Consider the following 56,276-nt stretch of genomic DNA (forward strand, 5'->3'; position numbering starts at 1 on the left):
CGAAGGCTCGGAGCCGGTCCCTCACCTCGGTGACGTCGGTGAGGTCGTTGGGCGAGAGGGCCTTGCGCTGGACGGCAGAGAAGTAGATCTCGACTTGGTTGAGCCAGGAGGCGTGCACGCGAGTGTGGACCATGACCGTGTTCGGGAACGCCGCGGTGAGCCGGTCGGCCGCCTTCTGACCGCGATGGGAGGGGCCGTTGTCGACGATCCAGAACACGCGCTTGGCGCTCGCGTAGGGTTCCTGGCTCATGACCTGGGTAGCCAGGTTCATGAACGGGACGATGCCGGCGGGCATGGCGGGCGAACCGATCGGCCGAAGTGGCTCACTGGTACCCCGCAGTCTGCCCCGCCCGTCACCGCCCCAGCCCCCGCAATGACCGGTGCAAGAGGCCACTTGGACAGGGAAAACGCAACTTCGACATGGCCCGCAGAGGCAGCTACCTTTACCTGGTCTTCGGCGATCGCCCACGGTCGCACAGGAGTTCCTTCAGTCTGAGCCACCCGCGACGGGATGAGTCGGTCACGCCCCACGAACCCTCGCCCCCATGCGTAAGCCACCGAACCGGGTCCGTGCCAGGCAGCCCCAACCAGGGAGAGACGCATGCCCCATCTTGCTCTGTACACATTCGGCGTCCTGAAGTCACCTCTCGCCGATCCCGCACCTCTCACGCGCGAGTTCTACAACATTGGTGAGGCCGTCTACCGGAAGATCAGTCAGCACCCCGGGTACCTCGCGCGTGCTGAAGTGGCAGACGGTGACCGGGGCATGCTCTTCGGGGCGGACTGGGGTGCATGGGGAGAGTTCGCCGTACCGACCTGGTACGGCAAGGGCCATACGGTGGATACCACCGCTCTGGCCGCGACACTCTCACTCTGGACCGACCTGCGCCCCGCCTTCGATGCCGTCTACACCGGTCTGCACCGTGAGGCGCTGAACAGGCGTTACGACTGGTTCGAGAGGACAGGGCACCCGAATTACGTGTGCTGGTGGGTCTCCGACGGCGTGATACCCACCTGGCGGGACGGGGTTTCCAGGCTGGAACACCTCCACGACCACGGCTCCGCGCCGCACGCCTTCACCTTCCACCACTCATTCGCCCCGGACGGAACTCCGACCAGGATCAAAGGCATAGGGCCGAAGAGCGACCAGGTTCGCTGACAAGGAAGCCTGAACGACCGGGTTCGCTGTCAAACGCACGCACCGTTCAAGCAGGCTCGATCGGGCTTGAGCGGTAGCCCGGGACACCGGTACTGCCGCTCGCCCTCGCTGCTAATTAAGAGCTGCGATCAGGATCGCTACAGTACGGGCGTGCAGGCGGGCCCCCGGTCGGGCTGTGAACTCCGCGTCCAGCCAGGAAGGCCGGATGTGACCCTAGCCAACCTGCCCCTCACGGGGCTCCGGAGGACTCCGTCGGCCGGCCTTCCTGGCACCCGTAATGTGGGATATGCGGCAGGTTCCTCCGGGGGGCAGGGAAGGGCCGTCGAGCGGTGGTCCCGTGGATCCGCGCTGTCGAGCAAGAGCTCAAGCGGGCGGCGTGACCGAAGACCACACGCCGAACCACTGCTCGGCGCCGTACGCCTCGAATCGCTCCAGCTCGGTGAACCCGAGCTTCGCCGCGAGGCGCATCGAGCGGGCGTTGGCGGTCTGGGTGTAGAGCACCACCGGCTCACCGGGAAGCGCGCCGGCGAACCAGTCGAGTGCCGCTGCGCACGCCTCGGTGGCGTACCCGCGTCCCCACGCCTCCGGCAGGAACAGGTAGCCGAGCTCGGTCTCCCCGGCCTCCAGGCGGTTACCTGGACGCTCGGGATCTTGCGGGTCGAGCTGGATTGTGCCGATCGTCGCTCCGTCGAGCTCGACCACGAAGAAGCCAGGGCGCCGCCCGGGTACCTCGGGCACCGTGCGTTCGAGCTCGGCACGCGGTCGAGGGCCACCGAGGTAAGTGCCCACCTCCGGCGAGGCGTTCAGCTCGATGACCGCCACGCGGTCCCGGGCCTCGGACTCGCGGAGTACCAGCCGCTCCGTCTTGATCGGGGCAGGTGGCCAGGCGAGGGCTCTGTGGTCGGCTCTGTGGTCGGTCATGCCAGCCAACCTAACCAGCAGGCTCAGAAGCGATCAATACTCGCCGACCGATCAACCCACCGGCCCGCGGCCTCACCCTCACCAACAGAGCCGGGCCCGACAAGCCAAGCTCCCTCCTCACCGATTGGTGTCCACTCCTTGCCCCACCCTGCGCTCACGCGCTCAATCTCGGGGGCGAACCTTCACGACAGCCAGGCCCTGATCCCTCTCGTGCAAGGGATACCGCCGATCCGAACGGGCCCCGGCGGTAAGCCGGGGCCCCTCCTGTGGGACCGCTCGGGCGGTCCCCGCGTGGGATATCAACTGGTCACGGCATCAGCGCACACGCCGTGCGTCGAACTGGCCCACCCAGTACTTCGTACGGTCGAGATAGACCGTCTCCGCCTCGGTCCCGGTCTTCCCGTACGCGCCGGAGAAGGTCTGGTAGCCGAAACCGGCGGGCGGGTTGGCGGCGGCGGGCTCGATCGAACTGCCCTCGTGCCACTCGTTGAAGGAGGTGACGGAGACCCAGGTGGGCGATCCGCCGATGGCCGGGTCGAGCGCGTTGTTCCACTCCTTGTCGTAGGTGGCGCCGTTGTCCCGGCCGAGTGTGGGTGTGGTGTTGCCCGGTACCGCGCGGTCGTCGATATAGCCGGGTGCCACCGAGGGCGCCCAGATCAGACCGTTGGCCTTGGCGTAGTCGCCGGCCTGCTTCCAGCCGGGGGCGGTGGCGCCCGCGATGCCGTCGTAGGTGTAGAGCCCCGAGAAGTGCGCGATCTTGGAGGTGTCGGTGGTCTGAGCCAGGACAGTGTTGTTCTGGGTGACCTGGTCGAGGGCGGCCCAGTCCGTGATCCTCAGGCTCTCGAAGATGTAGAAGGCGGGGCGGTTGTTGTGTTCGGCGTCGCGGTAGTAGGCGGGATGGCTGCCGTAGGTGGAGTTGAGGTACTGGATGTCGGAGACGACGGAGGCCGCGGTGCGCCCCGCGTACGGCTCGATGTGCCAGGCCACCTTGACGCCCTGCTGCTGGGCGGCGTCCAGCACGCCCTTGGCGAGGGTGTCCTCGTAACCGCCCCTCCCCCACCAGCTGTAGACGATGACACCAGCGCCCGACTGCTTGACCCACCGCATGTGCTGGTCGACGGCTCCGGCGAAGTCACCGGAGTCGTAGGCCCCCAGCTTCGGGTAGAGGTCGGCGCCGATGTCCTGCGGCGGGGTGCGGCCGCCCTGCTGCCAGTGGCGGTAGCTGCCGTTCTTCACCGGGCTGCCGTACCACGGGTAGTAGAAGAGATGCACATTGGACGACAGGGCGGCGGTCACCGCCTGCTTCTCCAGGGTGAAGGTGTCGATGTCGAAGAGGGAGCCGGCCCCGCCGGAGAAGGTGAGGAAGACCGGTCCGGTCGGGGTGCCGGTCAGCGCGGTGGAGACGGTCCGGAAGTTCTCCCAGCCGCCGGTGTTCGGTACGGCCAGTGAGCCGAGCACCGGTCCGGTGGCTGATCCGGAGCGTACCTGGACGGTGCCGCCCGAACCGCCCGAGGAGACCTTCGCGGTGAACGTCTTGGTCCCGGTGAGCGAGGCCTGTGAGTAGCCGGCCCAGTCGCCGTTCTCGATATAGCCGAGGGTCCTGCCGCCGCTGGCGGAGACATGGTCGGCGGGCTGCACCCCGGAGGACGAGGTGTACGACTCGCCCTCGAAGGTCGACGGTGTCGTGCCGGTGCCGCCGAGTTCCTTGATCCGGATGTTGCGGAAGGACACGTCGTCGCCGGTGCCGTGGTTCTGGATGCCGATGTAGCCCTCTGCCAGGGACCGGGCGGGGTCGGTGTTGGTGAAGTCATTGATCTTCACACCGTTGAGGAAGACCTGGAGCCGCTCCCCCTCCACCCGGATCTCGTATCCGTTCCACTCCCCCGGCGAGTTGAGCGCGGCGTCCCGGGCGGCGATGTCGGCAGACTTGAAGCCGTAGACCGCACCCGTGGTTCTGTCGGCGGCGTCGGTGGCGTCGATCTGGATCTCGTACCCTTGGTTCACCGCCGAGTTGGGGTCGTCGGAGGCGGGGAAGCCCACGAAGACACCGGAGTTGTCGTCTCCCTGCATCTTCCAGTCGAGCTTGAGGGAGTACCCGTTGTACTCCTTCGCGCGGTACCAGAAGAGCCCCATGCCGCCCTGCGAGGAGAGGGTGGCGTCGGTGTCGGTGAAACTGCCTGGGCCGGCCTGCGACCAGCCGGTCGTCGAGCCGTTGTAGAGCGGGGTGTAGCCGCTCTCCGCCCGGCAGTCGGCCTTGGCGAAGCCCGCCGCGTACCGGATTCCGCCGAGGAGCAGGGAGCGGAAGGCGGGGTCGGCGTACGACTCGGTGGTGTGGCCGAGACCGGTGTAGAACGACCGGCCGCTGCCCTGGGCGTGGCACCAGGTGATGGGGTGGTCGCCGCTCATCTCCCCGCCGCTGTAGCTGCTTTCGTCGAGACTCTGCAGCACGCGCACGTTGGCCCGCGGATTGGTCCGGTAGTTGTACCACTCGTCGGTCCTGGACCAGGTCTGGCCGAGGTGGGCCGTGGCCGCGTGGGCCCGGTCCTCGGTCTTCAGCGTGGCCGGCTGGATCGCCGGGTGGCTCTTGAACCAGGCGCCGACGAGTTGCTCGTACTGCGGCCAGTTGTACTCGGTGTCGGCCGCCGCGTGGATGCCGAAGTAGCCGCCGCCTCCGTCGACATACGCTTGGAGGGCGGACTGCTGGGCGGCGTTGAGTACGTCGCCGGTGGTGGAGAGGAACACCACCGCCTTGAAGCCGGCCAGATTGGCCGGGGTGAAGGCGGCGCCGTCCTCGGTGGCCGTGACGGTGAAGTTGTTGGCCGCGCCGATATCGCGGATGGCCTGGGTACCGGCCGGAATGGAGTCGTGGCGGAAGCCCGCCGTCTTGGAGAAGACGAGCACCTTGTAGGCGGGGTCGGCGGCCTGTGCGTTGACGGCCGGTGTCAGGAACGCCCCGATGAGGGCGAGGGCGGCCACGAGGGCCGAGGCCAGAGCCGATGGTATTCGGCGTCGGCCGGCGGACGGTCGGTGTGGGGTCTGATGTAACATCACGGTCCCTTTCCCGCCCTTCACTTGGTGAGGGTGAGGGTGTCGATGTCGAACAGGGAGCCCGCGCCGCCGGTGAAGGAGAGGAACAGCGCTCCGGAGGCGGCGGTGCCGGTCAGGGCGGTGGAGACGGTGGTGAAGGTCTCCCAGCCGCCGGTGGGCTGGACGGCGACGGAGCCGAGCAGGGCGCCGGTCGCCGATCCTGATCGGATCTGGATGGTGCCTCCCGCGCCGCCCGAGGAGACCTTCGCGCTGAAGGTCTTGATCCCGGCCGTGGGAACGGACGCGTACCCCGCCCAGTCACCGTTCTCGATGAAGCCGAGCGTCTTGCCGCCGCCGGCCGGGGCGTGGTCGGCGATCTGGACGCCCTGGGACGAGGTGTACGACTCCCCCTCCACCGTCTGGCCGGTGGCACCGCTGCCGGTGGTGAAGGTGAAGGCGTCCACGTCGAAGAGGTTGCCCTGTCCCGTGGGGCCCTTGAAGACGAGGAACAACTCCGTTGTCCCGGCGGGCGCGTTTGCCAGGTTGGCGGAGACGTCGGTGAAGGTCTCCCAGCCGCCGGTCACCGGTACGGTCATGGTGCCGAGCAGGGTGCCGGTGGCCGATCCGGTGCGTACCTCGATCGTGCCGCCGACGCCGCCGGAGGCAACCCGGGCCGTGATCTTGTTCGTGTTGCCCACCGCGTAGGGCTTGAAGGAGATCCAGTCGCCGTTGTCGGTGAAGCCGACCGTGTTGCCGCCCTCGGCGGGGCCGTGAGCGGCCACCTGGATGCCGGACTGGGCCGAGAAGTGTTCGGCCTGCCGGTGGCGGGGCTGGAGGACACGGACGCTGTGCGTGGTCAGTCCGGCGCCGTCGGTGTACTCGGCGTCGAAGACACCGTAGAGGTTGGCGGCGCTGTCGTGCTCACCGTCGGTCGGCACGGCGATCGTACCGGTGCAGCCGCTCTTCGAGGTGATCGCGTGACGGTGCTCGTCATGGCCCAGGAGATAGGTGACCTTGACCTTGGCGCAGTCGATGGCCCCGTCCTCGGGGTCGCTGACGGTGACCGAGAAGGGCACGGTGTCGCCGAAGGAGAACAGCTCACCGTCCTTGGGGCCGGTGAGATTGACGGTCGGCGCCGTGTTGCCCGCCGTCACCACCAGGCTCGCTGTGCCGGTGAGCCCCTCCGGGTCCCTGACCGTCAGGGTCGGTCGGAAGGTCCCCGTGGTGGTGTAGGTGTGCGACGGGTTGGCCGCGGTGGACGTGGAGCCGTCGCCGAAGTCCCAGGAGTAGGTGAGGGCTTTGCCCTCGGGGTCGGAGCTGCCCGCCGAGGAGAACGCGACGGTGAGCGGGGTCGGCCCCGAGGTCTTGTCCGCCGCCGCGACGGCGACCGGATTGCGGTTGCTGCCGCCGACGTACTCGACGCGATAGAGGGCCTGGTTACTGGCACCGGTGCCGTAGTCGAGGACGTACAGCGCGCCGTCCGGGCCGAATGCCTGGTCCATGACCTGGGTGCCGGTCCAGGGGAAGGCATCGATGACGCCGGGGGTGCCGTCGGCCTTCACCTCGATGGCCTTGATCCACTTCCGGCCGTACTCACCGGCGAAGAAGCGGCCGTCGAGGGACTGCGGGAACTTCACATTCGAGTTCAGGTTCGCGTCGTAGCGGTAGACCGGTCCGCCCATGGGCGATTCCGAGCCGCCGCCGAACTCGGGCGGGGATCCGGCGTCGCCGCCGTACCTGATCCAGCTCGGCTTGGCCGGGGGCAGCGTGGCCTGACCGGTATTACGGAAGGAGTTGTTGGCCGGGCCGCCGGCGCAGTTGTACTTCGCCCCGGTGGGCCCGCTCGGGAAGGTGTACTCACCGTAGGTCTCGGTAGCGGTGTTCGTACCGGTGCAGTACGGCCAGCCGTAGTTGCCGGGTCCGGTGATGCGGTTGAACTCGACCTGGCCGGCGGGTCCGCGCCCGCCCCCGTCGGTGCCCCCGGCGTCGGGTCCGTAGTCACCGAGGTAGACGATGCCGGTGGCCTTGTCGACCGACATCCGGAAGGGGTTGCGGAAGCCCATCGCGTAGATCTCGGGGCGGGTCTGCGCCGTACCGGAGGCGAAGAGGTTACCGGCCGGGACGGTGTAGCCGCCGGCGGCCGTGGGCTTGATCCTGAGGACCTTGCCGCGCAGGTCGTTGGTGTTGCCGGAGGAGCGCTGGGCGTCGAACTGCGGGTTCCGGTCGGTCCGTTCGTCGATCGGCGAGTAGCCGCTCGACTCGAACGGGTTGGTGTCGTCACCGGTGGTCAGATAGAGGTTCCCGGCGGCGTCGAAGTCGATGTCCCCGCCGACATGGCAGCACTGACCTCGGTCGTTGGGCACTTCGAGGACGATCTTCTCGCTGGCCATGTCGAGGGTGCCATCGGTCTTCAGGGTGAACCGAGAGAGATTGAGATGACCCTTCCACGGCTCGAAGGAGGCGGCGGAGCCGGTGACCGGGGCGTCGCCTGCCGGGGTGTTCAGCTTCGGTGAGTAGTACAGGTAGAGATAGCGGTTGGAGGCGAAGCCGGGGTCTGCCGCTATGCCCTGGAGCCCTTCCTCGTCATGGGTGTAGACGTCGAGCTTCCCGGCCGTCTTGGTGTTGCCCGCAGCGTCCGTGAAACGGACCGTGCCGTCGCGGGCGGTATGTACGACCGCGCGGTCCGGCAGCACCGCGAGCGACATCGCCTCGCCTAACTCGGCTGGCCCGAGGGCCAGTTGTACTTGCTGGTAGTCGCCCGCCGGAATGGCCACGGGGGCGGCGGGCGCCATGGCGGCGGAATCGGGGACGGGGGCACCGGCCGCGGGGCCGGTGACGGCACCGCCCGCGACGATCAGCGAGAGAACGGAGAGCCATCTCGACCATGTCCGCCTCCGTTTCGGCGGCCCTGACAGTGCTGACGGTCCAGACATGGAGCTTCCTTCCTGACCTGGTGGGGGGCGTGAGTCAGGCATGCGGGCACGCGAAAGCACGCTGCCGTCTCACTGGTGGCGAAGCCTGCGTATTCGGGTGATGTCCCGTCACCCATGGCTTGCGGTGGCACCGTTTTGGCGGAGTGTTTCGATGAAGCATCAACGGATTGCGAAATCTCGCGAGAGTTTTGCATGCTGGCAACGGCGCCATAATTTGTCAAGGTCGTGTCAAAATCCCGGTCGCGCCCATCGGTGCGTGTTCGGACACCCCCCGGGCGCCCCCGTCGGCACGCGGCGCGAAGTGGCTGACCCACTCACCCTTTGGGAGGAAGCACCTGGTGTCCCCGCTCCCCCGGCGTCCGGCCTCCGGTGTGCCGGAGAACGTGCGGCACGCCGTCGAGACCCGTGCTACCCGCGGCGGGTTCCCCCGGCTACTGCAGGACCGTCCCCGAACCTGTCCATCTCCCGACAACACCGAGTACGGGAAGGTCAACCTGGGCTTCGCCTGGTCCCTGATGGATGACTTCGAGTGGGCCTACGGCTACGGGAAGCGGTTCGGTCTGGTCCACGTCGACTACGAGACGCAGGTCCGCACCGTCAAGGGCAGCGGTCACCGTTACGCCGACGCCATCCGCGCGGCGGCGACACGGAGCAGCAAGGCCGCCTGACCGGGACATCTCGCATGCCGGAGCCACCGCCCTGTCCGGAGAAGGGCGGTGGCTCCGACGTGTGGGCGGCGCCGCGTCTCAGGCCCGGTTGGGCACCGAGGGTTGCGTGCCGGACTGGGCCACGACCGAGGCGGCCACCTGGGAGGCGAAGCGCAGCATCGCCTCCGCCCGCTCCCTCGGCAGAGCCGAGGCACCGCCCGCGCGATGGGCTCCGCTGCCGACGAGCCAGCTCAGTACGCCGGCCATGAAGGCGTCGCCGGCGCCGATGGTGTTGACCACGTCGACCGGGACCGCCGGCACGGACACCGGTTCACCCGACCTGGTGTAGGCCGTGCTGCCGCGCGCGCCGCGGGTCAGCACCACGAGCCGGCCCTCCCCGGCCAGGGTCCGGCACGTCTCATCGGGATCGGTGTCCGGCCAGAGGTGGACCAGATCCTCGTCGCTCGCCTTGACGACGTGTGCCAAGGCGCACAGTTCCCGCAGCCGCTCGGCGCCGGCCTCGGGATCGAGCGTGCGGTCCTCGCGGACGTTGGGGTCCACGACGAGTACCGACTGCCCGGCGCCCGCTCGTGCGGTCGCCGCCACGGCCTCGGCGGCCGGTTCCACGACCGCGGCGAGACCGCCCACGTACACCGCGCCGAACCGGCCCACCTCCGAACTGCGGTCCTGAATCCGGAAGGTGGCCGTGTCCTGCAGATGGAAGTGATAACCCGTGCCCCCCGGGCCCGGGTCAGCGACCGCGAGCGCGGTGGGCAGCGGGGAGCGTGCACACAGGCCGAGTTCGGCGCCTGCCGAGACCAGCCTCTCCTCGATCGTACGGGCGAAACCGTCACCGCCGAGGGCCCCGGCGTACCAGCTGGGAGTGCCCAGTCCGGCCAGACCGGCCGCGACATTGGCCGGCGCGCCTCCTGGCTGGGCCAGGTGCGTGCGCGGGTCCTGTGCGGACGGCACCAGGTCGATGAGAGCCTCTCCCATCACCAGGACGGCGCCGGGGCCTCCTGTCACGGCTCGACCACGATCTTGCGCCCCTGGCCCGCCTTGAACTTCTGCAGCGCCTCGGGGTACTGCTCCAGTGACATCCGGTCGCTGATGAAGACCGAGGGGTCGAGCAGGCCGGTGGCGAAGAGCGCGGCGGCGCGTTCGTAGCTGTGCAGTACCGCCATGGAGCCGGTGATGGTGATCTCCTGGTTGTAGATCTTGTACGGCTCGATGACGGCGGTCGTCGCATAGTCGGCGACTCCGAACTGCAGGAACGTTCCGCCCTTGGCGACCCGGCCGAGACCGTCCTGGATTGCTCCCGCGTTGCCGGTGGCGTCGATGACGACGTCCCACCCCCGTTCGGTCTCCAGCTCGTCCGCCGAGGCGGCGGAGCGTGAACAACCCAGCTGCGCCGCGGTCTTGAGCCGCTCCGCGTTGATGTCGAGGACATCGACGCCGGCGGCGCCGGTGTGCTTGGCGAGTTCGAGCATCATCAGACCCATGGTGCCCGAGCCGTAGATCAGCACCTGGGCGCCGAGCGTGCTGCTGAGCACGTCGTAGCCGCGCACCGCGCAGGACAGCGGCTCGATCAGTGCCGCGTCCTTCACATCGATGTGCCCGGGGAGCTTGACGCAGTTCGCGACGGGTGCGACGGCGTACTCCGCGGCTCCGCCGGGCTTGCTGACGCCGATCGCATTCCAGCGCTCGCACAGGTTGCCACGGCCGATACGGCAGTAGTGACACTCGTGGCAGTACAGCGAGGGATCGACGGCGACCAGGTCGCCCAGGGCCAACTCGTTGACGTCGGTGCCCAGTCCCACGATCTCACCGGCGAACTCATGGCCGGGGATGATCGGCAGGGTCGGCGCGAACTCGCCCTGGAGGATGTGCAGATCGGTACCGCACAGCCCGCATGCCGCGACCCGGACGACGACGTCACGGGGGCCCGGGGTCGGATCGGGAACCGTCGTCACAGACACTTTGCCGACGGCCTCGACGATCGCTGCCCTCATTTCACAGCTCCAAGAGAAAGGCCCTGAACAAGCTTGTCCTGGGCGGCGAAGCCGGCGGCGAGCACCGGCAGGGACACGACGGCGGACGCCGCGCACAGCTGGGCGAGGAAGAGTCCCTGGCTGGTCACGAACCCGGTCAGGAAGACGGGCGCTGTCTGCGCCGTCACCCCGGTGAGCACGCGGGCGAAGAGCAGCTCGTTCCAGCTGAAGATGAAACAGATCAGTGCGGTGGCGGCGATGCCGGGGGCGGCGATCGGCGCGACAACCCTGGTGAGGATGGTCGGCAGCCTGGCGCCGTCGACCTGTGCCGCCTCGATGATCGAGACCGGCACATCGGCGAGGAAGGACTGCATCATCCAGACCGCGATCGGCAGATTCATCGAGGTGTAGAGGATGACGAGCAGCCAGACGTTGTCCAGCATGCCGATGTTCTTCGCGAATAGGTACACCGGCAGCAGTCCGGCGACGACCGGCAGCATTTTCGTGGAGAGGAAGAAGAACATCACGTCCGTCCACTTCTCCACTCGCTTGATGGACAGCGCGTACGCGGCCGGTAGCGCGAGCACCAGCACGAACAGCGTGGAGAACACGGAAGACGTGAGGGAGTTGATCAGCGGCGGCCAGGGGCTCGCGCCGCTTCCCGTGCCGAAGAACGCCCGGTAGCTGTCGAGCGTGAGCGGCGCAGTGAGCGACGGCGGATTGGTCGCCGCGTCGGGCTCCGAGTGGAAGGAGGTCAGCAGCATCCAGATCGCCGGGAGGCAGAAGACGATGCCGACGACCCAAGCCAGCAGGCCGAGCGAGGCTGAGCGGCGCCTGGCACGGCGCTCGACGGGAGCGGCATGCCGGGTCGCGGGAGCGGCCTTGGGGGCGTCGGTGGCGGTCGGAGTGCTCATGAGCGGCCTGCCTCCTCAGTGAAGAGGGACGAGACCACACGCAGGGCGAACGTCGCGATCACGATTGTGCCGATCACGACAACCACTCCGGCCGCGGACGCCAGTCCGTATTCATGAGCCTGGTAGAAGGTCTGATAGACGGTGTACGGGAGGTTGGCGGTGCCGAGGCCCCCCGCGGTGATGGTGAACACCGCGTCGAAGTTCTGCACGATGTAGATCGAGCCGAGCAGGATGCCCAGCTCCAGGTACCTGCGCAGATGCGGCAGGGTCAGGAAGGCGAACATCTGCCAGGCGTTGGCGCCGTCGAGACGGGCCGCCTCCATCATGTCCATGGGCCGGCTCTGCAGCCCGGCGAGCAGGATGAGCATCATGAAGGGCGTCCACTGCCAGACCAGCGCGGCCTCCACCGCGAGCAGCGGCATGTCGGAGATCCAGTCGGGCTGGGCCGGACTGCCGTCGCCGAACAGGCCGGTGACCCACGCCCACGCGCCGTTCAGCAGGCCGTACTCGGGGTTGTAGAGAACGTGCTTCCACAGCAGTGCCGCGGAGACGGGGACCAGCAGGAACGGCGTGATGAACAGGGTGCGTACGAAGCCGCGGCCCATGAACCTGCGGTCGAGCAGCAGGGCGAGGAGCAGCCCGAGCACGACGCTGACGATCACCACGCTCACCGTGAGCAGCACCGTGGTGAACACCGACTCGCGCAGGTCGGCGTCGCTGAACACGGAGCCGTAGTTGGACAGTCCGGAGAACGCCCGCTTGTCGGGAGCGAGCGAGTTCCAGTCGAAGAGCGAAATGAACAGCGTCGCCACGAAGGGAAGTTGGGTGACCGCGATCAGGAAGACCAGCGCAGGCAGGAGGGGGGCACGAGTGGCCCAGTTGCGTACCCTGCGGGAGGGCCCCCGGCCGGCGCGCCGCGTCGCTGTGGGGGGCGACGCGCCGGCCGGGGACACTGACGGGCTACTGAGAGAGGTACTCACTTCTGCTCCTTGCCGACCTTCTCGGCGAGCGCCTGCGAGGTCTTGAGGGCGTCGTCCACCGACTGCTTGCCCGCGATGGCCGAGCTGATCTCCTGCGAGACCTTGGTACCCAGGTCCGTGAACTCCGGGATGCCGACGAACTGGATGCCGATCGTCGGCCGCGGCTGGGTGCCCGGGTTACTCGGGTTCGCGCTGGAAATGGCCTTCTTGGTGACGTCGGCGAAGGCCGAGGCGTCCTTCAGGTAGTCCGCGTTCGTGTAGGTCGAGGCGCGCTTGCCGGCGGGCACGTTGGCCCAGCCGATCTTGCTGCCGACGAGGTTCTCGTACTTCTCACTGGACGCCCACGAGATGAACTTCCACGCGCTCTCGGTCTTGGCCGAGGCTTTCTGCATTCCCCATGCCCAGGTGTAGAGCCAGCCGGAACTGTCCGTCTTGTCGACGGGCGCAGGCACGTAGCCGATCTTGCCCTTGACCGGGGAGTTCGAGGCCTCCAGCGATCCGGCGCCGGAGGTCGCGTCGTACCACATGGCTGTCTTGGACTGCGTCATGCCGTTGAGGCACTCGGCAAAGCCGGACTGCGGGGCACCCGCCTCACCGTGCTCACGCACCAAGTCGACGTAGAACTGCGTGGCCTTCTTGAACTCGGGGGTCCCGAGCTTGGCATTCCAGTCCTTGTCGAACCAGGTACCGCCCATCGTGTTGACCACCGTGGTCAGCGGCGCGATGACCTCGCCCCAACCCGGGAGACCGCGCAGACAGATGCCCTTCATCCCGGGCTTGGCACCGTCCGCCTTGGCAGCGAGGTCGGCGACCTGGTCCCAGGTGGGCTTGGCGGGCATCGTGAGGTTCTTGTCCGCGAATACGTCCTTGCGGTACATCAGGAAGGACGACTCGCCGTAGAACGGTTCGGCGTAGAGCTTGCCGTCCTCCGCCGTGAGGGATTCCTGCAACGGCTTGAGGATGTCGCCCTGATTGAACGCCTTGTCCTTGGCGACGTAGTCGTCGAGGGGGTGCAGCCAGCCGTTCTTCGCGTAGAACGGCACTTCGTAGTTGCTGATGGTGGCGACGTCGTACTGGCCGGCCTGGTTGGAGAAGTCCTGGGTGATCTTGTCGCGGACGTCGTTCTCCGGCAGGACGGTGAAGTTCACCTTGATGCCGGTGTCCTTGGTGAAGTTTGCAGCCGTGAGCTTCTGCAGCTCGATCATCTGCGGGTTGTTCACCATGAGGACGTTGAGGGTGTCGCCACCTCCGCCGGAGGAGGAGGCGCCGCCCGCGCCGCTGCATCCCGCGAGCAGCGCCGTCAGGGCGACGCCCGCGCCCACACGCACGTACAGACCACGCCGTCGTAGCTGAAGAGGCATGAGTTTTCTCCTGATCATTTGTCGCGGAGGGGTTGAGAAAGACGTGCCGCTCCCGCCGCCCAGCCGTCCTGGGGAGATACGGAGAGCACACAAGGGGGTGGATCACATTCAGACGCGGATGACCTGCGGTCCGAGGAGTGAGTAACGCTGCGCTTCTGCCGAGGGCAGACCCGCGTCGGTGACGATGGTCTCGAAGTCGCCGACCTCGGCGAAGCGGCAGAAGCTCACCGCACCGAACTTGGTATGGATTCCGACGAAGACCCTGCGCCGCGCGCTGCGCATGGCTTGGGCCTTCACCTCGCTCACGGCCGGGTCCGGGGTGGTCAGGCCGTATTCACGGGAGATGCCGTTCGCTCCCACGTACGCGAGGTCGATGACGAACTCGGAGAGCATGCGGGTGGTCCAGTGGTCGACCGTCGCCATCGTGGATCCGCGCACCCGGCCGCCGAGCAGGAGTACCGCGATCTTCTCCGCGTCGGCGAGTGCGGTCGCCACGGTGAGGGACGCGGTGACCACGGTCAGGGCCCGGTCCAGGGGCAGCGCCTCAGCGATCAGCTGGGGGGTGAAGCCCTCGTCGACGAAAACGGTTTCCGCGTCGCCGAGGAGACCGGCGGCGGCTGCCGCGATCCGAGACTTCTGGGGTACGAGACGGGTCGTCCGGACCGCGAGTGTGCTCTCGAACCCCGCGCTCTCGACGGGGTAGGCGCCACCATGAGTGCGCCGCACCAGACCGTGCTCCTCCAAGGTGTGCAGGTCGCGCCGGACGGTCTCCTTGGCCACGCTGAGTTTCACGGCCAGCGCAGCGACTTCCACTGAGCCGTCACGGCGAGCGATCTGAAGGATTTCTCGTCGGCGTTCGTCTGTGTCCACGACACACTTCCCTGCTCCATGCGGATGAGCACCCGTTCGGGCTCATGCGTCGTTTGTACAAGCAAGAGACCCACTGCCACCAGGCTCTTCGCTACACCGACTGCGCCCGTTCATGCCCGTTCCGCCAAGACCATAGACGCTGCTCACGCGGGTGGATCGGGAGCCTGCGGATCAGATCGCTGCCCGTTTGGGGCCGTGAGAGCGCCCGAACGGAGCCCGAAGAGATGTACGCGGTCGAGCGAAACGGAGCGGGAAATCAGATCCGCCACCATCTCCGGAGAGGCCGTGAAGGAGGTCGCCCGCCCAACTTCGATGCCGAGGCATACAAGCAACGCAACACTGTCGAACGATGCATCAACCGTCTCAAGCAGTGGCGCGGCCTGGCCATGCGAACGGACGAGCTCGCCATCGCCTACCAGGCCGCACTCCACCTTGCCGCCATCCTTATCTGGATCCGCGCTGGCCTGCTCGGTCACCGATCAACCACCCAGCGCGCGTTCGGCGGCCAGGACCCCTTGCTGACGATGTGGTCGACGATCCTGAACGCTTCCTCAAGCGGCACGGTGTCCTCGTCCGGATACTCGTCATGCTGCCCGTCAGAGAGGACGAATCCCTCGCTGGACCCGTCGGCTCCCGGGTCCACGGCGTGCTCGCCGGGATCGCCCTCCCCTTCGAGCAACACCACCATCGCGCGCTCGGTATTGGTCACGAACGCCAACGACCGACCAGAAGAACTGGTCAGCCACGTTTCAAGCAGCCCGTCGGCGATCCTCGCTCGGAGAGTCTGCAGCACCATCTCGGACAACACGGGGACGGTGACGCCGCCATCGATCACCCAGGACTCGATCATGAGCACGACGATCTCACGGCCGGATCTGAGAGACAGGCTCTAGCTGTCCCGTAATCCCTGGCAGGCGCACGACGACAGGTACGGAACCTCGCAGCGTTGTCGGAACGCCCGCATACGCCCCGCACGAGGACACCCTCCGCCTGGCGATGCACCTCATCCGACGCCGCGCGCAGATCCATCAGGAATTATGGGACAGACAGCCGTTACGGTCGAGTCATGGCGCTACGCATGGAATGGTCGATTGAAGGCCCCTTCTCTGGGGCGGCAGGGCAGACCGTGAGCGACGTGCAAGAAGCTGTGTACTGGCTGGACACGTCAGTGATGCGGATCCAGGAGCGCGCGGACCTGCCCCCATTTGAGTCCGATCGGCTCGGCCAGTGCGCGCGGCTCCTGCGCGCCCGGATGCTCGACGAAGCAGACAGTGCGACGTCGCGCGGTAAGCAATGGTCGGCCACCATCGGCCCTCTCAGCATGACGCTCACCCCGACCGGCTGAAAGCCGCAGGCAGTGCGCCGAACCGGTGCGTCATCCAGCCGCCCGGATGCAAAAGGTTTCGCCCGGCACAAAGATCAAGGTTCGGTGGTGGCCCGGGTTCTCCTCCTAAGGGCTGTCCCGTAACTGTGGATCGCCATAGGCCCGGGCCCGTTCCTGCATGGCGTTACTAGGCCGCCGCGGGCGTTGTCAGTGGGCACGGGCACCCTGACGGCATGAGCATCTCTTCGTCTACTGCAGCCGATGCGTCCCACATCTCTCCTGTTTGGGTGGAGTCGATGGGCGGGCCTTTGATCGTCGTCCCCGTCTCCGCGTTGGCTGCATGGCGTGGGGGTACGGAGACCGGGTTCCTGGCGGGAGACGCCACCACTCCAGACGACTACGACCGGGCCTGCGCGGTGGATGATCTGGCCGGTGTGATCTCCGTCGGAGACAACGGTGCGCAGGCACTGGTGCTGGCGGACGAGCCCGCTACCAGCTGCTTTCTACACGAGCACCGAGCCTTCCTACGGTGGCTTGCCGCCGACTCCGAAGCCGAGCTGAAAGCTGCGGCCAGGGCTGTCCTCGCAGATGCGGCCACTCAGTGGGAGGAGTGCGGCACATGGGTGTCGGACGGTCCAGCCACGCTCATGGACTCTGCCGAAGCAGGCGCCGAGCTGGACATCGAGTATCCCGGCGGCGGAATGCCCGCCCAGGCATCAGTCCCGCTGCCCGCCGGCCGCTGGAAGGTCCGTGCCACCCACACCAAGGCGGACGAGGAGAACTGGGTTGGCCTGGTCCAGCTCCTGCCCATCAAATCTTGAACGGGCAGGAGCTTGTCAGCCCTCATATGCGACCGCTTGTCACCAACTCGGCGGCTACTTACGGACGAGGAGCTGGATCCCCGTTGACTCGTGCCCGCTCATGGTATTGACCGTGATGTGCCGGGAGCCGCGGGCTTCGAAATCAGAGAGCAGGGTGGGGAACCACGAGCGGGGGTGGTGGCGGAATACCGCGCCGTCGTCGGTTTCGAAAACGCCGTAGTTGTCGTAGTGGGTGGCACAGCGGTCGTAGCGAATGCGGTTGCGTTCGTCGTTCTGCAGCAAGAAGTCGCTGACGTACAGGGTTCCGCCGGGCTTGAGGACCCGATGAAGCTCAGTGATCAGTCGGTGCTGAGCTTCTTCGGTAGGGATGCAGGTCAGCACGGCGAAGAGCACGGCCATGTCGAAGGCTGCATCCGGGTACGGCGAGAGCGGTGGCTCGTCCAGGACGGTGAAGCGCATGGCGGGGTGGAGGAGACGCGCCCGTTCGATCATTCCTGGCGAAGTGTCCACGCCCGTGAGGTTGTCGAAGCCCTGATGTTCGAGATCTTGCAGGGTGCGGCCGTAGCCGCACCCGTAGTCGAGGATTGCCGCGTGCCTGTTGATTCCGCCTAGCCAAGGTAGGTGGAGCGGGTGTGTGAACGTCTTCGTGGCCGCGGCAGCGTCCCAGTAGGGAATCTGGCTGTCCAGGTCTGCCATGGCGGTTGCCTCCCTGGCGGCCCCGCCCAGGTCGCTCGTGACCATCGACGAGGCCGTCGCTCGAAGTGCTCAACGACCTGACAAGTTACGCCGTCCTAGCGGAGGTCAACAGATCCCGAACCACCCTCCTCGACTCGATCCGCCAGGCCCACCTCGCCCAGGTGACCGTCGCCCAGAACGAGGAGGTGCGATCACAGCCTGGGCCGCGATCATCGGTCCCGACTCTGGTCTGCGGCGTGTACGGCATGAACTTCGACCACACGCCCGAACTGGGCTGGACCTGCGGCTACCCCTTGGTCCTCGGCGTCACCGCCTGCCTCTTCATCCACCGGGGCTTCCGCCGCAACGGCTGGCTCTGACCGTCCAGCGGGTAGCGCGTCGGCGTGGGCATGTATCAACGACCCGCACGGAGTCGGCCGGTTGCCGTCAAGGTCGCGTCAGGGGCGGCCACAGGTGGTGAGCCCGGGGATAGCTTCGTCCTGCGCCCTGGATCGCCTCCCCGCGCCCGGGGACCATCTGTCGGCCACAGTCCTTCAAGGAGCACCCCATGTGCCTGTTCCAGTACGACGACGATCCCGAGCCCGAGGAACGGGACCCGGCCGGATCCCTGTATGTCCCGGTCCGGCCGGGAACATCTGCGATGGTGGCACGCCTCTTCCGCACCCCGCTCGGCGCCCGTACCGCTGTCGGGTTCACCACCCGGGGCCGGCTGACCGCCACGCTCGGAGCGGAGCAGCCTTGGATCCGGCTCTCCGAGTCGACCCTCCGCTCGCTGGCCGAGCCGCTGGGAGCACAGCTGCTGACCGTCGACCCGACACTTACCGCCCCTGCGGTCACCACACCCTCGACCGGCTCGCCGGTGTCCCGTACGGGACCGGCCACCCACGGAGCCGGGCTCGGGGCCCGGACCACCTGACCGTCTCGTATGCCGCGCGCGGTACCCGCCTCCGTGGCTCCGTTCCCCTGGCCGTGTCCCCGTCGAGAGTGCCGCCTGGTGCCCGTTTTCGCTCCAGATCCCCGTGCGGCGGCACGCACCGACCTGTGCGGGCGCGCGCCAGGGGATCACGACACAGACTCTGGCCCGCCCTTCTGGCGTCCGCGGCGCTCGCCGTCCCGGGCGCCGTCTGGGCGGTGGGCAGGGGAGGGGCGCATCTGGGGCTGCGGTCGCGCTGCTGAAGGGCGGCGAAGTCGGCGTGCGCCGTCTCGACGGCCTCCGGGTACGCCTGAGTACGCCTGGGCCTTCTCGTGCTCGGCCAGCGCTCGGTAGATGCTGGAGAGGCTGGGGCTCTGTCCGTTCCGGCGGCCGGTGGGGATGAGCAGGTCGGGCTGGATGCCCTCGACAGTCTCGCCGTTCGCGCAGCGCCGGAGCGCGGTGTGCAGCATGTCGTCGGTGATGACCGGGCGCCGGCCGCCGTAGCTGCCCTTGCGGGCCGCGGTGTCGAGTCCTTCGAGCGTGGCCTCGCGGATGTTCTCGCGCTCGGTTCGGCCATCGCCGCGAAGAACCCGAACAGCAGGCGTCCTGGGCCGCTGGGGTCGTACATCCCCGGGAGGGGTCCGCGGGTCGGCGTAGGTCGTGGTGCCGGCTCCGCCGTCCCAACCGAACTGGCCGATGGGCGCGTAGTCGCCTCGGTATGTGCGCACCGTCATCCCGAAGCCCCCGGCCGCCGACCCGCCCCTGACCGTGTTACAGATGGACGACGCTGCGCACCCATGCCTGAAGGGCGGCTGTCTGCTCGGGCGTGAGACGGTTGGTGGTCATCTGCTCAACGGCCGGCCGGGACAGGACCCGCTCGGTGCCGTGCATTCCGTGGTTGAGCAGCATCCGGAATTAGGCGTGATAGTCGTCGACGGTCGAGTCGAGTCCACCGCCGCTGGGCGGGATCGAAGATGCGCTCGCGCAGGAACGCCTCGAACGACTGGCCGGTGCCCCTGGCCACCACCCGCATCCGCAGCGAGAAAGGCATCCGCTGGGGCGGACGCCCCCTCGAAATCGCAGCCTGGACGACCGGCGAAACTATGCGGTCACAGCGCTAGCTGTCGTAGGGGACCCAGGCACGCTCGCCTGCGTCGTTCGTGCCGTACCAGTAGTGCGGCATTGCCTTGATGCCGGTGGTGCGGAACGGGCGGCCGTGGTCGTCGATGCGGATCGTGCCGGTGCGGCCCTGGGAGGACCAGTCGAGTTCGAGGTACCAGCGGGCGTCGTGGGTCTGTGTCGTCGCGTCGACCAGCAGCACCTCCGGGTCCTCGGCGGAGACGCGGTACGGGAAGTGCGCGGCCGGGATGGCGTGTTCGCTGTCGGCGCCGTCCTTCGGGCGGGTGATGGGGCGGTCGACGTCGAGGTTCACGGTGAAGCGGCGGGGCGTGAGGTCGCCCCCGCAGCCCTGGCCCATGGCGTACGCGCTCCCGGCGGCCGGGTTGCCGCGGCTGACGATGCGGACGTGGAGCGCCTCCAGGACCACGGCCGTGGACGACCGCCCCTGCACCGAGATCTGCACCCTCGTCTGCCGCCCGTGCACCGCGCCCTGCGTCGCCGCCCACGCCCCGGCATCCTGCTCCGCCGGCGGCGCAGGTACCTGTGCGGGCGGCTTGGCGATGACGTAGTCGTGGCCGCAGCCCTTGTCCCAGACCAGGGAGTCGGCGCTCCAGGCGAGGGGCAGGCCGGTGGTCTGATTCGCGGCCGCGGTGGGACCGCTGCCGGTGGCGGACGGGGCGGGGGCCTTGTGACGGCGGCCGGGCGACGCGGAGTTCCGGGAAGGGGAGGGGGATGCGGTGACCGACGCCGCCGAACGGTGGGGTGCGCCGGGGGCGGTCGTCCGCGAGCCCGCGGAGCGGGAGGCGTCCGCCTCGGAGGAGCGCTCGCCCGACAGGGCGGACGTGCTGCGCAAAGTGGCGACCAGCACGCAGGCGACGGCGGTGGACGCCAGGACCCGTCGGCGGCGATACCAGGGGCGGGAAGCGGGCGAGGCAGCGGGCTCGTCCGGGTCGGGGCCGTCCCCGGGCTGCTCCGCGGAGCTGCTCTCCTCGACGAGCGCCCCGTCCCCCCCGTCCGGTGCCGCCGCCTCCGCCGAACCGGCCGTACGCACCTCCTGCCGAGCCGCCATCGCCGACAGCCACAGACGGTGCAGCTCGAGCCGCTCCTGCGGTCCCGCCTCGCAGAAGGCCGCGAGCCGCTCCACGGGCGCGAAGTCCTGCGGCACCGCCTCGCCCGCGCAGTACCGGTGCAACGTGGAGGTGTTCATGTTGAGGCGGCGGGCCAGAGAGGCGTAGCTCCGGTCCGTGCGGTCCTTCAGCTGGCGCACCAGCGCCGCGAACTCCTCGACATCGTCGCGCATCGACACCGTTATCCCGTCGTCCGCCCGCCGATCCTGCATCCCAGGCACTCATATCCCTGCACGTCAGATGGGCCGGGATGGTTCCACCGTCACCAAAAGAGCGGTAGTCGTTGCGCCGGACTCCGGTGACCGCCGATGCTCTTGGTGTCGCACCGGCCAGGGCCGGACGGACCAACCGGCGTCGGGCGACGTCCGACACCCATGCACTGCACTCATGCACTCACCGCATTCACGGGGGGACACCCATGCCCAAGCGCACCCGAGCAGGCGCGCTCCTCGCAATCGCCGTCACGGGTCTGGCCGTGGCGCTCGCCGGCCTGGCCACGGCCGCTCCCAAGGCGCCCAGCTTCCTCGCGGCCGCGGACCTGCCGCCGCCCCGCACCTCGTCCTGAACGGCCGGCAAGGCCACCGTCGGCGTACCGGAGGAGACGGACTGGGACACCTGTCTGCGGACGCTGCCGGGCCACGAGTCCACCCGACACCGCGACTTCGGCACCGACCTCGACACGAACGCCCGCCGGATCACCGTGGTCCTGCGCGCCACCCGTTCGGCGAAGCAGCCGACCTCGTGGCTGAACAAGCACATCACGTCCTGCGCGGCCCGCATCGCCGCAGGACCCGGCCACCGAGGCCACCGGCAAAGCCTTCAAGAAGCTGACCACCAAGGCCGTGGAACGAACTCCACTGACGGCGCCGCGCAGCGCGCGCTCCCGCCACGGGGTAGGGACGCCGCCGGCACCGACGACCACAGCACAGCCCGACCACTCGATCACTCGAAATGGAGAACCGACATGAACAGCAAGACCCGCACCGCCCTCACCGCCGGCGTCCTTGCCGTCGCTCTCGGACTCGGCGCCACCATCCAGGCCTCCGCCGGGACTCCGCGCAGCGTCAGCGGCAAGCCGTCCGAGTCGGCACAGGCGTCCGTCCATGCCCCCGCAAAGGCGTCCACCGCCGCACCGCAGTCGGTCAGCGGCACGCCCGGCCAAGCGGTGACCCGGGTCGCCGACTTCTACGGCGCGTACATCGACGCGAAGGGCGACTACACGGACCCGGACGTCACGCTGGCCACGGCGCTCCGCAAGCACTACCTGACGCCCGACTTCGCCCAGCGGCTGGCGGCCTGGGAGAAGAAGAACGGGGCGGACGGCGTCCTGCACGCCCAAAACGTCCCGGCGCAATGGACGGTGACCGACAACGGCACCGTGGGACACGGCCATGAGGTCATCGTCACCCTGACCTTCGGCAGCGGGGAGACGACGCAGAAGACCAAGCTCTTCGTGCTGGTGGAGCGGTACAACCACATCGTCGACATCGACACCACGAGCGCCCGCTGACGGCTGACGGCTGACGGCTGACGGCTGACGGCTGAGCACGACTGCCAACGAGAAGGCCAAGGCGAAGACCGAGCAGACCGTCGGCAAGGTCAAGGAGACCACCAGCAAGGCCGTGGGCAACGAGCGGCTGACTGCGAAGGGCCGCGCCAAACAGGCTGAGGTCGACGCCCGCGAGCGAAGGAGAAGATCAAGGACGTCGGCCACGACATCGGCCATCGCTGACCCCAGCCCTCACAGATCCAAATGCGTGTGGGTCCTCCCCGCTAAGGGGCGGCCCCACACGCCGTCCGGCCGGCACACCCTCATTGGAGTGACCACGGTCCCCTGTGACGTCGCGTCACCCCTCTCGTGCGCTTGAGGTCGGCTTCAGTGGCCAGGCTGGCATTCCCACGGATCACGAATCGCGAAAGCGAACTGCCTGACCCACGGTTCGGACGTACGTTCCGCACGCGTGCTGTCGCGAACGGTCCCAGCCCTCCCTGAACCGCGGCCGCAGCAGGCCGTAACACTCCGCAGCTGGACCACGCTCATCAGCCCAGACCAGTCCGACGAGCTGGCCACCTCTCGCGCGGTGCCACAGCCCCTATGACGGGGGTCATGACTGCATGGTTATGACCAGGTGAAACACCTCGCGGGCGGCGTAGCGTTCCGAGGAAGCGGACGATTTCGCGTCGGGTCTTGCCCTGCTTGAGTCGGCCTTCGCACTACTCCTGGGTGCGTGCATCGCAGCGCAGGCGGGTCTGCACGATCCGGTGCAGGGCGGCATTTTCCTGCCGGTCACCGGCGCGGTTGAGGCGACGGTGGATGCCGGCTTCCTGAGGAAAGCGCGGCATCCGCCGTTCCGTCCAAGCACTCGAACGCGACATCCGGGCCTGGGTCGCAGACTGGAACGACCACCCACGCCCCTTGGACCTAGACCGCCGACGAGATCCTCGACAAGGTCGCCACCTGTTCAACGAATCTCCGACTCAGGTCACTAGGACGACCGGGTACAGTGCGCGCCGGCAGTCTGGTTACTCGAGGAGGGGAAGCGTGACCGACACCAGCGAAACCCGATCCGCGGACGATGCAGCTCAGGCGAATCAGCAGAGTCGACTGCGCCGCCTGATGCGCTACATCCCTTTGATCGCCCCCGTCCTGCTGTGGACCGTGCCCTGCTGGGTGCTGCTGCACGCCGGCCAGCACTGGCCGCTCCCCGTGGCGCTGGGCGGCACCGCCCTGTTCGTCCTCGGTCTGGTCGCTATGCCGCTCGCGATGGTGCGCGGCCACGGCCGGCGGCAGCAGGACTGGGCGGCGATCGTCGGAGACACCCTCCTTGGGGCCAGCTGGGTACTGTTCACCTGGTCCGTCCTGCTCGGCGTCCTGCTGCGCCTCGCCCTGACCGTGGCCGGCGTAGGCAACGGGCAGAACCGGGCCCGGATCGTCAGTTGGGTGGTCCTCGGCGTAGCCGCCGGGCTGCTCGCCTGGGGGTACGCCGAGGCCCGCCGGGTGCCGCGGGTGCGTCAGCTCGACGTACAAATCCCGCGGCTGGGAGCCGGATTGGACGGCACCCGCGTCGTCCTCATCACCGACACCCACTACGGCCCGCTCGACCGCGCCCGCTGGTCGGCGCGGGTCTGCGCGAAGGTCAACGCCCTGGAGGCCGACCTGGTCTGCCACACCGGCGACATCGCGGACGGCACGGCCCAACGCCGCCGCTCCCAGGCCGCTCCACTCGGCACCGTGCGAGCCACCCGGGCCCGGGTCTACGTCACCGGAAACCACGAGTACTACAGCGAGGCCCAGGGCTGGGTCGATCTCATGGACGAGCTGGGTTGGGAGCCGCTGCGCAACCGTCATCTGCTGCTCGAACGCGGCGGCGACACCCTTGTGGTCGCCGGCGTGGATGACGTCACCGCCGAGTCCTCCGGCCTGGCCGGCCACCGCGCCCACCTCGCCGGCGCCCTGAACGGCGCCGACCCCGACCTGCCCGTCCTGCTCTTGGCCCACCAGCCCAAGTTCGTCGACCGGGCCGCAGCGGGCGGCATCGACCTCCAACTCTCGGGCCACACCCACGGCGGCCAGATCTGGCCCTTCCACCACCTCGTCCGCATCGACCAGCCCGCCGTCGCCGGCCTCAGCCGCCACGGCACCCGCACCCTCCTCTACACCAGCCGCGGCACCGGTTTCTGGGGCCCGCCGTTCCGCGTCTTCGCCCCCAGCGAGATCACCCTGCTCGTACTCCGCTCCCCGCAGCGGCCTCCCACACAGCCCCTATGAGCGGGGTCCTGGCTGCAGCTGTCCGTGACCAGGTGGAAGATCTCCCTGGCCGCGTAGCGTCTGAGGCAGCGGACGATTTCGCGGGCTTCGTGAAGCCCGTGCATGACGACTAGTGGTACCTGGGCAGCCTGTCGGAACAGTAGCGGGGACCGGTTCCGAGGGAATGTGACCCTGCGCATCCAGTCGCCGCGCGGATGAGGTCGACGCCCATCGCGTACGCCTGGAGCGCGGTGACGTCCTCGTGGCGGCGGCCGACCCGGGCCGCGGCGAAGAGGAAGTCGAGTTGAAGTAGTCGAAACCGTGACCACGCCACGTCTGGAAGACCTCCCGGAGGTGGGCGGCCGCTCCCCGGTGGTTGATGTCGAGGGCGTACAGGTCCTGCTCCCAGATATGGCCGGTCCACAGGGGTTCGGTGCCGTCCGGGGTACGTACGAGCCAGTCGGGATGGTCGCGGAAGACGTCGGAGCGGGCGCCTACGAACATCGGGGCGATCCATACCCCGGCGCGCCGGTCCGAGGCGTGGATGCGATCGACAAGAGCGCTCAACGAGCTGAATCGGTCGGAGAGTTGCAGCCAGTCGCCGATCTCCTTCTGGAAGGCGTCGTCCACGGCGATCATGTCGACGGGCAGTTCGTGCCTGTCGATGGCCTCGATGTTCTCGTACATGTCGCGCTCGGTGAGCCGGGTGACGTACTGGTACCAGGGACACCAGCCGGTCGGATAACTCTCGCCGACCCGTACGCCCAGCTTCTCGGCGTACCGGTCGGCCCAGCGGGCGAGTGCCGAGTCCAGGCCGCCCGGGCCGTCATCGACGGTGTGCTCGACCGGGCCGTCGGAGGTCACGCGCACTCCCCCCGGCCTGCGCGACCGCCCGGACGGACTCCTCGTGTGCGCTGTCGACGGCACGCTGGTAGCGGTGCCGTGGTTCGAATCCCCGTGCCGCCACGCCCAGGAGGGGCCCAGTTCTTGTCCGGGGCCGTCGAGCCACGGGCTGGGTGCCGAAGACATGGGGGCGGCCCTCACGATCACGCCGACGGGCGTCAACGTGATCACGAAGGCCGCGCCGTTCACCGGGTGACCGGCTCAGGCGAGCCGAACCCGAGGGCCCATAAGAGCTGTCAGGGTGTCGGGTTGTCGATTTCGAAGCCGTCGAACGTGGCGTACTGTCCCGACAGCTTGCTCACCACGATCGTGTGAATGCCGGCCGGGAGCGGGGCGCCGGTGTAGATGGCCGCATCGGCGTGGCGGGTGCCGTCGGCAGGAACCGTGTCGACGACGGTGGGGGATGCGCCGTCGATGGACACACTGATCTTGCCCTGGTCGGTGTACTGCTCGCCAAAGACCTTGATGCCGGTGCCGATGAAGGTGAACGAAAGGCTGCTGCCGTCGCTCCCTGCGTAGTGGATGTCGCCGTTGTAGTCGCCGTAGCTTCGGCCGGCCGAATAATTCCAGCCGCTGTAGGTGATCGACGGGTCTGTGTCGTCGATCCGTGCCGCGGCCTGCGGTACTCCGATGTAGACCGTGACGCCTGCCGACCGCTTGGACGTGGCTCCGACCTTGTCGGACTGCGTGGCGGTCAGCGTGTGCTGGCCGGGTGAGGAGCTGGTGACCGTGCAGGCCCACGTGCCGCCGGTGCCGGTCACCGCGGTGCAGCCGGTGTGGTCCAGAATAACGCCGACGGTGACGGTGTCACCGGCCACTCCGGTTCCGCGCACCGTGTAGGTGTCCGCCAGGCCGGCCGCGCCGTTGACGGGAGCGGTGATCACCGGCTTGGGCACGTACGTGCCGACGGTGACGTCGGTGCCGTCCGCTCCGGGCGGCACCGTGGCGGTCAGGAACCCGGAGGAGAGCAGCCGCACGCTCGTCGCGCGCTGGCCACCGAAGTACACCGGGGTGCTGCGCGAGAAGCCGACGCCGGCGATGAGCACCTGGTCGGTCGTGGACCCGGCAGTGACGGGCGTGGGCGCGGAGATGTAGCTCGCCTGCGGCCGCAGGCTGCCGGCCAACGACTGGTACGCGCCGGTCAGTCCGGCGCCGGCGAGCATCGCGTCCGGGATGACGCCCGGGCCGGGCGACGCGGGGATCGTGGTGTTGTCGCTGATGTTCGAGTCGACCGGCTTGTTGCAGTCGTAGCTGCCGACCCGGTCGGAGAAGTAGTTGCCGGTGACCCAGAAGTGACCGGTGGACGAGCAGCCGCCCTGCCCGGCGACAGAGGTCAGCGGGTGGAACTCCGCGTTGCCGCTGAAGTCGATCCACTCAGAACCCGCGTCGTCGTAGTACGCGTTGTACGGGGCGCCGTCGTTGTACGTGACGTTGCCGGTGACGTGCAGGCCGTTCGCGAGGGTGGCCGCCGAGTCGATCGTGCCGTCGGCCTGGTAGACGTACTGCGCCTGGTGGCCCTCGATGTAGATCGCGCCGCCGTCGGCGAGCACCTTCAGGAAGTCGAAGATCAGGTTGTTGCTGATCGTGTTGTCGGCGTTGATGTTGGTCGAGTTCTGCGGGTGGTCGGCCTCGTCGACGTGGCCCTGGATGACGCCGGCGGTGATGCCGGTGTAGGGCAGGTCGTAGAGGTCGTTGTGCGTGATCGTGGTGTGCTGGCTGAACAGCAGCGTGATCCCGCAGGCCGAGGGGTAGTCGGTGCCGATCTGGTGGATCACGTTGTTCGCGACCGTGGTGTGGTCGAGGATCTCGTTCTGCCCGACCGGGTCCTTGGCGACGGCCTTCGGGTCAGGGGTGCAGCCGGCCTGGATCACCGATGCCGGCGTGGCCGTGGGGGTCGGGTCGTAGGTGCAGCCGAGGATCAGCGCGGTCGAAGCGATCTGGGTGAACTCGTTTCCTTCGATGACGTTCTGCGAGCCGCCGTACTTGAAGCTCAGGCCGGCGCCGCCGAGGTCGACGAACCGGTTGCCGCTGATCGTGACGTGGCTGGACGCGGTGAAGGAGACGTTGGCGGCGGGCTGGGTGAGCGCGCCCCACGGGCAGCTGCCGGCGGGCGTGGAGAAGCTGCACAGGCCCTGGTTGTTCGCGCCGGTCCTGCGCAGGTTGCTCTGGACGTCGGCGAACCCCACGGTGGAGGACGGGTCGTTCCAGGTGGCGTAGGAGAACTGCAGGCCCGCGAAGGTGATGTCGTGCAGCGGGGCGCGCAGGCTCCCGGCTCCTTGCAGCAGCGTCTCCAGCCGCGGCAGCTCGACGTCCAGGGCGGCGACGTGGACACCGCTCTTCGGTGCGTAGTAGATCCTGTTCGCAGCGCTGTCGAGGAACCACTGCCCGGTCTGGAGAAGGCCGCGGACGTTCTCGATCGTGGAGGGCATCCGCGAGGTGGACATCGACGGCAGGCCGCCGGAGCCCTGGGTGAACGGGGCACCGTCGGTGACGTTGGTCCAGCAGGGCTGATCCATCATCAGCTGGCTGCCGGACATGCTGGCGACCTGGCACTTCGAGTCGGTCTACGGGCCGCTGCCGCCGGGGTAGTCGAACTCGACCTGCGCCAGCTGCGCCGGCGTGAGCTGGGCGAACCAGGCCACGGCCGCGGCATCCTTCGACAGGTCGTACCCGGTGGCCGAGCCGACCCAGCCACCCGTGAAGTGCAGGGCAGCAGGCGTGGCCTGCGCGACGGACGCTTCCGTGCCGTCGACGTAGAGCTGCCGGCTGGCGCTGCCACGGGGCACGCTCGCCGACCACACGCCGGTGCTGCCTACCTGGGACCAGCCGGTAACCCGCGTGGCGCCGGAGATCACCGGGTGTGCGCCCGGCGCCGCGCGCCACACCACCGGGTGACCGGTGCTACCGGAGTCGGCGGCGCCGAACTCCAACGGTTTGCTCAAACGGTACGTGCCGTCGGTCAGTTCGACCGTGACGCCCGCGGGGTGACGGCCCCCCTCAACCTTCCGCACCGCAGCCTGCGCCGCTGACAGCGAGCACGGATTCCTCGACGTGCACGCCGCGCCATGGCCGTCAGGCGCCGCCCACAGCACCGCCTGCGTTGCCACCTGCGCGGGCGCCGCCGACCAGGCGGGTGCCGCGCCGGCGAAGCCGAACACAACTATGGAAACGAGAATCTTCCACGATGACGCCATCCACTTCATGATCGCTCCGGAACCGCTGGCCCGCGGGGATCCGCCCACAGGGAGACAAAGACGTCCGATCAATGCGGCCAAAGGTTGGCAGTCTGCTTGACGGCCGTCAAGAGGCTTTGCAAGAAAGCCAGCCCATCGGAGTGACGCGCCCATTGAGTCAGCCCCCGTTCCGCGCACAGTGATCCGACGTATACAGGGGGCGCGCATCCGTATGCGACGGCCGGAACCTGGCAGCCCTTCGACGGCCGGCTCCTGCCACCGGCCCGCCCGACGAGGCTGGTGTTTGCCCTTGACGCGTCCGCGCCGCGGGTCCAGACTCGCCTCCGGCGCGAGTGACAACGTTGTCGCGTGTGTTTTCTGACAGCCCCCCACCGAAGAGCCGTGCAGGGTGACAGGGAAGGTCTCACGTGTACCGACACCGAGCGAAACACCACGACAGAACCAGCAGCAGCCGCCGCTTCGGCCGTCCTGCCGTGGTCGCGGCGGCACTTGCCGCGGTCAGCGTGCTGGTCGTGCCCGCCGCGCTGGCGGCGGGGCCGGCCGGAGCGGCGGGGCGGGGTGGCGGGACCGCTCTCGTCGCGGACCCGACGGCCTACGTCAACACGTTCATCGGCACACAGAAGGGCGTCGACTGGGAGAACACTTTCCCCGGCGTCACCGCCCCCTTCGGGATGATGCAGTTCAGCCCGGACACTGCTACAGCGCCGACCGGCTACGGGTACACCGACACCACCATCAAGGGCTTCAGCCTCGACCACTTCTCCGGTGGCTGCTCGTCCTTCGGTGACATCCCGATCCTGCCGGTGACCGGCGAGGTCGGCGCCGACCCGGCCGGGCGCACCGAGCACTTCTCGCACGACGACGAGCAGGCGGCGCCCGGCTCGTACGACGTGCACCTCACCGACTCCGATGTGCAGGTGGACATCGGTGCGACGGCCAGGACCGGGATCGCGTCGTTCGGCTACCCGGCGGGCAGCCAGGCGCAGCTGCTGGTCAAGTCCGGTACGAGCCTGGGCGGTGACCTGGCCGCCAAGGTGAACGTGGTCAGCGACCACGAGATCTCCGGCACGACCACACCGCGCGGGCTGTGCGGCAACAGCAAGTACACGATGTACTTCGACATCACCTTCGACCGCCCGTTCACCGCCCACGGCACCTGGCAACGCGGCGGGGGCAGCGGCAGCGGTGCCACGGCCGTCACCGCGGGCTCGTCCACCGCGGCCGGCTCCGGGTCCGGCGCCTACCTCACCTTCGACACTTCCACCGACCGCAGTATCACCGCCAAGATCGGTATGTCGTACGTGAGTACGTCCGGTGCAGCGGCCAACGCCGCGTCTGAGATGCCCGGTTGGAGCGTCGGCCACGTCCAGGCGCAGACCAGGGACGACTGGCGGGACGCCTTGCGCAAGGTGTCGGTCGGCGGTGCTTCCGACGACGAACTGACGACCTTCTACTCCTCGTTGTACCGCTCGCTGCAGTCGCCGAGCGTCTTCAACGACGTGGACGGCCGCTACATCGGCTTCGACGACGCGATCCACCAAGTGCCGCGTGGGCACACCCAGTACGCGACCTTCTCCGACTGGGACATCTACCGATCGCTGGCGCCGCTGCAGACGATGCTCTACCCGGACAAGGCCGGCGACATGGCCAACTCCCTGCTGCGGGACGCCCAGCAGCAGGGCGGCTGGTGGCCCAAGTGGCCGTCACAGAACATGACGGGGAACGTCATGAACGGCGACAACGGCGTGCCGCTGTTCGCGCAGTACGTCGCCTTCGGCGCGACCGGCGTAGACATCAAGGACGCGCTGCCGATCATGAAGAAGGCCGCGACGCAGTCGCAGAAGGTCGGCTGGGGCTGGGTGGAGCGCCCCGGCGTCGAGGACTACGTACGGCTCGGCTACGCGCCCAACAACAGCACCTCGCAGGGTGACCACGGGCTGCAGGGCGCATCGGAGACCCTGGAGTGGGCCACCGACGACTTCACGATCTCGCAGCTCGCGGCCCGGATCGGCGACCACGCGACCGCGGCCGAGTACGCGGTGCGCGGCAACAACTGGCAGAACATCTTCGACCCGGCCACCAACTACTTGCGCCCGCGCGATGGCAACGGCGCCTTCCCCGCGGGTCCCGGCTTCCAGACCCCACCGGCCGGCGCGTTCGGCCAGGACGGCTACGACGAGGGCAACGCCGCCCAGTACAACTGGTCGGTCCAGCAGAACATCGCGGGCCTGGTCACCGCGATGGGCGGCAACGACGCGGTGATCCCGCGCCTGGACGACTACTTCAGCCAGCTCAACGCGGGCGGCAACGCGCCCTACGACTGGGCGGGCAACGAGATCGACACCACCACCCCGTGGATGTACGACTACGTCGGCCAGCCGTGGAAGACCCAGGAGGTGACCCGGCGGTTCGAGACGGAGCTGTTCACCACCGCGCCCGACGGACTGCCCGGCAACGACGACAACGGCGCCCTGTCGTCGGAGTACGTGTGGGCGGCGCTCGGCATGATGCCCGCCACCCCCGGCACCCCGACGCTGGTGCTCAACAGCCCGCTGGTCAAGCGGGCGGTGATCAGACTCGGCAACGGCCACCGGATCACCATCGACGCGCCGAAGGCCGCGGACGACGCGCCCTACGTCACCGGAATGCAGCTGGACGGACGGCACTTCGAGTCCACCGCGCTGCCTGCCTCCTTCGCCACCCAGGGCGGCTCCCTCGACGTCGACCTGTCCACCCGGCCCGACACCCACTGGGCCACCGGTGCCAAGGCGGCCCCGCCGTCGTACCGCACCGGCGAGGTGCCGGCGGTCGGCTATCTCACCCCGACCGGCAATCAGGTGATGCCCAGCGGTACGAGCCTGCCCGCGACGGTGGGCGTCTCCAACCTCGCCGGGCACGCCGGCTCGGTGCGCTGGACCGCCGCGTCGGACGTGCCTGGGGTCACCGTGGCCCCGTCATCCGGCACCCTCGACCTGCGGCACGCCGACCGCGCCACCGTGCCCGTCACCATCTCGGTCGCGGACGGCACCCCCTCCGGCTACCACCCGGTGAAGGTGGCCTTCCGTACGTCGGACGGCACCTCGCTGCCCGGCGGCGCCGCCGTGGTGACCGTACCGGCCGCGGACGGCAGCGCGACCGCCTGCGACACGCTCGGCGCGACCGACACCGAGTGCGGGCTGCGCTTCCGTGACAACGGGGACGGGCACACCACGCCGGTCACCGTCGGCGATCGCAGCGGTCGGTCCACGACGGACGGTTCGCCGTACGAGTACTTCGACATCGACAACACCATCGTCCCCGGCGGTGCCTACCATGCGACCGTCACCATCGACTATTACGACCACGGCACCGGCAGCTGGAGCCTGCAGTACGACTCCACCACCGGCGCCTACAAGCAGTCACCTTCGGTGGCCAAGACCGGCACCGATACCTGGAAGACGGCGACCTTCACCCTGGACGACGCGGCCTTCCACAACGGTGAGAACGCCGGCAGCGACTTCCGGGTCGCCAACAGCGGGGACACCGGCACCCTGGGCCGGGTCCAGGTGACCGTCAGCGGCGGCAACGTCCTGGCTCTGCACCTGTGCCCGGACGGCAGCTGACGGCAACTGATCGCAGGGCAGCGGTCACCACCGCAACCGACGGCCCCCTGGGCGCTGGACAGCACGACCGTCCGGCGCCCAGGGAGGCCTTCGTGCTGTCGCTGATCTCCCTCGGCCTGGGACTGGCGGCCCTGGGCATCAACGTGGCCGGCTGCGTCGAGGAAGGCGGCGATGGAAATGCCAACCGCATCATGGCGCTCGTGTACGCGATCATCAGCCCGCTGTCCAACGTCGCCGCGCCCCTTCGGCATCCAAGCCGTCCAAGACAAGTGCGACCCATGGGTGAAGGCGGTGCCGCCCGTCGCCGACCTCATCAGCTATCCCGTCGCTGCCGTCTTCAACCTCCTCGTCAGCCTGGAGGTCGGCAAGAAGTAGCAGGGAGTCGTTCTCTCCCGGCCCCGGCAGACCCTCCGGCCGGACGTCTCGGCATGGGGCTTGGCGGGCGTCGGAACGACCGCGACGGGGTGGGGCTCGACCCTCCGCCATCCGTTGGACCGGAACTTCGGTGGGCCGGTCTGCCGCGGCCTCGAGGTCGCAGTCGGTGCACCGGCCAGACGGGCAAGGACAGGTGCCGTGCTCAAGGCACAGGCCTTGGGCGGCACGCTCGGCACGCTCACGTGCGGCAATCTCGGCGCACAGCTCGCCGGCCGCGCCGGTCCGCCAGATCACGCCGCTCTCGCAGTCCTGGAGAACGCAGCCCCAGAGGGCAGGGCCACCCCGAGCGGCCACCGGCCCGGGTCGCGGACGCGCGGGGGATGATGGGGATGGAAAGACGGAAACAAGGTCTGGAGCTTCCATGGCAAGGCGGGTTCACCAATCCCGTGAGGACGCGGAGTTCGATTTCATCCTCAGGACGAGCAGAGTCCCGGTCCTCGCATACTTCACCGGGACATGGCCCAAGGCAATCGAGCCCTGCCGGGCGATGGACCTCGTCGTGGGTGGCATCGCCGACGAGTACGCGGGCCGCCTGACGGCCGTCCGCACCGACATTACGCGCTGTCCGGCCGCAACCGAGCGATACGGGATCACCGGAGCCCCGTCCTACGTCCTCCTGAAGGAGGGAGAGGCCGTGGCGCACGGCACGGGGCCCATGACCACCGCCGAGGTCCGGGAGTTCCTGGACGGCCACCTCTGAGACGGCAGGGGTCGCATCCACTCGGACGGGTCCTGGTCCGCCTTGGAGCGGTCGGCGTGGGCGGTGACGGCGCATCAAGGCGGTAGCGGAGGCGAACCGATCATCCATGCTGTGCAAGAAGGGCTGCCGGAGTGCGCGCACCCGATCGGTCAGGAGAGGCCACGCCTCACACAGCCGGTCCCGACAGACACACCGTTTTGGCGGCGGGGTGCTCCGCTGTCCTAGATGGTGTGTCCGGTGGGGCCAAGACCGTGGGGCCGCCGGTGGGGCATCGTCGCAGATCCCGCTCCGCCGGTCCGGGCGTAACGATGGCGTCCGAGAAGACGCGGCACCGGTGGTCAGTGAGGCAGCACGGTGTCCAGCCATTGCAGGACCTCGGGGGTCACCGGGTCGGTGATGTCGGCGAACTCGTCATGCTTCTTGAGGAACTTCGCGACGTAGGGGCAGACCGGCACGATGCGCTTCCCTGACGTGCGTACGTCGCTCAACGCCTGCTGTACGAGCATCGCGGCCAGGCCCTGTCCGGCGAAGGCGTCGTAGATTTTGGTGTGGTAGAAAACGCGCTGGTCGTCGCGGTCGAGATACGCGGTGTGGCCTGCGGTTTTGCCGTCGACCAGGATTTCGTAACGGTGCTTCGGGTCCACTCGCTGGACAGTCGGAGCGGCGGCGGGCTGGGTCATCGCATGCCTTTCAGTGACGCGTCGGGTTTTTGCGAGGTGCGATGGTGGCGTGGGGAAGGGCCGGAGCGGGAAGACGGTCGCCGTCGTAACCGTCGACCTTGCCGAAGCGGTCTGATGCGCTCTGCCACGCTTCCCTGGCTTCGACGATGTCTTCGTGGCTCCGACCGATGAAATTCCACCACATGACGATCTGTTCCTCGAACGGCGTCCCGCCGAGCAGGACTGCCCGCGCGACGGCATCCGTCTCGTTCACCAGCGTCAGTGTGTCGCTTCCCGTGCCGACGTATCCCAACTCCGCCGGGTGCAGGAGCGTTCCGGCGATACGGACCTCCCCGTGGTCGACGAGAAGGCCGTGCTCGAAGCCGGCGTCGATGGCGAGCGTGGTCGTCGAGTGCGGCTCAAGGATGAGTTCGGCACCGAGCAGGGGCGTGAACGTCCGCACCGGAGCAGTGTCACCTGCCAGCGCCCCGAGGAACACTCTGACTTCGGCTCCGTCCACCCGGACCGAGCTCGGGACGTAATGCTGGAAGTCACGGCCGGTGTGCCGGTGTTCTTCGGGAAGCGCCACCCACAACTGGACGCCGTGCAAGATCGTGGTGCGGTCGGTGGAAACTTCCGAGTGGCTGATGCCGTACCCACCCGTCATGAGGTTCAGCTCACCGGGCCGTACAAAGGCGTGGCTGCCCAGGCTGTCCCGGTGCTCGATCTCCCCGCTGAACAGCCAGCTCACCGTCTGCAGACCGGTGTGCGGATGGGGCGCGACGTCCATGCCGCCCGTGCCGGCAACGTCGTCGGGGCCGTAGTGGTCGATGAAACACCAGGCCCCGATCAGCGTCCGGGCCCGCTGCGGCAGCGTGCGCCGTACGGTCATCGACCTCGGACCGCCCAACGGGACGTCCCTCGCGGAGAGGACCTCGACCCGCGGCACATGCTCACCGTGCTCCGAGGCTCCGCAGCGGAGCTCGGCGGGTTCCCTCTCGACGTTACTCATCGCACGCCCCTCTCACCCAAGGATGATTTTATATTCAACAATTGTTTCCGATGATACGAGGATGCCCTGCCGTGCGCACGGCAGGGCCGGCGAGGGCCGGGAGCGGCCCGTGAGGAGTCCAGGTTGAGTGACACGGCAGCAGGCCCCGTGAGCAAGCGGGTCTTCATCGACAAGCAGAGCCCGAAGGCGTACCACGCGCTGACCGAGACAGCCGAAGCAGTCCGCGCGGTCGCCGCCGACGCGGGGCTGGACCGCACGCTCGTGGAACTGATCAACCTCCGCGTGTCACAGGTCAACGGCTGCGCGTACTGCCTCAACGTGCACACCCGGGCCGCCCTGCGTGCAGGCGAGACCACCCAGCGTCTGGGTGTACTGGCCGCCTGGCGCGACACCGAACTGTTCACGGCACGGGAGCGCGCGGCACTCGCCCTGGCGGAGGCGGCCACCGAACCCGCAAACGCCGCCGTCCAGGAGAGTGCCTACGACGAAGCCCGCCAGGCCCTCACCGACGACGAGATCTCCGCAGCGATCTGGGTGGCGATCACCATCAACGCGTTCAACCGCGTCTCCATCATGAGCAAGCATCCCGTGCGCCTGATCCCGCAGCAGTGATTCCGGCTTCACCCCCGCCGTGCGCCGAGACGCCGGTAGCCCACACGATGGGTTCAGGAAAAGTTAGTTGATTCTTAAACCATATCCATTTATGGTTCAACGATGTAGGGCGTGCTCCACCGACGCGGCGACGCCGGCGGCCAATGTCCGCCCACTGCCCATACGCACTTTTCAATGGAGAACAAAGACATGACCACAGCCGTCAAGCTTGCCGTCATCTACTACTCGTCCACCGGTTTCAGCGCCGAGATCGCCAAGGAGATCTCCCAGGCCGCGGAGAAGGCCGGGGCCGAGGTCCGTCTCCTGAAGGCCGCCGAACTCGCTCCCGAGGCCGCCATCAGCTCGAACGAGGCATGGGCCGCACACGCCGCCGCCAGCGCGGGCATCCCGGTTGCCACCCCCGCGGACGTCGAGTGGGCCGACGCCGTGATCTTCGGCTCCCCGACCCGCTTCGGCAACATCTCCTCGCAGCTCAAGCAGTTCATCGACACCCTCGGTGGCCTGTGGGCCCAGGGCAAGCTGGCCGACAAGGTCTACAGCGGCTTCGTCACCACCGCCACCGCCCACGGCGGCCAGGAGTCCACCCTGCTCGCGCTGTACAACTCGATCCACCACTTCGGTGGCCTCGTCGTCTCCCCCGGTTACACCGACCCGGTCAAGTTCGTCGACGGCAACCCCTACGGCACCTCGCACGTCGACGCCCAGGGCAACAACCCCATCGGCGACGAGACCCGCAACGCCGCCCGTCACCAGGCCGAGCGCGTGATCCAGGTCGCGGGCGCCCTCAAGGCCGGCTTCGCCGCCTGACCCGTCCCGGCCCGGTCCCGGCTCATCCGCGTCGCCACACCCCGGCCGGCAGTTCGTAGGACCGCACCCGGTCGGCATCGCCGTGGGTGATGGTGGTGATGAGCCTCACCGGTGTGTCGGGCGCAGTCGCGCCCGGCACACCGGCCCCACGACCTGCGCGCTGCTCTGGACGGAAGAGCCCGTACGTCTCCCCTGGCCCGGACCTGGGCACTCTTGTCGGCACGGAGGGCGGCAAGGCGCCCCCGGGCCAGGCGCCCGCGTCCACCGTCGTCATGCCAATTTCCGCGTCCCAGTGGCATGACCGGAACGTGGCACGGTGCTGCGGCCGGCGGAGACCCCGATGAGGTCCGTCTCCCTGCGTTGCCGAAGAGGTTCCGGTCCGCCCCGAGGGCGGGCCGGAACCTCTTCGGCTTCCGCAGCGCTGTAGAAATCAGTGGACGGCCGCAGGAGCTCCCGCGGCGTTCCACTCAGCGATCACAGGTCGTCCGTGTTCGTTGGAGAGCCGGCTGACCGTCCCCGTCGTGAGCTGGAACAGCCGCCCGTCCGCGGCGGGCAGCCCGAGGCGACGCGCCGTGAGCACCCGCAGGAAGTGGGCGTGGGCCACAAGCACCACGTCACCGCTGTCCAGGGCTGTCCCGATGCGGCTCAACACGCGGTCGGCCCGCTGTCCCACCTCGATCGGTGACTCGCCCGGATGACCGGCCGGACCGGGCGGCACTCCGTCGTTCCACAGGTACCAGTCGGGCCGAGTGCGATGTATCTCGAGGGTGGTCACACCTTCGTACGCACCGTAGTCCCACTCGTGCAGATCGGGCTCGCGTACGGCGTCGTACAGGCCCGCGAGTTCCGCTGTCCGTTCGGCACGGCCCAGTGGGCTGGTGAGCGCGAGGGCGAAGGTCCGCCCGGCAAGCAGCGGGGCGAGGGATTTGGCCTGCTCTTCGCCACGCTGGGTGAGGGGCAGGTCCGTCCAACTGGTGTGCCGGCCCGACAGGCTCCACTCGGTTTCGCCGTGGCGGACCAGCAGGAGGTCGCCCATGGCGGTTACTTCGCCGACTCGACGGCGTGGCCGCCGAACTGGTTGCGCAGCGCGGCGATCATCTTCATCTGCGGGGAGTCGTCCTGCCGCGAGGCGAAACGCGCGAAGAGCGACGCGGTGATCGCGGGCAGCGGCACCGCGTTGTCGATCGCCGCCTCCACCGTCCACCGGCCCTCACCCGAGTCGGCCGCGAAGCCGCGCAGCTTGTCGAGGTGCTCGTCGTCGTCCAGCGCGTTGACCGCCAGGTCGAGCAGCCAGGAGCGGATGACCGTGCCCTCCTGCCAGGAACGGAAGACCTCACGCACATCGGTGACGGAGTCGACCTTCTCCAGCAGCTCCCAGCCCTCGGCGTAGGCCTGCATCATGGCGTACTCGATGCCGTTGTGAACCATCTTGGAGAAGTGGCCGGCGCCGACCTTGCCCGCGTGGACGAAGCCTGCGTCGCCCTCGGGCTTGAGCGCGTCGAAGACGGGCTGGACCTTCGCTATGTGTTCGGCGTCGCCGCCCACCATCAGCGCGTAGCCGTTCTGGAGACCCCAGACACCACCCGAGACACCTGCGTCGACGAAGCCGATGCCCTTGGCCGCCAGCTCCTCGGCATGCTTCTCGTCGTCCGTCCAGCGGGAGTTGCCGCCGTCGACAACGGTGTCGCCGGCTTCCAGGAGGTCACCGAGCTCGTCGATGACGTGCTGGGTCGGGCCGCCCGCGGGCACCATCACCCACACCACACGCGGGGCTTCGACCTTCTCGACCAGTTCGGCCAGGCTGCTCACGTCGGTGAGGTCCGGATTGCGGTCGTAGCCGATGACGGTGTGGCCCGCGCGGCGAATCCGCTCGCGCATGTTGCCGCCCATCTTGCCGAGGCCGACGAGGCCCAATTGCATCGTTGTCATGCTGTTTCACTTCTTCCGGAAAGTGCGGTACGCGGCCACCAGGGCGGCGGTTGAGGGATCGAGTCCGGGAGCGTCCGCTCCGTCGGTGAGCGCCGGCTCCACGCGCTTGGCGAGGACCTTGCCGAGCTCGACGCCCCATTGGTCGAAGGAGTCGATGTTCCAGATGGCCCCCTGCACGAACACCTTGTGCTCGTACAGCGCGATCAGCTGGCCGAGGACCGAGGGGGTCAACTCGCCTGCCAGGATCGTCGTCGTGGGGTGGTTGCCGCGGAACGTGCGGTGCGGTACCTGCTCCTCGGGCACGCCCTCGGCGCGCACCTCGTCAATCGTCCTGCCGAAGGCGAGCGCCTGGCCCTGCGCGAACAGGTTGGCCATCAACAGGTCGTGCTGATCCTTGAGTTCGGGGCCCAGCTCGTCGACCGGGTTGACGAAACCGATCAGGTCGGCCGGGATGACCTTCGTGCCCTGGTGGAGCAACTGGTAGTACGCGTGCTGCCCGTTGGTGCCGGGCGTGCCCCAGACCACCGGACCGGTCTGCCACTCCACCGGATTGCCGTCCCGGTCCACCGACTTCCCGTTGGACTCCATGTCCAGCTGCTGCAAGTACGCAGTAAATTTGGACAGATAGTGCGAGTACGGCAGCACCGCGTGCGACTGGGCGCCGAGGAACGATCCGTACCAGACACCCAACAGCCCCAGCAGCAAAGGCGCGTTGACCGCCGCGGGCGCGGTGCGGAAGTGTTCGTCGACGAGGTGGAAGCCGTCGAGCATCTCGTGGAACCGGTCCGGGCCGATGGCGATCATCAGCGACAGACCGATAGCGGAGTCGTACGAGTAGCGACCGCCGACCCAGTCCCAGAACTCGAACATGTTGGCGGTGTCGATACCGAAGTCCGCGACCTTCTCGGCGTTCGTCGACAGCGCCACGAAGTGTTTCGCGACCGCCTTCTCACCGCCGTCGTCGAGCCCGGCAAGGAGCCAGGACCGCGCCGATGTGGCGTTGGTGATCGTCTCGATGGTCGTGAAGGTCTTGGACGCGACGATGAACAGCGTCTCCGCCGGGTCCAGGTCCCGTAGGGCCTCGTGCAGATCGGCGCCGTCCACGTTCGAGACGAACCGCACGGTCAACGAGCGGTCGGTGAAGGCCCGCAGTGCCTCGTACGCCATCGCGGGTCCGAGGTCCGACCCGCCGATACCGATGTTGACGACATTGCGGATCCGCTTTCCGGTATGCCCGGTCCACTCGCCCGAGCGGACGCGCTCGGAGAAGTCGGCCATTTTGTCGAGCACAGCGTGCACCGCCGGGACGACGTCCTCGCCATCGACCTCGACGACGGCGTCGCGCGGGGCGCGCAGCGCAGTGTGCAGGACGGCACGCTGCTCGGTGACGTTGATCTTTTCGCCGCGGAACATGGCGTCCCGCAGCCCGAACACGTCGGTCGCGGTGGCGAGTTCCTGGAGCAGCGCGAGGGTCTCGTTCGTGATCAGGTGTTTGGAGTAGTCGATGCGCAGGTCGCCGACGCTGACGGTGTAGCGCTCCGCGCGACCGGGGTCGGTGGCAAACAGGTCACGCAGCTGCAGGTGGCGCAGCTCCTCTGCGCGGTGGTCCTCAAGGGCCGTCCACTCCGGGCGGTGCGTGAGCTCGGGTGTGTCAGACATGACGGGGGTTCTCCTTGGCACCGTCCCCGCGCAGGGCGACGGCATACATCTCGTCCGCGTCGAGGCGGCGCAGCTCTTCGGCAATCAACTCGGAGGTGCTGCGCACCTTCAGGGCGAGGGTGCGCGAGGGCTGGCCCGGCAGGGAAAGCGTGGCCAGCGGGCCGTCGGGGCGGTCGATCACGATCTCGCCGCTCTCCGTTCCGAGCCGGACGGCCGTCACGACCGGCCCGGCGGTGACGACGCGCTCGACCGGGACCTCGAGCCGGGCCTCCAGCCAGCGGGCCAGCAGCTCGGCACTCGGGTTCTCGGACTCACTCTCCACAACGGCCGACACAACCTTCTTACGGGCCTGGTCCAGTGCCGCGGCCAGCATCGAGCGCCACGGCGTCAGCCGGGTCCACGCCAGGTCGGTGTCGCCGGGCGCGTACGAGGAGACGCGGGCCTCCAGGGCGACGAGCGGGGCCTCGACGGCGTACATGTCGGTGATCCGCCGCTGTGCCAGAGCGCCCAACGGATCCTTGGCCGGGACGTCGGGCGCGTCCACCGGCCACCAGACGACGACCGGCGCGTCCGGCAGCAGCAGCGGCAGGACCACCGAGTCGGCGTGGTCGGAGACTTCGCCGTAGGTGCGCAGGACGACCGTCTCGCCGGTGCCCGCGTCCGAGCCGACCCGCACCTCCGCGTCCAGGCGGGAGTTCGTGCGGTCGCGCGGGGTGCGTGCGACGCGCTTGATGACGACCAGGGTGCGCGAGGGATGCTCGCGCGACGCCTCCTCGGCCGCCTTGATCGAGTCGTACGCGTTTTCCTCGTCGGTCACGATGACCATCGTCAGGACCATGCCCATGGCGGGGCTACCGATGGCTCGGCGCCCCTGCACGAGCGCCCTGTTGATCTTGCTTGCCGTGGTGTCGGTCAGATCGATCTTCATGGCCTGCGCCAGCTCCGTCCGTCTCGTGCGAGCATCTCGTGGGCTTCTTCGGGACCCCAGCTGCCCGACGCGTACGGCGCGGGCTTGCCGTGCGCGTCCCAGTACCCCTCGATCGGGTCGAGAATCTTCCAGGACTCCTCCACCTCCTGGTGACGGGGAAAGAGGTTGGCGTCGCCCAGCAGAACGTCAAGGATGAGGCGTTCGTACGCCTCCGGGCTGGACTCGGTGAAGGAATCGCCGTACGCGAAGTCCATCGTGACGTCCCGAATCTCCATCGACGTACCCGGCACCTTCGATCCGAAGCGCACCGTCATGCCCTCGTCGGGCTGGACACGGATGACGATCGCGTTCGCACCGAGTTCCTCGGTGGCGTTCGAGTCGAAGGGCGAGTGGGGCGCGCGCTGGAAGACGACCGCGATCTCGGTGACGCGGCGGCCGAGGCGCTTTCCGGTGCGCAGGTAGAAGGGGACGCCCGCCCAGCGACGGTTGTCGACCTCCAGCTTGATGGCCGCGTAGGTGTCGGTCGTCGACTTGGGGTCGATGCCGTCCTCCTGCAGATAGCCGCGTACCTTCTCGCCACCCTGCCAGCTCGCCGCATACTGCCCGCGCACGGTGTGCTCGCCCAGGTTCTCCGGCAGCTTCACGGCCTTGAGGACCTTCAGCTTTTCGGTGAGCAGCGACTCGGCGTCGAAGGCGGCCGGCTCCTCCATGGCGGTCAGCGCCATGAGCTGGAGGAGGTGGTTCTGGATGACGTCACGGGCCGAGCCGATGCCGTCGTAGTAACCGGCGCGGCCGCCGATGCCGATGTCCTCGGCCATCGTGATCTGCACGTGGTCGACGTAACTGCGGTTCCAGATGGGCTCGTACATCTGGTTGGCGAAGCGCAGCGCCAGGATGTTCTGAACCGTCTCCTTGCCGAGGTAGTGGTCGATCCGGAACACCTGGTCCGGGTCGAACACCTCGTGCACGATCGCGTTCAGCTCGCGCGCACTGGCCAGGTCGTGGCCGAACGGCTTCTCGATGACCGCACGCCGCCAGGAACCTTCCGGCGCGTCCGCGAGACCGTGCTTCTTCAGCTGCTGGACGACCTTCGGGAAGAACTTCGGCGGTACCGAGAGGTAGAAAGCGTAGTTGCCACTGGTGCCCCGAGATGCGTCCAACTCGTCGACAGCAGAACGGAGTTGCTTGAACGCCTGGTCGTCGTCGAAATCGCCCGGGATGAACCGCATGCCCTCGGCCAGCTGCTGCCAGACCTCCTCGCGGAACTCCGTGCGGGCGTGCTCGCGCACCGAGTCGTGCACCACCTGCGCGAAGTCCTGGTCCTCCCACTCGCGCCGGGCGAACCCGAGGAGCGAGAAGCCCGGCGGGAGCAGACCCCGATTCGCGAGGTCGTAGACGGCGGGCATCAGCTTCTTGCGTGAGAGGTCGCCGGTGACACCGAAGATGACGAGGCCCGAGGGGCCCGCGACACGGGGGAGGCGCCGATCGCGGGGGTCACGGAGCGGGTTGTTCCAGTCGAGGGCCGGGGCGGTAGAGCTCCCGTCGCCCATCACGTCGCCGGGTACCGCCGCCGCGTCGGTGCTCGGTTCCACGGCCGCGTCACCCGATCCGGCGGTCACGCCGCCCGGTTCCACGGCCGCGTCCCCAGATCCGCTCGCCGCGGCGGGCGCATCCTGCGCGGCACCACCGGGAAGCGTCTCGCGCTCACTCATTCCCCCTCAACTCCCTTGCTGCTCAGCGTCGTCGCGACCACACGCAGCAGGTCTTCCCAGGCCGCCTCGAACTTCGACACGCCCTCGTCCTCCAACTCCTTCACGACCTCGTCGTAGGAGATCCCGAGCCGCTCGACGGCCCCAAGATCGGCGCGGGCCTGGGCGTAGCCGCCGGTCACCGAGTCGCCGTGGATGTCACCGTGGTCGGCGGTGGCGTCGAGGGTCGCCTCCGGCATGGTGTTGACCGTGCCGGGTGCGACAAGTTCGTCGACGTACAGGGTGTCCTTGTACGCGGCGTCCTTGACGCCCGTCGAGGCCCACAGCGGGCGCTGCTTGTTGGCGCTCGCGGTGGCGAGCGCGGTCCAGCGGTCGGCGGCGAAGACGCCCTCGTACGCCTCGTACGCGAGACGGGCGTTGGCGAGCGCGGCCCTGCCCCTGAGTGCGAGCGCCTCGTCGGTGCCGACCTTCGCAAGGCGCTTGTCGATCTCGCTGTCGACGCGGGAGACGAAGAACGAGGCGACCGAATGGACCGTGGACAGGTCGATGCCCGCCGCCTGCGCCTTCTCCAGGCCTGCCAGGTACGCGTCCATGACCTCGCGGTAGCGCTCCAGCGAGAAGATCAGGGTGACGTTGACGCTGATACCGAGGCCGATGACCTCGGTGATCGCCGGGAGGCCGGCCTTCGTCGCCGGGATCTTGATCATCACGTTCGGGCGGTCGACCAGCCATCCGAGCTGCTTGGCCTCGGCGACGGTCGCCGCGGTGTCGTGCGCGAGGCGCGGGTCGACCTCGATGGAGACCCGGCCGTCGCGGCCGCGGGTCGCGTCGTACACGGGCCGCAGGATGTCGGCGGCCGCGCGGACGTCGGCGGTGGTCATCATGCGGACGGCCTCGTCGACCGTGACGCCGCGCACGGCGAGGTCGGCCAGCTGCTCCTCGTACCCCTCACCGGAGCCGATGGCGGCCTGGAAGATGGAAGGGTTGGTGGTGACGCCCACCACGTGCTTCCGCTCGATGAGTTCGGCGAGGTTGCCGGATGCGATCCGCTTGCGGGACAGATCGTCCAGCCAGATGGAAACGCCTTCCTGAGCGAGGGACTTGAGGGGTTCGGCGGTGTTGCTCACAGTGACTCTCTTCTTTCTGGCGGCCTGATCAACCACGCGCGGCGGCAAGAGATTCCCGCGCGGCGGAGGCGACGTTCTCGGCGGTGAAGCCGTACTCGGCGAACAGGGTCTTGGCGTCGGCGGAGGCGCCGAAGTGCTCCAGGGAGACGATGCGTCCGGCGTCACCGACGTACCGGTGCCAGGTCAGGCCGATCCCTGCCTCGACCGCCACACGGGCCTTCACGGACGCCGGAAGCACACTCGCGCGGTACTCCGCGGACTGCTCCTCGAACCACTCGACGGACGGCATCGACACGACACGCGTACCGACCCCCTCGGCCTCGAGCTGCTCACGCGCCGCGACGGCGAGCTGCACCTCGGAGCCGGTGGCGATGAGGATGACATCAGGGGTCTCGGCGGAGGAGTCGCGCAGGATGTAACCCCCCTTCACCGCCTCGGGGTTCGCCTCGTATGTCGGCACACCCTGGCGGGTCAGCGCGAGGCCGTGCGGCGCAGGGTTCGTGGCATGCCGCCTGAGGATCTCTGCCCAGGCGATACAAGTCTCGTTGGCATCGGCGGGGCGGACGATGTTGAGTCCGGGGATGGCGCGCAACGAGGCCAGGTGCTCGACCGGCTGGTGGGTCGGGCCGTCCTCGCCGAGACCGATGGAGTCGTGCGTCCAGACGTACGTGACCGGCAGCTCCATCAGCGCGGACAGACGCACGGCGTTGCGCATGTAGTCGGAGAACACCAGGAAGGTGCCGCCGTAGACGCGGGTGTTGCCGTGCAGCGCGATGCCGTTCATCTCGGCGGCCATCGAGTGCTCGCGGATGCCGAAGTGGACCGTGCGGCCGTACGGGTCGGCCTCCGGAAGCGGGTTGCCCTTCGGCAGGAAGGAGCTGGTCCTGTCGATCGTGGTGTTGTTCGAGCCGGCGAGGTCGGCGGAACCGCCCCACAGCTCGGGGATCACACTGCCGAGCGCCTGCAGCACCTTGCCGGACGCGGCACGGGTCGCGACGGATGTGCCCGCCTCGAACTGCGGCAGAGCGGCCTCCCAGCCATCGGGCAGCCGACCCGTGACGACGCGGTCGAACAGCTTGGCGTGCTCGGGGTCGGCGGTGCGCCACTCGGCGACCTGCTTGTCCCAGGCCGCGTGCGCCTCGACGCCTCGGTCGAGGGCCCCGCGGGCGTGGGACAGTACCTCGGGCTCCACCTGGAAGGACTGCTCCGGGTCGAAGCCCAGGACCCGCTTGGTAGCCGCGATCTCCTCGGCGCCGAGCGCCGATCCGTGCGAGGCCTCGGTGTTCTGCGCGTTCGGGGCAGGCCAAGCGATGATCGTGCGCATCGCGATGATCGAGGGGCGCCCGGTCTCGGCGCGGGCGGCGGTCAGCGCCTCGTACAGCGCTCGGACATCGATGTCGCCGTCGGCCGAGGGCTCGATCCGCTGGACGTGCCAGCCGTACGCCTCGTACCGCTTCAGGACGTCCTCGGAGAAGGCGGTGGCCGTGTCGCCCTCGATGGAGATGTGGTTGTCGTCGTAGACGAAGACGAGGTTGCCGAGCTTCTGGTGGCCCGCGAGGGACGAGGCCTCGGCGGAGATGCCCTCCTCCAGGTCGCCGTCCGAGACGATCGCCCAGATGGTGTGGTCGAAGGGTGACTCGCCCTCCGGCGCCTCGGGATCGAACAGGCCGCGCTCGTAGCGAGCCGCCATCGCCATGCCCACGGCGTTCGCGACACCCTGGCCGAGCGGGCCGGTGGTCGTCTCGACACCTGCCGTGTGCCCGTACTCAGGGTGACCGGGCGTCTTCGAACCGTGCGTCCGGAACGCCTTCAGATCGTCCAGCTCCAGCTCGTACCCGGAGAGGAAGAGCTGGGTGTACAGGGTCAGCGAGGTGTGGCCCGGGGAGAGAACGAAACGGTCTCGGCCGGTCCACTCCGGGTCGGCCGGGTCGTGCCGCATCACCTTCTGAAAGAGGGTGTACGCGGCCGGCGCCAGACTCATCGCGGTGCCCGGGTGGCCGTTTCCGACCTGCTGTACGGCATCGGCCGCCAGAAGGCGGGCGGTGTCGACGGCACGCCGGTCGAGTTCGGTCCACTCGAAACCGTCAGGGAAGCTGTCGGGTGTCTGCGTGCTCATCTTCAAGAAGTCCTCGATAGGAACCGGTCAACTGCTCTGATGCGTTCAAACCTAAAAGTATGACTTTTGCCGGGCCAGGTGCCCTTGTGTCAGCCTTTGGTGAAAGTGGGACAACGAGTGCGGGACCGAGCCGACGCGAGAAGGACATGACGGACAGAACGACCCAAGGAAGTGGAGAGATCAAGACCTTTCCCTTCCCCACGAACCTGAGCGTCTGCGGCGTAGGTATGCAGGTCGAATCCATGGAACCCGGTCGGCCCTGGCATGCGGACGCGCCGTTGGAGCGCGTGCACCGCGTCGACTTCCACGTGGTGATGCTGTTCCACGGCGGCCCCATCAGGCACATGATCGACTTCGCCGAGTACGAGGCCTCCGCCGGCGATCTCCTATGGATCCGCCCAGGCCAGGTGCACCGCTTCTCCCCCACGGCCGGGTACCGCGGTACCGTCCTGACCATGCAGCCCGGCTTCCTGCCCCGGGCAACTGTCGAGGCGACGGGCCTGTACCGCTATGACCAGCCCCCGCTCCTGCGCCCGGACGCGAACCAGCTGGCCGCCCTCGAGCACTCCCTCGCCCAACTGGAGCGCGAGTACGTCGACACGACCACACTGCCCCTCAGCCTCCACACCGCAGTGCTCCGGCACTCCCTGACCGCGTTCCTGCTCCGCCTGGCCCACCTCACGGCGATCTCCGCCAAGACGGCACTCGAGCAGACCGACACCACCTTCAGCCGCTTCCGGGACGCGGTCGAGAAGGGCTTCGCCACCAACCACAGCGTCAGCGCGTACGCGGACGCCCTCGGCTACTCCCGACGCACCCTCGTCCGCGCGGTGGGGGCGGCCACCGGCAACACCCCCAAGGGCTTCATCGACAAGCGCGTCGTCCTCGAGGCCAAGCGCCTACTGGCCCACACGGATATGCCGATCGGCCGGATCGGCGCCTCCGTGGGCTTTCCCGACGCGGCCAACTTCTCGAAGTTCTTCCATCAGCACACCGGGACGACTCCGTTGGCGTTCCGGGTGGAGCTGCGCTGAAAGAGGCGGGGCGGGGCGAACCGGTCCGCCCCGCCGGTGACATGAGGATCGAGGTCAGGCGCATCTTCACGGCCGACACATCACGAGGCGAACTGCGCGACGTCAGGCCCTACTCGACCTGCCGGCTGCCGAGAACGGCAGCTACGGGCCGTCCACGCGCCCCCGACGACGATACAACCGGTGGAACCGGAACGTTCAGCGGCCCACGCGGGCCACAGTGGCCTCGTACGTGATGATCTCGGTGCCGTTGCCCTCACCACCACTGGTCGGGTTGTCGTGTTGAAACGGCCGATCCACCGACGCACCGTGGCGGCGTCGTACTCCAGCAGCCCGGAGACCTGAGCGGGTGACAGGCCCTGCAGAGACAGCAGCACCATCACCGCCCGCACCGTGCAGCGCCCAGGGCCCCGCAGCAGGCTACGTAACTTCACCCGCTCGGTGTCGGCGGCATTGGCGAACACGATGGGCGGGCGCACACTGACCACGACCTCGTCGGGCGGGCGGGCGGGCGGGCGGGCGGGCGGGCGGGCGATGCTGACATCCCGATCGAACGCTTGGCGAGGCCGCAGACGCCACTGGTGGCACCGCGCGCGACCCGCAACAATCACCGGCATGGACGCCCCGCACCCGACAGGCCCCCCACCTGCTATCCAGCCCGATCCATTGCTCTATCCGGAAGTAGCCGCAGCCAACGGCAGCTGGGTGGCAGCCCTTCGCCATGCCGCCGCCGACATGCATGTCGATCTCGGCACCGTCAGGGGCCCGGAGTCTGCGACAGACAGCTGGCGACTCATCGTCGCGAGCGTGCACGCGTCGCGCGGCTCCTTCGACGTGACACTCGGCCAACAGGAGCGAGCCTTTGGCATCCGGATGTGGTGGACCGGGGTCGGAGAAGCGGCCAGCGGCCGAACCACCGAGCTGCAGACCGTCGTCAACATCGCACACGCATGGCAGGTAGGAACCTCAGTCGCCGAACTGCGCACCAGGTGGCCGTTCCTCAAGATTGACGAGCTCACCTTGGCTCACGAGCGAGGTGAGGCTGTTGCCTTCAAATGGCAGCTCGTACGAAACGCTCCGGATCGGCTGATCGACCACGACATCGTCGAAGCGGCGTACGCGAACCCGCTGCTGCGGAGCCTCTTTCCCTTGATCAGCCACGGGAGTCTGCAGTTCAGCCGCTGCACTCACACCCCATGGTCCTACGACGTCCCCAGGCTCGTTCCTCAGCTGGGAGGAGGCTGGAGGGCGCGGCCCGCCCACAAAGGTCGAGACATTCCGGATCGCTACGCTCAAACCCCTGAGGAGGCCGTCGTGTTCGTGGTCGAGGGACTTCCCGACGGCTGCGGTCCGGCAGTGGAAGGCCCCGCGGGTCTGCTTCTCGAATAGAGAAACAGACCACTGTCCAGACCGAAGCTTCCTTACTCCCACCTTGTTCGGTCCCGCGAGGCTACTGCTGACGGGCGGCTGGTCGCGCGAGAGTGAGTCTGCTCCACCGATCCAGTTCGTCCGCGTGGCTGCCGACCGCCGTCGCCCGGGCGACCGCTACGGCCTCCTGCGGTGTCGGCTCACCGTGGCGGGAGAGCAGCGCCAGCGGCCAGGCCGGAGTGCCCGACTGCCCACCGTCGAAGGGGCGCCAGTCCCAGGCCGCATCGAACCGCCAGGCGCGCCCGTTCCGGTCGGCAACCTCATCACCCGGTTCGAGGAAGGCGTACGGACGGAAGAACAGCTCGATGCGTATCGGTTCACCGCCGGCTGGATCGATCGTGTAGCCCTGGTCCTCAAGGTCAGGGTCATGGGTATCACCGTGCCGCAGGACCTCGACGTAGGACGCGGGCCGCGGCAGCATGCCGGTGACCAGGGGCGGATCGAAGCGATGGACCGCCTGGACGTGCACCACGGTCGCGGGGATTCCCACCAGGCAGGTATCGCCCGGCTTCAGTGCGGTCTCCGCCGGTTCCGTTCGGAAGATCTCCCACTCGCGGGCCGCGGGCGTTGGAAGCGCCCTCTGACCGTTCCACCTGATGTTCTCGGCCTGCGGGTCCACTTCCAACCACGGCCACCGCACGGACACGTAGTAATGGGTGACCCCGGTGACGGCGGTCTCAGTGAACGGGCACTCCAGCAACAGCACGTCACCGGGCCGGTAGTCGTGACTCATGGACGCATTCTGCATGCCGTCACTGACATGCGACCGAATGAGTATCCGGCGTTCCGGAGAGGCGGCCCGCAGCGCGCCCCCCTTCCACGAGAACCAACTCGTCTGAGGACAGCGCCCGGCGTCAATCTCAAACCACCTGGCAACCTCACAGGGTCAGCGCCCCACCGGCTGCCAACTCGAATCGGACGGCACAGCAGGTCGCGCTTGTACCTCGTTCGCGTTGAAACGCCGACGCCTGGAAGGCCGCAGCGGGAACAGCCACTCCGGTCGGCACGGTTGCATCGACCGAGGGACCGGCGCCGCACGGGCGGGGAACACGGAGACCACAAGGTCGTCCGCCCTACCAGGATCCGGGCCCCTGGGTCGCGGTACGCCCACCGCGCACTCGGACCAAGACGTATTTCTGCAGGAGGACTGTTTCATGACTGACCGACCCTTGACGCTCATGGCAGTACACGCCCACCCCGACGACGAGGCGACCGGAACCGGAGGGGTCCTCGCGCGGTACGCGGCGGAAGGCATCCGCACGGTTCTCGTGACGTGTACCGACGGCGGTTGCGGTGACGGACCGGGGGGTGCCAAGCCGGGCGATCCCGGGCACGATCCGGCGGCGGTCGCCTTGATGCGCCGTCAAGAACTTGAGGCGAGCTGTGACGTCCTGAAGGTCAGCGATCTGGAGATGCTGGACTATGCCGACTCCGGGATGACGGGTTGGCCGAGCAACGACGCCCCCGGATCCTTCTGGCAGACCCCCGTGCAGGAAGGCGCGGCCCGACTCGCGGAACTCATGCGGCACTACCGACCCGATGTGGTCGTCACCTACGACGAGAACGGCTTCTACGGCCACCCCGACCACATCCAGGCCCACCGCATCACGATGGCGGCGCTGGAGATGACCGCGCTGACACCGAAGGTGTACTGGACCACGATGCCCCGCTCGATGATGCAGCGGTTCGGCGAGATCATGCGCGAGTTTCATGAGGACATGCCGGAGCCGGATCCTGCCGAGGCCGCCGCGATGGCCGAGATCGGCCTCCCCGACGATGAGATCACCACGTGGGTGGACACCACCGCGTTCAGCGGTCAGAAGTTCGACGCGCTGGCCGCGCACGCCAGTCAGGGCGAGAACATCTTCTTCCTCAAGATGGGCACGGAGAGGTTCGGCGAGTTGATGGGCATGGAGACCTTCGTACGTGTCCAGGACGCCACCGGCGCGCCCATACCCGAGAACGATCTCTTCGCCGGACTACGCTGATTCACCCGCCCGACCGGCCGGGAAAACGCATCGCCCGCACGGCGCGATCGAGCGGGTCACACACCCGGAAGCTTGTCCACGCGAGTTCCGCTCCGGCAGTCCGCGTCCAGGCCCTCGCCGACGGCGTCGACGCGTGCCCGCACTTCCGACCCGCCACCGCGCTCGTCCCCAAACCACCTGACAACCGCACAGTTGGGAGACCTGCGCGCTGTTGACTCGGAAGTTGCGCGACAGCCCAGGTCACAAGCTCGGCGGTCCGCTCCGATCAAGACAGACCGCCGAGGAAGCGACACGAAGCTGAGGCTCCGATGTCCGACATGCCGTGAGGAAACGGAAGAAGAAGCAGGTCACGAGAGTGGTCTCCGACACCAACCGCGAGACCCTACAACAATGAAGCCAGTCGCCCTGTCATCCAATCGAAGCGTTTGACACCGAACCCAGGCGTCCACGCCCTCGCGCCGCCCCGACCGGCCGGTACCACCGATGGCCGGTACCGCCCCGCGATCGGGGCGGTCGTGCGTCTACCGGCTACCGGCTACCGCCATCGAGGAGGGCCAGGACCTGTCCTCGATGAGCGGCATCCTGACCGACACCGCCTACCGTCTGCTGCTGGCCTGACGGCGGGGGTGGTCGGGGGCCGGCTCAGATGCCGGGTGAAGAACTGGGCCGCGGCTTCCCCCGCGAACTGCGGGACGCCGGTGTGCTCGCCCAGATTGGCGTGCAGCGTCTTCTCCTTGGAGCCGAAGGCGTCGAACAGGTCCAGGGCCTGCTGCTCGTTCGGGTCATCTGACAACGCACGGGGGCACGCAGACTCGGCACCCATTCGATCCGGCGGATCCAGCACCAGGCCCCGTCCTCGACGCGCTCAACCCGCGAACTCGGCCATCCACGCCTCGACATCGTCCGCCGACCGGGGCAGGCCCGCTGACAGGTTCTCGTGACCGTCGTCGGTGACGACCAGGTCGTCCTCGATGCGGACGCCGATGCCGCGCCACTCCTCGGGCACGGTGAGATCGTCCGGCTGGAAGTACAGGCCGGGCTCGACGGTGAGGACCATGCCCGGTTCCAGCACGCCGTCGACGTACTCCTCGTTCCGGGCCTGCGCGCAGTCATGCACGTCCAGACCGAGCATGTGACCGGTGCCCGCCATGGTGAAGCGGCGCTGAAGGCCGAGTTCGTACGCGCGGTCGGCCGGGCCCACGATGAAGCCCCACTCGACCAGCTGGGCCGCCAGGTATCGCTGGGACGCCTCGTGGAAGTCGCGGTACGCGGCGCCCGGCTTGACGGCTGCCATGCCGGCTTCCTGTGCCGCGTACACCGCGTCATAGACCTTGCGCTGCAGAGGCGTGAAAGTGCCACTGATCGGCAGCGTGCGCGTGACGTCGGCGGTGTAGAGCGTGTGTGTCTCCACGCCGGCGTCGAGCAGGAGCAGGTCCCCCGGGCGCACCGGACCGTCGTTGTCCGTCCAGTGCATGATCGTGGCGTGCTCGCCCGCGGCGCAGATCGAGCCGTAGCCGACGGCATTGCCCTCGAGGCGTGCACGGCGGAAGAACGTGCCCTCGATCCACCGCTCGGACGACGCGATCGCCCCGGAGAGCTCCCCGATCACATCGGTGAATCCGCGCACCGTGGAGTCCACGGCCTTGCGGAGCTCGGCGATCTCCCAGTCGTCCTTGACGAGGCGGAGATCGCTGAGCGCCTCTTCCAGTTCGGCGTCGCGCTCTTCATCCGTGGTGACGGCGGCCTCGAGGGACGGGTCGAGGCCCCGGACGATCCGGGTCGGCGCACCGGAGGCGGCGGCCAGGTCGCCGGCCGCCGTGCGGACGTCACGGCAGGGCAGACCGAGCACGAGCTCCGACTCGGCGAGAGAGCGGCGCCGGCCCATCCACAGCTCCGCCGTGGCGCCGGTCCAGAACTCGTCGTTGTCCCTGCTGTCCCGCGGCAGCTGGTAGCAGTAGGCGTCATGGCCGCCGTCCACTCGGGGTTCGAGGACGAGAGCGCCGTCCCGTGCTTGGTCTCCGGCCATGTGCACGTAACCCGAGTACGGCCGGAACGGGTAGCTGTCGTCGTTCGAACGAGCCTTGAGGTTCCCCGAGGGAATCACGAGGCGTTCGCCCGGAAAGCGCGCGGAGAGCGAGGCGCGGCGACGGGCTGCGTACGGAGCCTGCTCACCGAGCCGCAGGTCGTGCCGCTCGGTGTCCGCCCACCCCGTCCGCATCAGAGCGGACAGTTCCTCGGAGATCCCTGAGTAGAGACCGTTCTTTCGGCCTTTCGCCACGGCATACACCTTCTTCTGGATGGGTTCCCAAGCGGCGCTGGGCAGAGTGAGCCGTACGGACAGGCGTGCTCCCGGTGCGGCTCGTGCTCCCTCGCCGCCGCCGGTCGTCGGCGGCTCCCGGACGGTATCCCGTACCGCGCGTGCTCGGTGCTGAAAAGTGCCACTGGCACAGATCGGCCACAGGCTCCGGCCGGACCGTCGATAATGCGACGTATGACGAACGCGAAACTCGGCGAGGCCCTTCGGCTTCTGGGCATCGGTCACGCGGCGGGTCAGGTCTATCTGGCACTGCTTGAGCTGGCCCCCGCTCCGCTGAGTGCGATCGCGGCCGCGGCCGACCTGGACGGTCCGGAACTGGCCACGGCATACGGCGCACTGGTCGACGCCGGTCTCGCCAGTGCCGCCGAGGAGGGTGGGGACGTGGTGGCCCCGGTGCCGCCGACCGCAGGCCTGGAGATCCTCGCCCGGCACCGTGCGGCCGAGGTCGAGGAGTCTCGCATCACCGTCGGGGGCGCGTTCGAGTCGTTCCGGCGACAGCGGCTCGCCGCGTACAACGACAATCTCGTCGAGGTCGTCACCGGCGACGCCATCGGCCCCAGAATTCGTCACGCATGGGCAAGCGCCCGCGATCAGATCCGGCAGTTCGAGTCACCGCCGTACTTCCCCTTGGCCGACGCCACGGCCGACGCGCTGGCCACGCTCGCCCGCGGTGTGACGCAGCGTGTCGTGTACTCGCGGGAGTCGCTGGAGCACCCGGGTCACCTGAAAGAGGTCATCGAACCGTGCATCAAGGCCGGCGAACAGGCCAGGGTGCTGCCGTCGGTGCCGGTCAAACTCGTGATCATCGACGAGGCGTACGCACTCGTGTCGTTGTCCATCAAAGAGGCGGACGTACACAACACCATGCTGGTCGTGCAGCCATGCGGCCTGCTCTCCGCACTCATGGCACTCTTCGAGCAGTCCTGGCAGAACGCCCTGCCGTTCCATGGCCGCACCACTCGCCCAGGAGGCCTGCCGGCCGCCGACCGCCGCCTGCTGTGGCTCCTCGCGGGCGGCGCGAGCGACGACATCATCGCCCGCGAGCTGGGAGTCAGCCGCCGCACACTCTTCCGCCGCCTGCAGATCCTGATGGCCCAGCTGGGCGCCGCGAACCGCTTCCAGATGGCCTTGCAGGCACAGCGCAGCGGATGGTTGTGACCGGCACGCTGCCCCTGCTGCTTGCCGTGCCCACCGCAACGGCGCGCGTCAAACCAGGATCCGGGCCATTCCCGGACCAACGCGCCGCCGGACTTGCCCCTCACCGCCGTTTCCGCACGTCGGAGCCAATGTTCCAGCTGTACCACCAGTAGACGAAGAACCTGCTGGTGTCGTACTCGGCGAAGAAGCTGGGTTCTTCCAGACGCGGAAAAGGGGCGCCCGGGCAGGGCGTCGGGCGTTCCGGGAACGAGGGTTGATTGCGAGCGGCGGGTTTGCAGGAAGCATTGCGGGTTAGGCGGTGGTTGTTCCTGAAGTCGACCACAGCAAGGTGTGAGTGATCATGGCTGCCAATGAGAAGACCCAGGCCAAGACCGAGCAGGCCAAGGGCAAGATCAAGGAAGCCGCCGGCCGCACCGTAGGCAACGAGCGACTCACCGCCGAAGGACGCATCGACCAGACCAAGGGCGACGCCCGTATGGCCAAGGAGAAGGCGAAGGACGCCTTCAAGCACTGACCCCACCACACCGCGTGGCCTCCCCCGACCCGCGGTGCGCGTATGGCCCGGCATCCCGTGCCGGGCCATACGCACGCTGGTCGCGGATGCGGGAGCCGAACCCGCTGATGAGCTTGGCACGGCCACTGCCGCTGCGTGACGCCGAACACCGGGAGCCGCATGCCTACAGCCCTGTCGGAAAGACCGGTCGAACGGACCACGGAGCCCCATGCCGCCTCTCGGCCCGGCGGGTCCCCCGCTGTGACCAGGGGCGGCGGCCGGGCCGCCGTCCGGATCGGCGTGCTGACCGTCTGCCAGGCCGCGCTGATGGTGGGATTCGGGCTCCTGGTCACCGGCCCCGCCCATGGGATATGGCCGCTGAGCAGTGCGGACAATGTCAACGAGGGGCTCGAGCACCTACGCACGGAGGCCCTCACCAACCCGTTGCTCATCGCGTCGGACAGCTTCCCGCCCGCCGACAGCACCGGCACCGGCACCGGCACCACGGTGGAGTACTTCACCTTCCGCCGCGCCGAACTCCGCTTCGCCTCGGTGCAGCCGCGCGAGATCGACGGCGATCCGGTGCGGCCGGGCCGACTGCTCATCGCTGAGGTCAGGCCGGGTGTCCTGACCGTGCTTCTGCCGTCGGGGGGTGAGTGAATGGGCACCGCGACCCGGGTTCCGCAGACCCGCGACATGGCAGGCGACGAGCTCTCCGCCGACGAGGCACTGGCATCGCTGCGCCGCTACGGTCGCTGGCCACTGGTGCGGGATTCCTTCGTCCGCTTCCGTTACGCCGACGGCTTCAGTCACGCCCGCGCACTCGCCCTGCAGACCGTTCTCGCTGTGATTCCGCTCGTCATCGCCTTCGTCGGGCTGTCCGCCTCACTTCACACGGAGAACGTGGGGAGGCTGGCGGAACTGACGATTCACCGCATCACCGCGGGCCCGAGTGCCGAGGTCGTGGATGACGCGCTCGATCGGAGCCGGGAGCGGGCCGGGGAGGGTTCTCAGCTCACTCTCTGGTTCGGCCTGGCCTTCTCGCTGGTGAACGTCACGACGGCGATGTGTCAGATCGAACGCGGTGCCAACCGGATCTACGGGGTCGAGCGCGACCGCCCCTTCCATCAGAAGTACTTCCGGGGCCTGGTGATGGCGCTGGTTGCCGGGATACCCCTGGGCATCGGGTTCATCCTCATGGTGGTCGGCGGCGACCTCGCCGCGGCTGCCGTGACGGTCTACGGTCTCGGCGACGGAGCCAGGAACTCCTGGGATCTGCTGAGATGGCCGTGCGGGCTGCTGCTCGCACTCATCTCCGCGAGCGCGATCTTCCGTCGCTCCCCGCGTCGCAGGCAACCCGGCTACACGTGGCTGGCGTTCGGGGCAGCCCTCTACCTGGTGCTGTGGACGGCGCTGACCTGGTTGCTCAGCCTCTATCTCTCGGTCAGCGGGTCGTTCGACACGGTCTACGGCCCGCTGAGCGCCTTCATGTCGCTGCTGCTCTGGGCCTATCTGACTTCCATCGCTCTCTTTCTCGGACTGTCCTTCGCCGCGCAGTTGGAGGCCGCCCGCGCCTTGCGGCCCGGTCCTGTCCAACCCGATCCGGGAGCATGAATGGTCGTGCGAGCCACTGCCCTGCGGCTTCGGGAGCGCCGTGCCCGGGCAGCTGACCGCAGATACGGTGTCCGCCTGCTCGGCGCCGCAGCCGTCGCCGCGCTCTCATCGGTGCTCTTCGGGCTTCTTCTGGTCCTCGTCGAGGGCAGTTGGCGCCCGTTGCTCGCCATGGACGCGCGTGCGGCGCGGCGGCTGCACAGCACCGGGCTCGAACACCCTGCGTGGACGAGCACCCTCCGCTTCCTGTCCGACTGGGTCTGGGACCCTGTGACGCTGCGCTGCGTGGTCGCGCTGTTGACGGCCT

At 68.4% G+C, this 56,276-nt stretch carries 49 protein-coding genes and 7 pseudogenes (2 of these 56 running past the window's edge); 24 read left to right on the forward strand and 32 right to left on the reverse strand.

Annotated elements, in window-relative coordinates; genetic code table 11:
* A protein-coding gene (locus OHB49_RS04140; protein WP_329157990.1) for a hypothetical protein crosses the window boundary here: on the reverse strand, positions 1-271 show its 5' portion. The gene continues 134 nt to the left of window position 1, outside the view; 271 of the gene's 405 nt are visible here — the first part of the coding sequence; its start codon is at positions 269-271; its stop codon lies beyond the left edge, outside the window.
* Positions 272-601: 330 nt separating this feature from the next.
* Here OHB49_RS04140 and OHB49_RS04145 point away from each other — a divergent pair, with 330 nt between their 5' ends.
* Positions 602-1,159 (forward strand): DUF3291 domain-containing protein, encoded by a 558-nt coding sequence (locus tag OHB49_RS04145; protein ID WP_329157991.1) that lies wholly within the window; start codon positions 602-604, stop codon positions 1,157-1,159.
* Positions 1,160-1,522: 363 nt separating this feature from the next.
* Here the strand turns inward: OHB49_RS04145 and OHB49_RS04150 are convergent, their stop codons facing one another.
* The 3 genes from OHB49_RS04150 to OHB49_RS04160 form a co-directional block, all read right to left on the reverse strand.
* Positions 1,523-2,080 carry a GNAT family N-acetyltransferase gene (locus OHB49_RS04150; RefSeq protein WP_329157992.1) on the reverse strand — a complete coding sequence of 186 codons (558 nt, stop codon included), beginning with the start codon at positions 2,078-2,080 and terminating at the stop codon, positions 1,523-1,525.
* 315 nt (positions 2,081-2,395) lie between these two features.
* On the reverse strand, positions 2,396-5,056 hold the full coding sequence (locus tag OHB49_RS04155) for a ThuA domain-containing protein (RefSeq protein WP_443079487.1): 2,661 nt from the start codon (positions 5,054-5,056) through the stop codon (positions 2,396-2,398).
* A 92-nt stretch (positions 5,057-5,148) separates the two neighbouring features.
* Positions 5,149-8,040 (reverse strand): carbohydrate-binding protein, encoded by a 2,892-nt coding sequence (locus tag OHB49_RS04160; RefSeq protein WP_329157995.1) that lies wholly within the window; start codon positions 8,038-8,040, stop codon positions 5,149-5,151.
* A gap of 500 nt (positions 8,041-8,540) precedes the next feature.
* Here OHB49_RS04160 and OHB49_RS04165 point away from each other — a divergent pair.
* A pseudogene (locus tag OHB49_RS04165) lies at positions 8,541-8,708 on the forward strand (family 1 glycosylhydrolase); the annotation flags it as partial.
* A gap of 78 nt (positions 8,709-8,786) precedes the next feature.
* On the opposite strand, the gene OHB49_RS04170 reads toward OHB49_RS04165, so the two are convergent.
* From OHB49_RS04170 to OHB49_RS04195, 6 genes are all read right to left on the reverse strand, one after another.
* Positions 8,787-9,713 (reverse strand): PfkB family carbohydrate kinase, encoded by a 927-nt coding sequence (locus OHB49_RS04170; protein WP_329157996.1) that lies wholly within the window; start codon positions 9,711-9,713, stop codon positions 8,787-8,789.
* Positions 9,710-10,699 (reverse strand): zinc-dependent alcohol dehydrogenase family protein, encoded by a 990-nt coding sequence (locus OHB49_RS04175; RefSeq protein WP_329157998.1) that lies wholly within the window; start codon positions 10,697-10,699, stop codon positions 9,710-9,712. The genes OHB49_RS04170 and OHB49_RS04175 overlap by 4 nt, the downstream gene beginning before the upstream one ends.
* Positions 10,696-11,592: a carbohydrate ABC transporter permease gene (locus OHB49_RS04180; RefSeq protein ID WP_329157999.1), complete on the reverse strand. Its 897-nt coding sequence runs from the start codon at positions 11,590-11,592 to the stop codon at positions 10,696-10,698. The genes OHB49_RS04175 and OHB49_RS04180 overlap by 4 nt, the downstream gene beginning before the upstream one ends.
* Complete coding sequence (locus OHB49_RS04185) at positions 11,589-12,572, reverse strand: carbohydrate ABC transporter permease (RefSeq protein ID WP_329158000.1); 984 nt, start codon at positions 12,570-12,572, stop codon at positions 11,589-11,591. The genes OHB49_RS04180 and OHB49_RS04185 overlap by 4 nt, the downstream gene beginning before the upstream one ends.
* Positions 12,569-13,933, reverse strand: a complete 1,365-nt coding sequence (locus OHB49_RS04190; RefSeq protein WP_329158001.1) for an ABC transporter substrate-binding protein — start codon at positions 13,931-13,933, stop codon at positions 12,569-12,571. The genes OHB49_RS04185 and OHB49_RS04190 overlap by 4 nt, the downstream gene beginning before the upstream one ends.
* 108 nt (positions 13,934-14,041) lie before the next feature.
* Positions 14,042-14,803, reverse strand: coding sequence for a DeoR/GlpR family DNA-binding transcription regulator (locus OHB49_RS04195; RefSeq protein ID WP_313940801.1), 762 nt, complete (start codon positions 14,801-14,803; stop codon positions 14,042-14,044).
* A 266-nt stretch (positions 14,804-15,069) separates the two neighbouring features.
* Here OHB49_RS04195 and OHB49_RS04200 point away from each other — a divergent pair.
* Positions 15,070-15,261 (forward strand): annotated as a pseudogene (locus OHB49_RS04200) (transposase); the annotation flags it as partial.
* 14 nt (positions 15,262-15,275) lie between these two features.
* On the opposite strand, the gene OHB49_RS04205 reads toward OHB49_RS04200, so the two are convergent.
* On the reverse strand, positions 15,276-15,653 hold the full coding sequence (locus OHB49_RS04205) for a hypothetical protein (RefSeq protein ID WP_329158004.1): 378 nt from the start codon (positions 15,651-15,653) through the stop codon (positions 15,276-15,278).
* Positions 15,654-15,869: 216 nt separating this feature from the next.
* Here OHB49_RS04205 and OHB49_RS04210 point away from each other — a divergent pair, with 216 nt between their 5' ends.
* Positions 15,870-16,148: a hypothetical protein gene (locus OHB49_RS04210; protein WP_329158006.1), complete on the forward strand. Its 279-nt coding sequence runs from the start codon at positions 15,870-15,872 to the stop codon at positions 16,146-16,148.
* Positions 16,149-16,360: 212 nt separating this feature from the next.
* Positions 16,361-16,948 carry an Imm21 family immunity protein gene (locus OHB49_RS04215; RefSeq protein ID WP_329158008.1) on the forward strand — a complete coding sequence of 196 codons (588 nt, stop codon included), beginning with the start codon at positions 16,361-16,363 and terminating at the stop codon, positions 16,946-16,948.
* A 54-nt stretch (positions 16,949-17,002) separates the two neighbouring features.
* On the opposite strand, the gene OHB49_RS04220 is transcribed toward OHB49_RS04215, so the two are convergent.
* The gene (locus OHB49_RS04220; protein ID WP_329158010.1) at positions 17,003-17,644 is read right to left on the reverse strand and encodes a class I SAM-dependent methyltransferase; all 642 of its coding nucleotides are present in this window, start codon (positions 17,642-17,644) and stop codon (positions 17,003-17,005) included.
* A 125-nt stretch (positions 17,645-17,769) separates the two neighbouring features.
* Here OHB49_RS04220 and OHB49_RS04225 point away from each other — a divergent pair.
* Positions 17,770-18,003, forward strand: a pseudogene (locus OHB49_RS04225) (CorA family divalent cation transporter); the annotation flags it as partial.
* A 188-nt stretch (positions 18,004-18,191) separates the two neighbouring features.
* Positions 18,192-18,560, forward strand: a complete 369-nt coding sequence (locus OHB49_RS04230) for an SAV_915 family protein (RefSeq protein WP_052190233.1) — start codon at positions 18,192-18,194, stop codon at positions 18,558-18,560.
* A gap of 146 nt (positions 18,561-18,706) precedes the next feature.
* Here OHB49_RS04230 and OHB49_RS45780 read toward each other — a convergent pair whose 3' ends face one another.
* The 3 genes from OHB49_RS45780 to OHB49_RS04240 all read right to left on the reverse strand — a co-directional run bounded on the left by OHB49_RS45780 (position 18,707) and on the right by OHB49_RS04240 (position 21,015).
* Positions 18,707-19,291: a hypothetical protein gene (locus OHB49_RS45780; RefSeq protein WP_443079488.1), complete on the reverse strand. Its 585-nt coding sequence runs from the start codon at positions 19,289-19,291 to the stop codon at positions 18,707-18,709.
* Between the two features lie 37 nt (positions 19,292-19,328).
* Complete coding sequence (locus OHB49_RS45785; RefSeq protein ID WP_443079489.1) at positions 19,329-19,466, reverse strand: hypothetical protein; 138 nt, start codon at positions 19,464-19,466, stop codon at positions 19,329-19,331.
* A gap of 208 nt (positions 19,467-19,674) precedes the next feature.
* Positions 19,675-21,015: a helix-turn-helix domain-containing protein gene (locus OHB49_RS04240; protein ID WP_329158015.1), complete on the reverse strand. Its 1,341-nt coding sequence runs from the start codon at positions 21,013-21,015 to the stop codon at positions 19,675-19,677.
* Between the two features lie 206 nt (positions 21,016-21,221).
* Between OHB49_RS04240 and OHB49_RS04245 the strand changes: the two genes are divergently transcribed.
* The 3 genes and pseudogenes from OHB49_RS04245 (at position 21,222) to OHB49_RS04255 (ending at position 22,535) form a co-directional block, all read left to right on the forward strand.
* Complete coding sequence (locus tag OHB49_RS04245; protein WP_329158018.1) at positions 21,222-21,368, forward strand: hypothetical protein; 147 nt, start codon at positions 21,222-21,224, stop codon at positions 21,366-21,368.
* A 399-nt stretch (positions 21,369-21,767) separates the two neighbouring features.
* The gene (locus tag OHB49_RS04250) at positions 21,768-22,313 is read left to right on the forward strand and encodes a hypothetical protein (RefSeq protein WP_030980556.1); all 546 of its coding nucleotides are present in this window, start codon (positions 21,768-21,770) and stop codon (positions 22,311-22,313) included.
* A 31-nt stretch (positions 22,314-22,344) separates the two neighbouring features.
* Positions 22,345-22,535, forward strand: a pseudogene (locus OHB49_RS04255) (CsbD family protein).
* Between the two features lie 482 nt (positions 22,536-23,017).
* Here the strand turns inward: OHB49_RS04255 and OHB49_RS04260 are convergent.
* The gene (locus tag OHB49_RS04260) at positions 23,018-23,146 is read right to left on the reverse strand and encodes a hypothetical protein (protein WP_329158019.1); all 129 of its coding nucleotides are present in this window, start codon (positions 23,144-23,146) and stop codon (positions 23,018-23,020) included.
* 199 nt (positions 23,147-23,345) lie between these two features.
* Between OHB49_RS04260 and OHB49_RS04265 the strand changes: the two genes are divergently transcribed.
* On the forward strand, positions 23,346-24,572 hold the full coding sequence (locus OHB49_RS04265) for a metallophosphoesterase (RefSeq protein WP_329158020.1): 1,227 nt from the start codon (positions 23,346-23,348) through the stop codon (positions 24,570-24,572).
* Here the strand turns inward: OHB49_RS04265 and OHB49_RS04270 are convergent.
* The 3 genes from OHB49_RS04270 to OHB49_RS04280 all read right to left on the reverse strand — a co-directional run bounded on the left by OHB49_RS04270 (position 24,567) and on the right by OHB49_RS04280 (position 28,657).
* Positions 24,567-25,415 (reverse strand): alpha-galactosidase, encoded by an 849-nt coding sequence (locus tag OHB49_RS04270; RefSeq protein ID WP_329158021.1) that lies wholly within the window; start codon positions 25,413-25,415, stop codon positions 24,567-24,569. The genes OHB49_RS04265 and OHB49_RS04270 overlap by 6 nt on opposite strands.
* A 275-nt stretch (positions 25,416-25,690) precedes the next feature.
* Complete coding sequence (locus OHB49_RS04275) at positions 25,691-27,991, reverse strand: Ig-like domain-containing protein (RefSeq protein ID WP_329158023.1); 2,301 nt, start codon at positions 27,989-27,991, stop codon at positions 25,691-25,693.
* Between the two features lie 27 nt (positions 27,992-28,018).
* Complete coding sequence (locus tag OHB49_RS04280) at positions 28,019-28,657, reverse strand: hypothetical protein (protein WP_329158025.1); 639 nt, start codon at positions 28,655-28,657, stop codon at positions 28,019-28,021.
* Between the two features lie 398 nt (positions 28,658-29,055).
* Here OHB49_RS04280 and OHB49_RS04285 point away from each other — a divergent pair, with 398 nt between their 5' ends.
* Together OHB49_RS04285 and OHB49_RS04290 are read left to right on the forward strand one after the other, a co-directional pair.
* Positions 29,056-32,250 carry a GH92 family glycosyl hydrolase gene (locus OHB49_RS04285; protein ID WP_329158027.1) on the forward strand — a complete coding sequence of 1,065 codons (3,195 nt, stop codon included), beginning with the start codon at positions 29,056-29,058 and terminating at the stop codon, positions 32,248-32,250.
* 796 nt (positions 32,251-33,046) lie between these two features.
* Positions 33,047-33,385: a thioredoxin family protein gene (locus OHB49_RS04290; RefSeq protein ID WP_329158029.1), complete on the forward strand. Its 339-nt coding sequence runs from the start codon at positions 33,047-33,049 to the stop codon at positions 33,383-33,385.
* Positions 33,386-33,723: 338 nt separating this feature from the next.
* Here OHB49_RS04290 and OHB49_RS04295 read toward each other — a convergent pair whose 3' ends face one another.
* Both OHB49_RS04295 and OHB49_RS04300 read right to left on the reverse strand, forming a co-directional pair.
* Positions 33,724-34,065 carry a GNAT family N-acetyltransferase gene (locus OHB49_RS04295; RefSeq protein WP_329158031.1) on the reverse strand — a complete coding sequence of 114 codons (342 nt, stop codon included), beginning with the start codon at positions 34,063-34,065 and terminating at the stop codon, positions 33,724-33,726.
* A gap of 10 nt (positions 34,066-34,075) precedes the next feature.
* Positions 34,076-35,056, reverse strand: coding sequence for a pirin family protein (locus OHB49_RS04300; RefSeq protein ID WP_329158033.1), 981 nt, complete (start codon positions 35,054-35,056; stop codon positions 34,076-34,078).
* 123 nt (positions 35,057-35,179) lie between these two features.
* Here OHB49_RS04300 and OHB49_RS04305 point away from each other — a divergent pair, with 123 nt between their 5' ends.
* Complete coding sequence (locus OHB49_RS04305; protein ID WP_329158035.1) at positions 35,180-35,668, forward strand: carboxymuconolactone decarboxylase family protein; 489 nt, start codon at positions 35,180-35,182, stop codon at positions 35,666-35,668.
* A 189-nt stretch (positions 35,669-35,857) separates the two neighbouring features.
* Complete coding sequence (gene wrbA / locus OHB49_RS04310) at positions 35,858-36,475, forward strand: NAD(P)H:quinone oxidoreductase (protein WP_030980563.1); 618 nt, start codon at positions 35,858-35,860, stop codon at positions 36,473-36,475.
* A 430-nt stretch (positions 36,476-36,905) separates the two neighbouring features.
* Here the strand turns inward: wrbA and OHB49_RS04315 are convergent, their stop codons facing one another.
* The 7 genes from OHB49_RS04315 to tkt form a co-directional block, all read right to left on the reverse strand.
* On the reverse strand, positions 36,906-37,511 hold the full coding sequence (locus OHB49_RS04315; protein WP_329158038.1) for a histidine phosphatase family protein: 606 nt from the start codon (positions 37,509-37,511) through the stop codon (positions 36,906-36,908).
* A 5-nt stretch (positions 37,512-37,516) separates the two neighbouring features.
* On the reverse strand, positions 37,517-38,395 hold the full coding sequence (gene gnd / locus OHB49_RS04320) for a phosphogluconate dehydrogenase (NAD(+)-dependent, decarboxylating) (RefSeq protein ID WP_329166359.1): 879 nt from the start codon (positions 38,393-38,395) through the stop codon (positions 37,517-37,519).
* A 15-nt stretch (positions 38,396-38,410) separates the two neighbouring features.
* The gene (gene pgi, locus OHB49_RS04325; RefSeq protein WP_329158040.1) at positions 38,411-40,063 is read right to left on the reverse strand and encodes a glucose-6-phosphate isomerase; all 1,653 of its coding nucleotides are present in this window, start codon (positions 40,061-40,063) and stop codon (positions 38,411-38,413) included.
* Complete coding sequence (gene opcA, locus OHB49_RS04330; protein WP_329158043.1) at positions 40,056-40,991, reverse strand: glucose-6-phosphate dehydrogenase assembly protein OpcA; 936 nt, start codon at positions 40,989-40,991, stop codon at positions 40,056-40,058. The genes pgi and opcA overlap by 8 nt, the downstream gene beginning before the upstream one ends.
* Positions 40,988-42,541 (reverse strand): glucose-6-phosphate dehydrogenase, encoded by a 1,554-nt coding sequence (gene zwf, locus OHB49_RS04335; RefSeq protein ID WP_329166360.1) that lies wholly within the window; start codon positions 42,539-42,541, stop codon positions 40,988-40,990. Before zwf ends, opcA begins: the two co-directional genes overlap by 4 nt.
* A 158-nt stretch (positions 42,542-42,699) precedes the next feature.
* A complete protein-coding gene (gene tal, locus OHB49_RS04340) occupies positions 42,700-43,827 on the reverse strand; it encodes a transaldolase (protein ID WP_443079490.1) in 1,128 nt (375 codons plus the stop codon).
* 28 nt (positions 43,828-43,855) lie between these two features.
* Complete coding sequence (tkt, locus tag OHB49_RS04345; RefSeq protein ID WP_329158047.1) at positions 43,856-45,943, reverse strand: transketolase; 2,088 nt, start codon at positions 45,941-45,943, stop codon at positions 43,856-43,858.
* Between the two features lie 146 nt (positions 45,944-46,089).
* Here tkt and OHB49_RS04350 point away from each other — a divergent pair, with 146 nt between their 5' ends.
* Entirely contained in the window at positions 46,090-46,977 is an 888-nt protein-coding gene (locus OHB49_RS04350) for a helix-turn-helix domain-containing protein (protein WP_329158049.1), read from the forward strand.
* Positions 46,978-47,198: 221 nt separating this feature from the next.
* Here OHB49_RS04350 and OHB49_RS04355 read toward each other — a convergent pair.
* A pseudogene (locus tag OHB49_RS04355) lies at positions 47,199-47,453 on the reverse strand (helix-turn-helix domain-containing protein); the annotation flags it as partial.
* Positions 47,454-47,589: 136 nt separating this feature from the next.
* On the opposite strand from OHB49_RS04355, the gene OHB49_RS04360 reads away from it, so the two are divergent.
* Positions 47,590-48,363 (forward strand): DUF6193 family natural product biosynthesis protein, encoded by a 774-nt coding sequence (locus tag OHB49_RS04360; protein WP_329158050.1) that lies wholly within the window; start codon positions 47,590-47,592, stop codon positions 48,361-48,363.
* 61 nt (positions 48,364-48,424) lie between these two features.
* Here the strand turns inward: OHB49_RS04360 and OHB49_RS04365 are convergent, their stop codons facing one another.
* Positions 48,425-49,135: a hypothetical protein gene (locus OHB49_RS04365; RefSeq protein ID WP_329158051.1), complete on the reverse strand. Its 711-nt coding sequence runs from the start codon at positions 49,133-49,135 to the stop codon at positions 48,425-48,427.
* A gap of 421 nt (positions 49,136-49,556) precedes the next feature.
* Here OHB49_RS04365 and OHB49_RS04370 point away from each other — a divergent pair, with 421 nt between their 5' ends.
* Both OHB49_RS04370 and OHB49_RS04375 read left to right on the forward strand, forming a co-directional pair.
* Positions 49,557-50,390, forward strand: coding sequence for a PIG-L family deacetylase (locus OHB49_RS04370; protein ID WP_329158052.1), 834 nt, complete (start codon positions 49,557-49,559; stop codon positions 50,388-50,390).
* A gap of 483 nt (positions 50,391-50,873) precedes the next feature.
* Positions 50,874-51,008 carry a hypothetical protein gene (locus OHB49_RS04375; RefSeq protein WP_329166824.1) on the forward strand — a complete coding sequence of 45 codons (135 nt, stop codon included), beginning with the start codon at positions 50,874-50,876 and terminating at the stop codon, positions 51,006-51,008.
* Between the two features lie 25 nt (positions 51,009-51,033).
* On the opposite strand, the pseudogene OHB49_RS04380 reads toward OHB49_RS04375, so the two are convergent.
* Together OHB49_RS04380 and OHB49_RS04385 are read right to left on the reverse strand one after the other, a co-directional pair.
* A pseudogene (locus OHB49_RS04380) lies at positions 51,034-51,162 on the reverse strand (alpha/beta hydrolase); the annotation flags it as partial.
* A gap of 93 nt (positions 51,163-51,255) precedes the next feature.
* Complete coding sequence (locus tag OHB49_RS04385) at positions 51,256-52,668, reverse strand: aminopeptidase P family protein (protein ID WP_329158054.1); 1,413 nt, start codon at positions 52,666-52,668, stop codon at positions 51,256-51,258.
* A 213-nt stretch (positions 52,669-52,881) separates the two neighbouring features.
* On the opposite strand from OHB49_RS04385, the gene OHB49_RS04390 reads away from it, so the two are divergent.
* The 5 genes and pseudogenes from OHB49_RS04390 to OHB49_RS04410 form a co-directional block, all read left to right on the forward strand.
* A complete protein-coding gene (locus OHB49_RS04390; RefSeq protein ID WP_329158056.1) occupies positions 52,882-53,865 on the forward strand; it encodes a LuxR family transcriptional regulator in 984 nt (327 codons plus the stop codon).
* Positions 53,866-54,205: 340 nt separating this feature from the next.
* Positions 54,206-54,379 (forward strand): CsbD family protein, encoded by a 174-nt coding sequence (locus OHB49_RS04395; RefSeq protein WP_329158058.1) that lies wholly within the window; start codon positions 54,206-54,208, stop codon positions 54,377-54,379.
* Between the two features lie 474 nt (positions 54,380-54,853).
* Positions 54,854-55,018 (forward strand): annotated as a pseudogene (locus OHB49_RS45790) (diacylglycerol kinase family protein); the annotation flags it as partial.
* Positions 55,019-55,972 carry a YihY/virulence factor BrkB family protein gene (locus OHB49_RS04405; RefSeq protein WP_329158062.1) on the forward strand — a complete coding sequence of 318 codons (954 nt, stop codon included), beginning with the start codon at positions 55,019-55,021 and terminating at the stop codon, positions 55,970-55,972.
* On the forward strand, positions 55,973-56,276 hold the start of the coding sequence (locus tag OHB49_RS04410; RefSeq protein WP_329158064.1) for a phosphatase PAP2 family protein. It continues 467 nt past the right edge of the window; 304 of the gene's 771 nt are visible here — the first part of the coding sequence; the start codon lies at positions 55,973-55,975; its stop codon lies off the right edge, out of view.

This window comes from Streptomyces sp. NBC_01717, from assembly GCF_036248255.1.
In the GTDB taxonomy this organism is placed as follows: domain Bacteria; phylum Actinomycetota; class Actinomycetes; order Streptomycetales; family Streptomycetaceae; genus Streptomyces.

Coding starts and splice junctions, on each gene's coding strand:
- OHB49_RS04145 (WP_329157991.1), top strand. CDS start 602: ATGCCCCATCTTGCTCTGTACACATTCGGCGTCCTGAAGTCACCTCTC.
- OHB49_RS04150 (WP_329157992.1), bottom strand. CDS start 2,080: ATGACCGACCACAGAGCCGACCACAGAGCCCTCGCCTGGCCACCTGCC.
- OHB49_RS04160 (WP_329157995.1), bottom strand. CDS start 8,040: ATGTCTGGACCGTCAGCACTGTCAGGGCCGCCGAAACGGAGGCGGACA.
- OHB49_RS04175 (WP_329157998.1), bottom strand. CDS start 10,699: ATGAGGGCAGCGATCGTCGAGGCCGTCGGCAAAGTGTCTGTGACGACG.
- OHB49_RS04180 (WP_329157999.1), bottom strand. CDS start 11,592: ATGAGCACTCCGACCGCCACCGACGCCCCCAAGGCCGCTCCCGCGACC.
- OHB49_RS04190 (WP_329158001.1), bottom strand. CDS start 13,933: ATGCCTCTTCAGCTACGACGGCGTGGTCTGTACGTGCGTGTGGGCGCG.
- OHB49_RS04205 (WP_329158004.1), bottom strand. CDS start 15,653: ATGATCGAGTCCTGGGTGATCGATGGCGGCGTCACCGTCCCCGTGTTG.
- OHB49_RS04210 (WP_329158006.1), top strand. CDS start 15,870: ATGGCGCTACGCATGGAATGGTCGATTGAAGGCCCCTTCTCTGGGGCG.
- OHB49_RS04215 (WP_329158008.1), top strand. CDS start 16,361: ATGAGCATCTCTTCGTCTACTGCAGCCGATGCGTCCCACATCTCTCCT.
- OHB49_RS04220 (WP_329158010.1), bottom strand. CDS start 17,644: ATGGCAGACCTGGACAGCCAGATTCCCTACTGGGACGCTGCCGCGGCC.
- OHB49_RS04230 (WP_052190233.1), top strand. CDS start 18,192: ATGTGCCTGTTCCAGTACGACGACGATCCCGAGCCCGAGGAACGGGAC.
- OHB49_RS45780 (WP_443079488.1), bottom strand. CDS start 19,291: ATGACGGTGCGCACATACCGAGGCGACTACGCGCCCATCGGCCAGTTC.
- OHB49_RS45785 (WP_443079489.1), bottom strand. CDS start 19,466: ATGCTGCTCAACCACGGAATGCACGGCACCGAGCGGGTCCTGTCCCGG.
- OHB49_RS04240 (WP_329158015.1), bottom strand. CDS start 21,015: ATGCAGGATCGGCGGGCGGACGACGGGATAACGGTGTCGATGCGCGAC.
- OHB49_RS04245 (WP_329158018.1), top strand. CDS start 21,222: ATGCCCAAGCGCACCCGAGCAGGCGCGCTCCTCGCAATCGCCGTCACG.
- OHB49_RS04250 (WP_030980556.1), top strand. CDS start 21,768: ATGAACAGCAAGACCCGCACCGCCCTCACCGCCGGCGTCCTTGCCGTC.
- OHB49_RS04260 (WP_329158019.1), bottom strand. CDS start 23,146: ATGCCGCGCTTTCCTCAGGAAGCCGGCATCCACCGTCGCCTCAACCGC.
- OHB49_RS04275 (WP_329158023.1), bottom strand. CDS start 27,991: ATGTCCGGCAGCCAGCTGATGATGGATCAGCCCTGCTGGACCAACGTC.
- OHB49_RS04280 (WP_329158025.1), bottom strand. CDS start 28,657: ATGAAGTGGATGGCGTCATCGTGGAAGATTCTCGTTTCCATAGTTGTG.
- OHB49_RS04290 (WP_329158029.1), top strand. CDS start 33,047: ATGGCAAGGCGGGTTCACCAATCCCGTGAGGACGCGGAGTTCGATTTC.
- OHB49_RS04295 (WP_329158031.1), bottom strand. CDS start 34,065: ATGACCCAGCCCGCCGCCGCTCCGACTGTCCAGCGAGTGGACCCGAAG.
- OHB49_RS04300 (WP_329158033.1), bottom strand. CDS start 35,056: ATGAGTAACGTCGAGAGGGAACCCGCCGAGCTCCGCTGCGGAGCCTCG.
- wrbA (WP_030980563.1), top strand. CDS start 35,858: ATGACCACAGCCGTCAAGCTTGCCGTCATCTACTACTCGTCCACCGGT.
- OHB49_RS04315 (WP_329158038.1), bottom strand. CDS start 37,511: ATGGGCGACCTCCTGCTGGTCCGCCACGGCGAAACCGAGTGGAGCCTG.
- gnd (WP_329166359.1), bottom strand. CDS start 38,395: ATGCAATTGGGCCTCGTCGGCCTCGGCAAGATGGGCGGCAACATGCGC.
- pgi (WP_329158040.1), bottom strand. CDS start 40,063: ATGTCTGACACACCCGAGCTCACGCACCGCCCGGAGTGGACGGCCCTT.
- opcA (WP_329158043.1), bottom strand. CDS start 40,991: ATGAAGATCGATCTGACCGACACCACGGCAAGCAAGATCAACAGGGCG.
- zwf (WP_329166360.1), bottom strand. CDS start 42,541: ATGGGCGACGGGAGCTCTACCGCCCCGGCCCTCGACTGGAACAACCCG.
- tkt (WP_329158047.1), bottom strand. CDS start 45,943: ATGAGCACGCAGACACCCGACAGCTTCCCTGACGGTTTCGAGTGGACC.
- OHB49_RS04350 (WP_329158049.1), top strand. CDS start 46,090: ATGACGGACAGAACGACCCAAGGAAGTGGAGAGATCAAGACCTTTCCC.
- OHB49_RS04360 (WP_329158050.1), top strand. CDS start 47,590: ATGGACGCCCCGCACCCGACAGGCCCCCCACCTGCTATCCAGCCCGAT.
- OHB49_RS04365 (WP_329158051.1), bottom strand. CDS start 49,135: ATGAGTCACGACTACCGGCCCGGTGACGTGCTGTTGCTGGAGTGCCCG.
- OHB49_RS04370 (WP_329158052.1), top strand. CDS start 49,557: ATGACTGACCGACCCTTGACGCTCATGGCAGTACACGCCCACCCCGAC.
- OHB49_RS04375 (WP_329166824.1), top strand. CDS start 50,874: ATGGCCGGTACCGCCCCGCGATCGGGGCGGTCGTGCGTCTACCGGCTA.
- OHB49_RS04390 (WP_329158056.1), top strand. CDS start 52,882: ATGACGAACGCGAAACTCGGCGAGGCCCTTCGGCTTCTGGGCATCGGT.
- OHB49_RS04395 (WP_329158058.1), top strand. CDS start 54,206: ATGGCTGCCAATGAGAAGACCCAGGCCAAGACCGAGCAGGCCAAGGGC.
- OHB49_RS04405 (WP_329158062.1), top strand. CDS start 55,019: ATGGGCACCGCGACCCGGGTTCCGCAGACCCGCGACATGGCAGGCGAC.